The organism is Paenarthrobacter aromaticivorans (assembly GCF_019038615.1).
Lineage (GTDB): Bacteria > Actinomycetota > Actinomycetes > Actinomycetales > Micrococcaceae > Arthrobacter > Arthrobacter aromaticivorans.
In genome coordinates this window covers 54987-109899 of the sequence record NZ_JAHOPC010000004.1, presented here as the reverse complement: position 1 = coordinate 109899, position 54913 = coordinate 54987, and the positions used below count along the sequence as shown (strand labels likewise).

At 61.9% G+C, this 54913-nt stretch carries 56 protein-coding genes and 1 tRNA gene (2 of these 57 only partly in view); 26 read left to right on the top strand and 31 right to left on the bottom strand.

All coding sequences use genetic code 11. The features are described from left to right. Positions 1 to 679 carry the 5' portion of a glycosyltransferase family 2 protein gene (locus KSW38_RS09000; RefSeq protein ID WP_216924373.1) on the bottom strand. The gene continues 197 nt to the left of window position 1, outside the view, so only the first 679 of its 876 coding nucleotides appear in the window; its start codon is at positions 677 to 679; its stop codon lies beyond the left edge, outside the window. A 143-nt stretch (positions 680 to 822) separates the two neighbouring features. Then, on the bottom strand, positions 823 to 1788 hold the full coding sequence (locus tag KSW38_RS08995) for a hypothetical protein (RefSeq protein WP_216924372.1): 966 nt from the start codon (positions 1786 to 1788) through the stop codon (positions 823 to 825). A gap of 153 nt (positions 1789 to 1941) precedes the next feature. Here KSW38_RS08995 and KSW38_RS08990 point away from each other — a divergent pair, with 153 nt between their 5' ends. Continuing rightward, complete coding sequence (locus tag KSW38_RS08990; protein ID WP_216924370.1) at positions 1942 to 2484, top strand: peptidylprolyl isomerase; 543 nt, start codon at positions 1942 to 1944, stop codon at positions 2482 to 2484. Between the two features lie 9 nt (positions 2485 to 2493). Further along, on the top strand, positions 2494 to 3348 hold the full coding sequence (locus tag KSW38_RS08985) for a rhomboid family intramembrane serine protease (protein WP_216924368.1): 855 nt from the start codon (positions 2494 to 2496) through the stop codon (positions 3346 to 3348). Here KSW38_RS08985 and KSW38_RS08980 read toward each other — a convergent pair. The 7 genes from KSW38_RS08980 to KSW38_RS08950 all read right to left on the bottom strand — a co-directional run bounded on the left by KSW38_RS08980 (position 3335) and on the right by KSW38_RS08950 (position 8190). Beyond that, positions 3335 to 3973, bottom strand: coding sequence for a GyrI-like domain-containing protein (locus tag KSW38_RS08980; protein WP_216924365.1), 639 nt, complete (start codon positions 3971 to 3973; stop codon positions 3335 to 3337). The genes KSW38_RS08985 and KSW38_RS08980 overlap by 14 nt on opposite strands. A 754-nt stretch (positions 3974 to 4727) precedes the next feature. Further along, positions 4728 to 5345, bottom strand: a complete 618-nt coding sequence (locus tag KSW38_RS08975) for a DNA-3-methyladenine glycosylase I (RefSeq protein WP_216924362.1) — start codon at positions 5343 to 5345, stop codon at positions 4728 to 4730. Between the two features lie 121 nt (positions 5346 to 5466). Continuing rightward, the gene (locus tag KSW38_RS08970) at positions 5467 to 6180 is read right to left on the bottom strand and encodes an alpha-ketoglutarate-dependent dioxygenase AlkB family protein (protein ID WP_216924361.1); all 714 of its coding nucleotides are present in this window, start codon (positions 6178 to 6180) and stop codon (positions 5467 to 5469) included. Further along, on the bottom strand, positions 6177 to 6806 hold the full coding sequence (locus KSW38_RS08965; protein WP_216924360.1) for a methylated-DNA--[protein]-cysteine S-methyltransferase: 630 nt from the start codon (positions 6804 to 6806) through the stop codon (positions 6177 to 6179). Before KSW38_RS08965 ends, KSW38_RS08970 begins: the two co-directional genes overlap by 4 nt. Beyond that, positions 6803 to 7381, bottom strand: coding sequence for an RNA polymerase sigma factor (locus KSW38_RS08960; protein ID WP_216924359.1), 579 nt, complete (start codon positions 7379 to 7381; stop codon positions 6803 to 6805). Before KSW38_RS08960 ends, KSW38_RS08965 begins: the two co-directional genes overlap by 4 nt. Further along, positions 7381 to 7890: a methylated-DNA--[protein]-cysteine S-methyltransferase gene (locus tag KSW38_RS08955; protein ID WP_216924356.1), complete on the bottom strand. Its 510-nt coding sequence runs from the start codon at positions 7888 to 7890 to the stop codon at positions 7381 to 7383. The genes KSW38_RS08960 and KSW38_RS08955 overlap by 1 nt, the downstream gene beginning before the upstream one ends. A gap of 45 nt (positions 7891 to 7935) precedes the next feature. Next, positions 7936 to 8190, bottom strand: coding sequence for a cell division protein CrgA (locus KSW38_RS08950; protein WP_216924354.1), 255 nt, complete (start codon positions 8188 to 8190; stop codon positions 7936 to 7938). 158 nt (positions 8191 to 8348) lie between these two features. Here KSW38_RS08950 and KSW38_RS08945 point away from each other — a divergent pair, with 158 nt between their 5' ends. Beyond that, positions 8349 to 9173, top strand: coding sequence for a class E sortase (locus tag KSW38_RS08945; protein WP_216924648.1), 825 nt, complete (start codon positions 8349 to 8351; stop codon positions 9171 to 9173). Positions 9174 to 9343: 170 nt separating this feature from the next. Beyond that, positions 9344 to 9985 carry an aminodeoxychorismate/anthranilate synthase component II gene (locus tag KSW38_RS08940; RefSeq protein ID WP_216924352.1) on the top strand — a complete coding sequence of 214 codons (642 nt, stop codon included), beginning with the start codon at positions 9344 to 9346 and terminating at the stop codon, positions 9983 to 9985. Positions 9986 to 10016: 31 nt separating this feature from the next. Here KSW38_RS08940 and pknB read toward each other — a convergent pair whose 3' ends face one another. From pknB to KSW38_RS08905, 7 genes are read right to left on the bottom strand one after another with little or no spacing between them, the layout of a single operon-like run. After that, a complete protein-coding gene (gene pknB / locus KSW38_RS08935; RefSeq protein ID WP_216924350.1) occupies positions 10017 to 11918 on the bottom strand; it encodes a Stk1 family PASTA domain-containing Ser/Thr kinase in 1902 nt (633 codons plus the stop codon). 9 nt (positions 11919 to 11927) lie between these two features. Then, complete coding sequence (locus KSW38_RS08930) at positions 11928 to 13778, bottom strand: protein kinase domain-containing protein (protein ID WP_216924349.1); 1851 nt, start codon at positions 13776 to 13778, stop codon at positions 11928 to 11930. Continuing rightward, positions 13775 to 15232 carry a penicillin-binding transpeptidase domain-containing protein gene (locus KSW38_RS08925; RefSeq protein ID WP_216924348.1) on the bottom strand — a complete coding sequence of 486 codons (1458 nt, stop codon included), beginning with the start codon at positions 15230 to 15232 and terminating at the stop codon, positions 13775 to 13777. Before KSW38_RS08925 ends, KSW38_RS08930 begins: the two co-directional genes overlap by 4 nt. Further along, complete coding sequence (locus KSW38_RS08920) at positions 15229 to 16659, bottom strand: FtsW/RodA/SpoVE family cell cycle protein (RefSeq protein ID WP_216924346.1); 1431 nt, start codon at positions 16657 to 16659, stop codon at positions 15229 to 15231. The genes KSW38_RS08925 and KSW38_RS08920 overlap by 4 nt, the downstream gene beginning before the upstream one ends. After that, positions 16656 to 18347: a protein phosphatase 2C domain-containing protein gene (locus KSW38_RS08915; RefSeq protein ID WP_216924344.1), complete on the bottom strand. Its 1692-nt coding sequence runs from the start codon at positions 18345 to 18347 to the stop codon at positions 16656 to 16658. Before KSW38_RS08915 ends, KSW38_RS08920 begins: the two co-directional genes overlap by 4 nt. 3 nt (positions 18348 to 18350) lie before the next feature. Next, positions 18351 to 18830: an FHA domain-containing protein FhaB/FipA gene (locus tag KSW38_RS08910; protein ID WP_216924646.1), complete on the bottom strand. Its 480-nt coding sequence runs from the start codon at positions 18828 to 18830 to the stop codon at positions 18351 to 18353. Between the two features lie 5 nt (positions 18831 to 18835). Further along, a complete protein-coding gene (locus KSW38_RS08905) occupies positions 18836 to 19585 on the bottom strand; it encodes an FHA domain-containing protein (protein ID WP_216924342.1) in 750 nt (249 codons plus the stop codon). Positions 19586 to 19971: 386 nt separating this feature from the next. On the opposite strand from KSW38_RS08905, the gene KSW38_RS08900 reads away from it, so the two are divergent. Further along, positions 19972 to 20054: transfer RNA gene (locus tag KSW38_RS08900), tRNA-Leu, on the top strand. A 130-nt stretch (positions 20055 to 20184) separates the two neighbouring features. Here KSW38_RS08900 and KSW38_RS08895 read toward each other — a convergent pair. From KSW38_RS08895 to KSW38_RS08885, 3 genes are all read right to left on the bottom strand, one after another. Beyond that, positions 20185 to 20883 (bottom strand): FadR/GntR family transcriptional regulator, encoded by a 699-nt coding sequence (locus KSW38_RS08895; protein WP_216924340.1) that lies wholly within the window; start codon positions 20881 to 20883, stop codon positions 20185 to 20187. Positions 20884 to 20893: 10 nt separating this feature from the next. After that, positions 20894 to 22021: an L-talarate/galactarate dehydratase gene (locus KSW38_RS08890; RefSeq protein WP_216924339.1), complete on the bottom strand. Its 1128-nt coding sequence runs from the start codon at positions 22019 to 22021 to the stop codon at positions 20894 to 20896. 94 nt (positions 22022 to 22115) lie between these two features. After that, complete coding sequence (locus tag KSW38_RS08885) at positions 22116 to 22862, bottom strand: TetR/AcrR family transcriptional regulator (RefSeq protein WP_216924337.1); 747 nt, start codon at positions 22860 to 22862, stop codon at positions 22116 to 22118. A gap of 56 nt (positions 22863 to 22918) precedes the next feature. On the opposite strand from KSW38_RS08885, the gene KSW38_RS08880 reads away from it, so the two are divergent. Then, positions 22919 to 24346 carry a flavin monoamine oxidase family protein gene (locus KSW38_RS08880; protein WP_216924336.1) on the top strand — a complete coding sequence of 476 codons (1428 nt, stop codon included), beginning with the start codon at positions 22919 to 22921 and terminating at the stop codon, positions 24344 to 24346. Positions 24347 to 24414: 68 nt separating this feature from the next. On the opposite strand, the gene KSW38_RS08875 is transcribed toward KSW38_RS08880, so the two are convergent. Then, positions 24415 to 24978: a hypothetical protein gene (locus KSW38_RS08875; RefSeq protein ID WP_216924333.1), complete on the bottom strand. Its 564-nt coding sequence runs from the start codon at positions 24976 to 24978 to the stop codon at positions 24415 to 24417. Positions 24979 to 25091: 113 nt separating this feature from the next. Between KSW38_RS08875 and KSW38_RS08870 the strand changes: the two genes are divergently transcribed. Beyond that, entirely contained in the window at positions 25092 to 25484 is a 393-nt protein-coding gene (locus KSW38_RS08870; RefSeq protein WP_216924331.1) for a VOC family protein, read from the top strand. Between the two features lie 50 nt (positions 25485 to 25534). Here the strand turns inward: KSW38_RS08870 and KSW38_RS08865 are convergent, their stop codons facing one another. Beyond that, positions 25535 to 25984 carry a DUF5997 family protein gene (locus tag KSW38_RS08865; RefSeq protein WP_216924330.1) on the bottom strand — a complete coding sequence of 150 codons (450 nt, stop codon included), beginning with the start codon at positions 25982 to 25984 and terminating at the stop codon, positions 25535 to 25537. A 33-nt stretch (positions 25985 to 26017) separates the two neighbouring features. Here KSW38_RS08865 and KSW38_RS08860 point away from each other — a divergent pair, with 33 nt between their 5' ends. Continuing rightward, on the top strand, positions 26018 to 26743 hold the full coding sequence (locus KSW38_RS08860) for a LysR family transcriptional regulator substrate-binding protein (protein ID WP_216924329.1): 726 nt from the start codon (positions 26018 to 26020) through the stop codon (positions 26741 to 26743). Positions 26744 to 26848: 105 nt separating this feature from the next. Here KSW38_RS08860 and KSW38_RS08855 read toward each other — a convergent pair whose 3' ends face one another. After that, complete coding sequence (locus KSW38_RS08855; RefSeq protein WP_216924327.1) at positions 26849 to 27547, bottom strand: GntR family transcriptional regulator; 699 nt, start codon at positions 27545 to 27547, stop codon at positions 26849 to 26851. Between the two features lie 110 nt (positions 27548 to 27657). Here KSW38_RS08855 and KSW38_RS08850 point away from each other — a divergent pair, with 110 nt between their 5' ends. From KSW38_RS08850 to KSW38_RS08835, 4 genes are read left to right on the top strand one after another with little or no spacing between them, the layout of a single operon-like run. Next, on the top strand, positions 27658 to 28416 hold the full coding sequence (locus KSW38_RS08850; protein ID WP_216924325.1) for a LamB/YcsF family protein: 759 nt from the start codon (positions 27658 to 27660) through the stop codon (positions 28414 to 28416). Positions 28417 to 28468: 52 nt separating this feature from the next. Continuing rightward, entirely contained in the window at positions 28469 to 29803 is a 1335-nt protein-coding gene (locus tag KSW38_RS08845) for an MFS transporter (protein ID WP_216924323.1), read from the top strand. A gap of 18 nt (positions 29804 to 29821) precedes the next feature. Then, positions 29822 to 31525: a 5-oxoprolinase subunit B/C family protein gene (locus KSW38_RS08840; protein WP_428982377.1), complete on the top strand. Its 1704-nt coding sequence runs from the start codon at positions 29822 to 29824 to the stop codon at positions 31523 to 31525. 7 nt (positions 31526 to 31532) lie between these two features. Then, positions 31533 to 33308, top strand: a complete 1776-nt coding sequence (locus tag KSW38_RS08835) for an acetyl/propionyl/methylcrotonyl-CoA carboxylase subunit alpha (RefSeq protein ID WP_216924320.1) — start codon at positions 31533 to 31535, stop codon at positions 33306 to 33308. Between the two features lie 61 nt (positions 33309 to 33369). Here the strand turns inward: KSW38_RS08835 and KSW38_RS08830 are convergent, their stop codons facing one another. From KSW38_RS08830 to KSW38_RS08815, 4 genes are all read right to left on the bottom strand, one after another. Beyond that, on the bottom strand, positions 33370 to 34626 hold the full coding sequence (locus KSW38_RS08830) for a D-arabinono-1,4-lactone oxidase (protein WP_216924319.1): 1257 nt from the start codon (positions 34624 to 34626) through the stop codon (positions 33370 to 33372). A 112-nt stretch (positions 34627 to 34738) separates the two neighbouring features. Further along, positions 34739 to 35734, bottom strand: a complete 996-nt coding sequence (locus tag KSW38_RS08825) for a bile acid:sodium symporter family protein (protein ID WP_216924318.1) — start codon at positions 35732 to 35734, stop codon at positions 34739 to 34741. 93 nt (positions 35735 to 35827) lie between these two features. Further along, complete coding sequence (locus KSW38_RS08820) at positions 35828 to 37324, bottom strand: SulP family inorganic anion transporter (protein ID WP_216924312.1); 1497 nt, start codon at positions 37322 to 37324, stop codon at positions 35828 to 35830. Positions 37325 to 37331: 7 nt separating this feature from the next. Next, positions 37332 to 38438, bottom strand: coding sequence for a GTP pyrophosphokinase (locus tag KSW38_RS08815; RefSeq protein WP_216924310.1), 1107 nt, complete (start codon positions 38436 to 38438; stop codon positions 37332 to 37334). Between the two features lie 109 nt (positions 38439 to 38547). On the opposite strand from KSW38_RS08815, the gene KSW38_RS08810 reads away from it, so the two are divergent. From KSW38_RS08810 to KSW38_RS08795, 4 genes are read left to right on the top strand one after another with little or no spacing between them, the layout of a single operon-like run. After that, positions 38548 to 39369, top strand: a complete 822-nt coding sequence (locus tag KSW38_RS08810; protein WP_216924308.1) for an alpha/beta fold hydrolase — start codon at positions 38548 to 38550, stop codon at positions 39367 to 39369. A 41-nt stretch (positions 39370 to 39410) separates the two neighbouring features. Then, positions 39411 to 40352: a carbohydrate kinase family protein gene (locus tag KSW38_RS08805; RefSeq protein ID WP_216924307.1), complete on the top strand. Its 942-nt coding sequence runs from the start codon at positions 39411 to 39413 to the stop codon at positions 40350 to 40352. Positions 40353 to 40391: 39 nt separating this feature from the next. Beyond that, the gene (locus KSW38_RS08800; RefSeq protein ID WP_216924306.1) at positions 40392 to 40919 is read left to right on the top strand and encodes a YbhB/YbcL family Raf kinase inhibitor-like protein; all 528 of its coding nucleotides are present in this window, start codon (positions 40392 to 40394) and stop codon (positions 40917 to 40919) included. A 40-nt stretch (positions 40920 to 40959) separates the two neighbouring features. Then, positions 40960 to 41769: an HAD family hydrolase gene (locus tag KSW38_RS08795; RefSeq protein WP_216924305.1), complete on the top strand. Its 810-nt coding sequence runs from the start codon at positions 40960 to 40962 to the stop codon at positions 41767 to 41769. Between the two features lie 11 nt (positions 41770 to 41780). Here KSW38_RS08795 and KSW38_RS08790 read toward each other — a convergent pair whose 3' ends face one another. Then, positions 41781 to 42641: an NAD-dependent epimerase/dehydratase family protein gene (locus KSW38_RS08790; RefSeq protein WP_216924303.1), complete on the bottom strand. Its 861-nt coding sequence runs from the start codon at positions 42639 to 42641 to the stop codon at positions 41781 to 41783. A 131-nt stretch (positions 42642 to 42772) separates the two neighbouring features. On the opposite strand from KSW38_RS08790, the gene KSW38_RS08785 reads away from it, so the two are divergent. Both KSW38_RS08785 and KSW38_RS08780 read left to right on the top strand, forming a co-directional pair. Continuing rightward, the gene (locus tag KSW38_RS08785) at positions 42773 to 43042 is read left to right on the top strand and encodes a hypothetical protein (RefSeq protein ID WP_216924301.1); all 270 of its coding nucleotides are present in this window, start codon (positions 42773 to 42775) and stop codon (positions 43040 to 43042) included. A 13-nt stretch (positions 43043 to 43055) separates the two neighbouring features. Beyond that, positions 43056 to 43853, top strand: coding sequence for a glycerophosphodiester phosphodiesterase family protein (locus KSW38_RS08780; RefSeq protein ID WP_216924300.1), 798 nt, complete (start codon positions 43056 to 43058; stop codon positions 43851 to 43853). Here the strand turns inward: KSW38_RS08780 and KSW38_RS08775 are convergent. Continuing rightward, complete coding sequence (locus KSW38_RS08775; protein WP_216924645.1) at positions 43850 to 45676, bottom strand: glycoside hydrolase family 2 protein; 1827 nt, start codon at positions 45674 to 45676, stop codon at positions 43850 to 43852. The two genes, KSW38_RS08780 and KSW38_RS08775, sit on opposite strands and share 4 nt — an antisense overlap. Before the next feature lie 143 nt (positions 45677 to 45819). Here KSW38_RS08775 and KSW38_RS08770 point away from each other — a divergent pair, with 143 nt between their 5' ends. Together KSW38_RS08770 and KSW38_RS08765 are read left to right on the top strand one after the other, a co-directional pair. Next, the gene (locus KSW38_RS08770; RefSeq protein ID WP_216924298.1) at positions 45820 to 46782 is read left to right on the top strand and encodes a D-2-hydroxyacid dehydrogenase family protein; all 963 of its coding nucleotides are present in this window, start codon (positions 45820 to 45822) and stop codon (positions 46780 to 46782) included. 54 nt (positions 46783 to 46836) lie between these two features. After that, entirely contained in the window at positions 46837 to 47979 is a 1143-nt protein-coding gene (locus KSW38_RS08765; protein ID WP_216924296.1) for a glycerate kinase, read from the top strand. A 21-nt stretch (positions 47980 to 48000) separates the two neighbouring features. Here the strand turns inward: KSW38_RS08765 and KSW38_RS08760 are convergent, their stop codons facing one another. Continuing rightward, positions 48001 to 48258, bottom strand: a complete 258-nt coding sequence (locus KSW38_RS08760; RefSeq protein ID WP_216924295.1) for a DUF2630 family protein — start codon at positions 48256 to 48258, stop codon at positions 48001 to 48003. Between the two features lie 94 nt (positions 48259 to 48352). On the opposite strand from KSW38_RS08760, the gene KSW38_RS08755 reads away from it, so the two are divergent. The 4 genes from KSW38_RS08755 to KSW38_RS08740 all read left to right on the top strand — a co-directional run bounded on the left by KSW38_RS08755 (position 48353) and on the right by KSW38_RS08740 (position 52798). Next, positions 48353 to 48796 (top strand): YdeI/OmpD-associated family protein, encoded by a 444-nt coding sequence (locus tag KSW38_RS08755; RefSeq protein ID WP_216924293.1) that lies wholly within the window; start codon positions 48353 to 48355, stop codon positions 48794 to 48796. Between the two features lie 22 nt (positions 48797 to 48818). After that, a complete protein-coding gene (gene pdxR / locus KSW38_RS08750; RefSeq protein ID WP_216924292.1) occupies positions 48819 to 50315 on the top strand; it encodes a MocR-like pyridoxine biosynthesis transcription factor PdxR in 1497 nt (498 codons plus the stop codon). Positions 50316 to 50426: 111 nt separating this feature from the next. Continuing rightward, on the top strand, positions 50427 to 51512 hold the full coding sequence (locus KSW38_RS08745) for a sugar phosphate isomerase/epimerase family protein (RefSeq protein ID WP_216924291.1): 1086 nt from the start codon (positions 50427 to 50429) through the stop codon (positions 51510 to 51512). After that, on the top strand, positions 51509 to 52798 hold the full coding sequence (locus KSW38_RS08740) for an MFS transporter (RefSeq protein WP_216924290.1): 1290 nt from the start codon (positions 51509 to 51511) through the stop codon (positions 52796 to 52798). The genes KSW38_RS08745 and KSW38_RS08740 overlap by 4 nt, the downstream gene beginning before the upstream one ends. A gap of 76 nt (positions 52799 to 52874) precedes the next feature. On the opposite strand, the gene KSW38_RS08735 is transcribed toward KSW38_RS08740, so the two are convergent. Together KSW38_RS08735 and KSW38_RS08730 are read right to left on the bottom strand one after the other, a co-directional pair. Then, complete coding sequence (locus tag KSW38_RS08735) at positions 52875 to 53426, bottom strand: dihydrofolate reductase family protein (protein ID WP_216924289.1); 552 nt, start codon at positions 53424 to 53426, stop codon at positions 52875 to 52877. 76 nt (positions 53427 to 53502) lie between these two features. Further along, entirely contained in the window at positions 53503 to 54069 is a 567-nt protein-coding gene (locus KSW38_RS08730; RefSeq protein ID WP_216924287.1) for a type 1 glutamine amidotransferase domain-containing protein, read from the bottom strand. A 211-nt stretch (positions 54070 to 54280) separates the two neighbouring features. Between KSW38_RS08730 and KSW38_RS08725 the strand changes: the two genes are divergently transcribed. After that, a complete protein-coding gene (locus KSW38_RS08725; protein WP_216924285.1) occupies positions 54281 to 54772 on the top strand; it encodes a DUF2975 domain-containing protein in 492 nt (163 codons plus the stop codon). Beyond that, positions 54772 to 54913, top strand: partial view of a helix-turn-helix domain-containing protein gene (locus KSW38_RS08720; RefSeq protein ID WP_216924284.1) — the 5' portion only. It continues 86 nt past the right edge of the window; only the first 142 of its 228 coding nucleotides appear in the window; the start codon lies at positions 54772 to 54774; its stop codon lies beyond the right edge, outside the window. Before KSW38_RS08725 ends, KSW38_RS08720 begins: the two co-directional genes overlap by 1 nt.

Genomic DNA, 54913 nt, shown 5'->3' with positions numbered 1-54913 from the left:
GGGCGGACATGCCGGACACCATTTGCGGGCAATACCGGACGTGGAGATCGTGCTCGGCGAGGTGCAGTGAGAGGTCGATGTCCTCGTGCATCTCATCCTTCTCATCGAGGCATGTTTCGTCCCGGATGGTCTCCCAGGCAGTGCGCCGGAGGGCCATGTTTGAACCGAACAGGAAGTGGTATTGGTGCTTGGCCAGACGCAGCATCAGCTGGCGCATTTTGTCGTCCGCCTTCAGTCCAAAGCGGCGCATTGGCATGTCGTAGTAGACCACAGGTCCGGTAGCAGCCTGGACGGACCGGTCCATGAAGGCCTTCTGGACTTGCTCAACCCAGTCAGGTTCCAAGACAGAATCGGCGTCGATGCGCCCCACGATCTCTCCTTTGGCGCTGTTGAGGCCAAAGTTGCGCGTGGGAATGAGCCCCTGCGTGGCGTCCTGCCGTAAAAGGATAATGGGGCTTTCCGGGTATTCCTGCTGCATCTGGCGCACGATCCTGGCGGTGCGGTCAGTGGAGAGATTGTCCACCACGATGATTTCCTCAGCAGGAACAGACTGGTAGATGGCCGCGATAAGGCACTGGCGAATGACGCTTTCCTCGTTATACGCCGGGATGACGATTGAAACCCCCGGAGGCTCCGGGACTTCCTTGAGGGCACCCGCAATGGGTCTATCGGCTGACATCAGTTCAAATCTAACACCCGGCATGGCGTCCCCAGCGGACCATTGGGTTACAAGGTGGCAAACACTGAAGGGATCCCGGCCAGCCGGGATCCCTTCAGATGATGTTTCAGTGACGGCCTCTATGAACCAGGCCAATCAGAACCCTAGAGCTGAGGGTCCTTGGACGTGGAAGGGGTGTCGTGGTCCTTTTGGCCGCTTGCGGCAATGTTCCTGACCGCGGTCTTGGCATCCGTAGCGACGTTGGCCTTGGAATCCTTGCCCTTCTCGAACGCGTCCTTGGTTGCCTGCTCCACTTCTGCAGCCGCTTCCTCGGGCGTAATGTCAGAAGTCTTGGATTCGGCCGGCAAGGTTGACGTCGCCGTAGCTGATGCTTCAGTGTCTGCGGGAGCCGGAGAAGGCGTTGGGGCAGTGGTTGGATTGACCGGGGCCGGCGTCTTCCAAGGATCCTCCACGGGTTTGGAGGCCTTCCACGCAGCGACACCGGCAGCAACCGCGGCTGCAATAACTGTGACAACCAGCCATCCGCGCTTCTTCGGCTTCTGCTGGACAGCCAATTGCTGGGAAACAGCCTTGCTGGTCTGGTCCGCCACTGCCTTGATTTGCTTGCTGGTGGCCTGAGCTTGCTCCTGCACGCTGTGAACCACACCCGAGTCCACCAGTTTCTGCGCAACGGCATCCACCTGGGCTGGCGCGTTCTCAAGGACATGATGGACAACTACGGAAGCCTGGCCCAACTGCTCGGACAGCTTGGGCAGGTACTCCTCAACTACCTTGTCCCGGGCGATTCCGAGGGCCGGAGTTGCCTTATTAAGGGTCTCCTGGATCTTCGGCGTGGCGTCCTCCACAGCGTCATGGATCTTCGGCGCGAGGTGCGCCAGTCCATCCTGAAGCCGCGGCGTAACTGTTGCCACGCCGTCGGCGAGGTTGTGCGCCGCCGACTTCAGTCCCTCCTGGATCTTCGGGGAAGCGGTATCAATGCCGTGCTGAATACGGGGAACAGCCCAATTGACGGCTGCTTCCACGCGGGGCGCCGCCCAGTCGCGGGCGTTATCCACACCAGCCGCAACGGAGTGTTCAAGGTCGCGGGCAATACGGTCTGATTTCTTCACAACTACCTCCCGATACACATGCTCGTTTGAAGCTAGCCTACGTGCCCTGAGGAACAGCGGCTATTCATCTGCAGGATTCTTCCCGGATTTCACCCAGCGCGGAACCGGCATTACAGCCATGCCGGCGTTGACCCTGCATGAAAGAATGGGGCCATGACCATCGCAACCGCAAAAGCAACGATCCACACGAGCCTCGGCGACATCAAGGTTGACCTCTTCGGCAACCACGCCCCCAAGACGGTCGCCAACTTCATTGGCCTCGCCACGGGCGAAAAGTCCTGGACGCACCCGGAAACCGGCGAAGACAAGACCGGCACGCCCCTTTACGACGGCACCATCTTCCACCGCATCATCAAGGACTTCATGATCCAGGGTGGCGATCCCCTGGGCCGCGGCGTTGGTGGACCGGGCTACAAGTTCGACGACGAAATCCACCCCGAGCTGACCTTCAACGCTCCCTACAAACTGGCCATGGCCAACGCCGGCATCCAGATGGGCAAGGGCACCAACGGGTCACAGTTCTTCATCACCACGGTCAACACGGACTGGCTGTTCGGCAAGCACAGCATCTTTGGTGAAGTAGCTGACGAAGAATCCCGCAAGGTTGTTGACGCCATTGAGGGCGTCCGCACCGGCATGGGCGACCGCCCCGTTGAGGACGTCGTCATCAACAGCATCGACATCGAACAGCTCTAGCCTGCATTCATGAGCTACGGAATCCCGTCGGCAGAGCCGTCCGCCACCATCCCGGTGTGCCCAAGGCACCCGGACAGGCCCTCCTACGTGCGGTGCCAGCGCTGCGGGCGCCCAGCGTGCCCCGAGTGCCAGCGGGCGGCCGCCGTCGGGTTCCAATGTGTTGATTGCGTCAACGAACAAAAACGTACGATGCCGAGCTACCGCTCTCCCTACGGCGGTGCCTTGGCAACCGGCCGGCCGTTGGTGACGTTTACGATCATCGGGTTGTGCGTGCTGGTTTACATCCTTCAATGGATTGTTCCTGGCGACGCTGTATTCCAGAATTTTGCCTTCGCAAATTATGCAGCTGCCAGCGAGCCCTGGCGGATGCTTACGGCGGCCTTCCTTCATTCGCAAGGGTTCCTGCTGCACATCGTCCTGAACATGTACACGCTGTGGATTTTCGGACAAGCCCTTGAGCCTTTGCTCGGGCGGGTCCGATTCCTCGCCGTGTACCTGCTCTCCGCCATTGGCGGATCCGTGGGCTATCTGCTGTTGACTCCCACTTTTCCCGTTGTGGGCGTTGTGGGAGCGTCCGGCGCCATCTTCGGTCTGTTCGGTGCCATGCTCGTAGTGCAGCGTCACCGCGGCGGTGAAACCAAACAACTGTGGATCCTCATTGCGATCAATGGCGCCATTGGCTTCTTTGTTCCCAGCATCGCCTGGCAGGCACACCTGGGTGGCCTGATCATCGGCGCCCTCGCTGCCGCCGCCATCGCCTATGCCCCGCGGGGCAAGAACCAAGCCCTGCTGCAAGCAGGCGGCCTCATCCTCGTGGCAGGCCTTTTGGCCGTGGTCGCGTGGTTCCGCATCACTGCGGGCTAGGTGCAACTCTTTCTGCATCCGTGACCGGTTGCCGCAGTATCGTCTTCAGTTTCTCCGGTGGAGTACGGCGAGGATCGCTCAGGTAGATCTCGTGATGCTTCCCCGTCATCATCAGTGACTCCCCGGGGATGAAGCTGTTATGCATTGCCTCCAGCACGGGACCTTCGTCATCGTAGGGGCCGATGTGGAGTGTCTGGACGCTTAGTCCTTCATCCAGTGTTTCCAAGCGAAGGCCGTCGATTGCCGGCGCGGAGCCTTTGTTCGCGACGATCTTACGTGCCTCCTCGTAGTGGTCCTGGGTCATCCAGCCAGGAACCATATTCATCAGGGTCCAGTCCCAGCGCGACTTGTCCCTGGCGCTTGTAAACGTATCCATGTCCTCTGCCCACCAGAGCGCTTCCAGGGGCATCACGGTGTAGTCGCGGCCCAGCTCCTGTTTGCTGAAGAACTTCATCTTGTAAGCGACAGGGTAAAGGGTGGCCAGTGCGTCCTTGTACTCCTGCGAGGTATTTGGATCGCCATGGCCGTCGATCATGAGGAACTGGAGGGCTGGAACCGTCACCACGGAAAACCTGCCACACGAAGCCTTGTATGTTTCGATCTGTCTTTTGAGGTCGACTTTCACGACTGGCAATCCCCTCCCCTTCTGCGCTGACTGACTAGGTTATCCACAGTGGTTGTCCACAATGTGTGTAACTTACATGCGTGTAGTTAGCTCGCCAACCCCTCGTACGGGTCGTCAGGGCGGCAGATATCCCCCGAAAGGCATGCGTTCATCCACACCTGTGGATAACTTTGTCCCAGGTTCTAAGTCCATTGTGGACAACTAAGCCAATTCCTGGCCATGTGTGGATAAAACTGTTAATTACGCCTCAGCACGGCACCTATCAACAGCCTTATCAACAATGTTAATAACTTACACAGGTGTAGTTCATGTGCTTGGTGGCCCCTCAGGGCTGTAACTGCGCGGATCTCCGCTGAGAAACCCACAAGTTTTCCCCACCTGTGGATAACTTGTGGGTAGGGGGCTGTTGTTAAGTGGGTAACTGTCCAGGCCGTGAGAGGCGTGAAAGTGACCAGTGAGGGCGGAAAGCCCGCTGAGGGATGATTTTTGGCTCCGGCTCCGCCGGTGAAAACGCCGGTGGGTAAATCCAGCAATGCCCGAGCCATGAACGTTCGGTGAAGATGCGGCCACTATCCACAACGCGATGCACAGTGGGTATAACTTCGCGCCGCTCACTGCGGGGTCCGGAATCAGCACCGGCGCAAGGGTTTTTGCGAAAAGTGCATGGATGTCCACAGAACTTATCCACTCCTGTGGATAAAGTTACGCACTTCTGTGGAAAAGGATTATGGGCGTCTGTGGGCAGGCCGAGGCCCTACTTCTGACCTTGCTCGAGCCAAACGCCGGAAGTACCGCGTCTGTGGCTGTCCACCAAGTGGGTATCGATGATCCCTACGGCTTCCATGAGTGCGTGCATCGTGGTGGGGCCAACGAATGCGAAGCCCTTCTTCCGGAGAGCCTTGGACAAAGCAATGGATTCGGGCGAAGTTGTGGGGATTTCTGCGTAGGATCGGGGCGCAGGGGTGGTTTCCGGCTTGAAGGACCACACGAAGTCCACCAGCCCGCCTTCTGCCCTAATAGCGATGGTGGCCTTGGCGTTGGTGATGGCTGCCTGGATCTTTAGGCGGTTCCTGACGATACCTGCGTCCAGCATCAGCCGCTCGACATCCGCGTCTGTGAAAGCAGCGACGCTTTCAGGGTGGAAATCCAGGAAAGCCTTCCGGAAGGCATCCCGTTTCCGAAGGATGGTTGCCCATGACAGGCCGGCTTGGAACGCTTCGAGACTGATGCGCTCATACATCCCTTGCTCGTCGCGGACCGGCATTCCCCACTCGTGATCGTAGTAAGCCTGCATCAGCGGGTCCGAGGCAGCCCAGAGCGGCCGAGCCAAGCCGTCCTCGCCGATGATGATGCCGGTTTCTTCCGGGGTCATGAATGCTCCTCTGCGGCCGGCACGCGGCGCCCACCCTTGCTATTTGCCTTTAGAAACATTCTGCCCGTTGGCTGTGACATTTTGCCCTTGCCCATGACATTTTGGCGCCGCGAGTCGGTCCCTAGGACAATCCGGTGACACGCATGGTGATATTGATTCGTCCATGGGCGAGTCCACACCCCTCGGGGCACGTTCCGGGAAAGACCTTGGGGATGCCGTGATAGGCAAACCTTGACGGACCGCCGAAAACGAAGAGATCTCCAGAGCGAAGTTCGACGTCCGCATACGGCTTGCTACGCGTTTGGGTGTTGCCGAAGCGGAAGTTGCACGTCTCCCCGATGCTGAGGGAGACCACTGGAGCATCGGAGCGTTCATCCTTGTCCTGATGCATTCCCATGGCCGCGCCGTGGTCGTAGTAGTTCACGAGCGCGGCATCCGGTGTGTAGTCACTGGCGAGTTGGGCCAGTGCATCATTTTCGACCCCCACCGAGTAAGCATCGGATACGGCCTTCCTGCCCAAGCGAACCATCCACTCCGGGAATTCGAGTACGGGCCTCCCGTTCACATCTGTAGCTTCGCGCGTGTAGCGGTAGGGCTGCCAATGCCATCCAAGGCAAACGGTCCGGACGGACATCTGGTGTCCTCCGGGAAGTGTCGCAGCACGGAGGGGTACCGGGCCGCGGGTCCATTCGCCGAAGCGTTTCACGATCCACCTCTGCTGCTCCAGGCTGAGCCAGCCCGGCACGTGCACAGCGCCTGGAGCTATAACCCGAGGGCCGGCGTCGTGGGTGTCAGGTTGGATAAGCGTCAACGGAAACAGGGCGTCCTCGCTCATGCGGCAGCCTCAAGCGCGAGGAGTCTTCGCTTCGCTTCGGTTCCACCGAGGTAACCGCCGAAAGTGCCGTCGGACTTCACCACGCGATGGCAGGGAACAATGACCGGAAGCGGATTGGTAGCGCAGGCTGTTCCAACGGCACGGACGGCTTTGGGACTCCCGGCAGCCTGGGCCACCTGTGCGTAACTTTCGGTCCTGCCGTAGGCGATCTGCGGCAAGTGATGGAGGACGTTCAGGCGGAACCCGCGTGCTAGCTGGAAGTCCAGGGGAAGGTTGAAATCCTTACGCGTGCCGCTGAAGTACTCGTCCAGCTGGCGGGCAGCGGACTCAAGTTGCGAAGGTGCATACAGGATGCGGGGACTCACGGTGTTGGCCAACAACTGCAATACGGCCTCGTGGTTTTCACGCTCGAACGCTACCCGTATCACGCCATGTTCCGTAGCTGCCAAAAGCAACTTGCCCACAGGAGAGTCCACCACTGTGTAGGCGATGTCCAGGGAATGGCTTTCTTGTGCAGAGCGGACAAGCCGCGCATGGAGGCTGGCCAGAGCAGGCTCGATTCCGGCGTCGAGGGGTTGAAGGAGCACGGCCACCGCGGCGTGGTCCGAAGGAGATTCAAGAGTCATCGGATTTCTCCTTTCGCCGATGCTGGGACGGATGATGCAGTCACGGATGTGGAATGAACCAGGAACGCCCGGCCGGATTCGGGCTCTTCGCGGAGCATGGCACGGAGGGCTTTCACACCGTCGGATCCCGCACGTCGTGCAGCATCTGGTGTCCCGCCCAAAAGTGACGCAATGTCCCGGTATGGGAGACCCGCCAAATAGTGGTAGGCCACTGCCTGGCGTTGTTTAGGTGGCAACTGCCCGATGGCGTTGAGTAACTCTGCTTGGTTGTCACCCGGAATGCCAATTTTCGAAGGCCGCTCGGGCGGCTGGTCCACAGGCACAGCGCGGCGATTACCGGAACGGATGAGGTCGATGCATTTCCGGTGCGCAATAGTGACGAGCCAGGCCTCAACGTTGGCATCCGCAGGGAGGGCGCCATAAGCCTGTAAAGCCGCAAGAAAGGTTTCGGACCATGCGTCATCGGCATCGTGAAGGCCCACCACTGCACGGCACACCCGGAGCACAGTGCCGCCATGTTCCTGTACGACTGCTTCGAACGGCCTCTTGGTTTGGACCGGCTGCCGACGCTGCATCAGAAGAGCTTGCTCTCTTTCACGGCGGCAGGCTCTTCGAGCTCGAGGAGGAAGCGCTTGTTGCGCAGGCCACCCGCGTAGCCGGTGAGTTGCCCGTTGCGCCCCACCACGCGGTGGCACGGGATGATGATGCTTATGGGGTTTCGCCCTACTGCGGACCCGACGGCCTGGGCCAGGTGGGGATCGCCCATCTCGAGAGCCAGTTCACCGTAGCTGATGGTTTCCCCAAAAGGAATGTGTTGGAGCCGATGCCAGACCTTCTCTTGGAAGGCATTGCCCCGGGCTTCAAAGGGAACCTCGAAGTCGGTGCGCTTTCCTTCGAGGTACTCGTGGAGTTCGCTACGGGTCTGCTCGAAGAGTGGTTCCTCGATCACTGCCGGGACGCCAAAGTAGTCCGGCGGAGGCATGTGCCAATGGCCTTCGTAAAAGATGCCCGTCAAGAACTCCCCACGGGCGGTCAGCGTCAGCTGCCCCAGCGGGGAATCCATGGTGGTGTGCCTGGTGTTCATATCCTGTAGACGCTCGCGGGCACCGGAATGTGAGGTGTGGGATTCCTAGGCGCGCCAGCGCGTGGTCATCAGGAATCCGACGATTGCGATGCCGAAACCAGCCACGATGTTCCACGAAGCCCATTCCTGAACTGGGAACCGGCCCTCCGTGATATAGAACGTGATGATCCAGATCAGGCCAATGATCATGAGGCCAAACATGACCGGCTTGTACCAAACGGGATTCGGCTTGTACTGCTGCGCGGCGGAAGTCTGCTGGGCCTGACGGGCAGGCCGCTTGCGGGGCTTGGACTCGGGCACGGATCCTCCTTGGCTGTTCGATTGAAACCCGATGCTGCCGGCCTTGGTATCCTGCAGGAAGGAAAAATTCCAGCGGTCAACGGCCACGCGATGCTCCGGGTTGTTACTAGCTGTCAAGTCTAGCCGCAACCAGGGTAGGCCAGTGCCGCCCGCGCCCTATTCGAGGAGACCCTGTGGCGGACCAGCAGACGACGGCGGCTGCAGCCGTGCCGTCCGCCCGCGGGACGCAGCGAAAACCTCCCCGCGGCCGGCTCACAGCCTCGGACATTCTGCGCAAAATCAGCCAAGTACTGGGCGAGTTGCTCATCACCGCAGGCATTGTCCTCCTGCTTTTTGTGGGCTGGGAGCTGTGGTGGACCAACGTGGAGGCCGACGCCAAGCAGACCGAAGCCGTGAAGAGTTTTGCGCAGGAATTTGCGGGACCGGTAACGCCGGCCGTCAGCCAGGCTACTGACTACGGTCCGCCCGTCGTAGGGACGGCTCCTGCCCATGGGAAAACGATCGGGATCATGTACATCCCGCGATTCGGTCCGGACTACACGCGGCCCATTATCGAAGGAACAGACCAGGATGTCCTGGACACACTGGGCCTGGGACACTACGGCAACACCAGCATGCCCGGAGCCCTCGGCAATTTCGCCGTCGCGGGGCACCGGCAAACACACGGCGCTGTCCTGGATAACATCCACACCCTGGTCCCCGGTGACAAAATCTACGTCCAGACGCCGGACGGCTATTACACCTATGTCTTCCGCAACAACCAGATTGTGTTGCCCAGCCAAACCGACGTCCTGATGCCGGTCCCCACCCAACCCGGTGTAACGCCCCGTGAAAGCATCCTGACCATGACCAGCTGCAACCCGCGCTTCGGATCCCAGGAACGCATCATCGCCTACTCCGTCCTTGAGGGTTGGCAACCGTCCTCAGCCGGACCGCCGTCGGAAATCGCTACCCAAGTAGCCCAAGCCCAAGGAAAGGGGTAACGGATGTACGCCTGGATCTTTCGGAATTTGCCCGGCCCCTTGTGGCTGCGGATACTCATATCGGTGGCGCTTGTGGCCGTAGCCCTCGTCCTGATGGTGGAGTTCCTCTTCCCGTGGTTCTCCCAATTCACTTCTTTGACCGACTCAACGATTGGTTTAGTGCAGCAGCCATGAGCTCAACAAAAATCCTCGTCGTGGACAACTACGACAGCTTCGTTTACACGCTGGTGGGCTACCTGCAAGAACTCGGCGCCGAGACAACCGTGGTCCGAAATGACGACGTGACACTCGCAGAAGCCAAAGAGCTTGCCGCAGCCCGTGATGGAGTCCTCATCTCTCCAGGTCCAGGAACGCCGGCGGAAGCTGGTGTCTGTATCGAGCTCATCAAGTGGTGCGGCGAGGCCGCCAAGCCGATGTTCGGAGTGTGCCTCGGCCACCAGGCCCTTGCCGAAGCTTATGGCGGCGTTGTCACCCATGCGCCTGAGCTCATGCACGGCAAAACCTCGCCGGTGCAGCACGAAGGCAAGAGCGTCTTTGTCGGGCTTCCGTCGCCCGTTACGGCCACGCGGTACCACTCACTCGCTGCAGTTCGCGACTCGATCCCGGACGTCCTGGAGATCACAGCCGAGACCACGAACGGCGTGGTCATGGGCCTGCAGCACAAGACCGCTCCCCTCTGCGGTGTGCAGTTCCACCCGGAATCGGTCCTCACCGAAGGCGGCTACCAAATGCTGGGCAACTGGCTGGAGTCCCTCGGCATGACCGGCGCAGCCGAACGAGCCTCGAAGCTGAGTCCGCTGATCCAGCACTGAGGTGTAGCGGCGGCTGAGGGGACGCGACCCGTTAGTCCTTCTTGGTGGGCGTCGGCTTGGGGCTCGAGGTGTCAGTCGGCGTGGGTGTGGGAGTCGGAGCCGGCGCCTTGGCTACCGTTACCGTCACCGTCTTGCCCTGATCCACTTCCGTATTGAAGGTTTCGCTTTGCGCCGTGACCTTGCCGGGCGTGACCTGGGAATTTTCCTGCTCAACCACGGCCATGACAAGGCCGTTCTCCTTCAGCAGCGCTTCGGCTTCCGGCTGGGTAAGACCGATAAGTTGGGGCATCAGGACTTTGCCGGAGGAGACCTGCAGCTCAACGTTGGAACCTGCGGCTATGGGCGCCCCGGGGGCAGGACCCGTGGTGATGACGAGTCCGATGGGAACCGTGGGGCTGTGCGTCCTCACGCTGGAGATGTTGCCCGTGATTCCCAGGCGCCGAAGGGTGTCGCGGGCGTCTGACTCGGTGCGGCCCACAATGTCTGCAGGGATGGTTACCGAACTGGGACCGCTGGAGATGTTGAGGATGACCTCGGCGTTCTGTTCAAGCATGGAGCCCGCAGTGGGTGCCGTGCCGATCGCCATGTCCTTGGCAACCTTGTCACTGGCCACACGTGCCGTTTTGGGAACCAGCTTTGCTGAGTAGAGCTCTTGCAGCGCCTGGGACTCCGACATGTTGGTCACCGAGGGAACCGCCACCTTGGCCGGCGCCGCGGGGGGCGCATTGACCAGGCTGTAGATCCAGAATCCGGCGCCTGCGAGAACAAGGATAGTGAAGATTGCCAGCGTCGCCGCCCAAGTGCGACGGCGGGACTTCTGGTGGGAGGTCCGCTCACGTTCGGGTGGGAGGTCCAAGGGAAGTGCTTCGTCCAGCGGTTCCTCAATGGGGTCTTGGGTCACGCCGTTGTAGTGCTCGACGTCAAGGAATCCAACGGCCGTGGCGCTCAAGAGCTGCGTGTCCGGGTCTTCGGATGAAATGAGGTCGTTGGGGTCGGTGGGTGCCTCGCTGGCGGGAAGAACGGGAACGGGGATGCCATTGCTCGCGGCCCTGAGTGCCCGCCGGAAGGCAGCCGCATCCTGGAATCGGTCCGACCGGTTCTTTTGGAGCGCCTTGGCAAGCACGGAATCCAAAGCCTCGGAAACCTCGGGGTTATGGGCGCTGGGAAGGTCTGGCGTCTCGCGCACGTGCTGGTAGGCCACCGAAACCGGGCTGTCGCCTACGAATGGTGGCCGGCCCGTAAGCAGCTCGTACAGAAGGCAGCCTGCGGAGTAGAGATCGCTGCGGGCATCAACGGTCTCTCCCCGTGCTTGTTCGGGGGAAAGGTATTGGGCCGTTCCCACCACAGCCTGCGTCTGCGTCATGGTGGCAGCGGAGTCAGCCATAGCCCGGGCGATGCCAAAGTCCATGACTTTGACGTCCCCGGTATCAGCACAGACCATGACGTTGGCGGGCTTGATATCGCGGTGCACAATGCCCGCCCGATGGCTGTACTCCAGCGCCGCGAGGACGCCAAGGGTGTAGCCGATGGAGTCTTCGACACCGAGTTCGTGCGCTTTAATCATGTCCCGCAGCGTCCGTCCTGCGACGAACTCCATCACGATGTATGGGACACGCACGTCCTCACCCGGTCCGCCCGGGACAGAGTACTCACCTGTATCGAAGATGGCCACGATGGAAGGGTGGTTCAGTGCTGCGACAGCCTGGGCCTCGCGTTTGAAACGGGCCTGGAACTGCGGATCGCGGGCCAGGTCAGCACGCAGGACCTTGACTGCAATGGTGCGTCCCAGGAGCGTATCTGAACCACGGTAGACGTCTGCCATGCCGCCACGGCCGATCAGGTCACCGAGTTCGTAGCGACCATTGAGGATGCGCTGCGAAGAGACAGGTGTACTCTCCTCTCGGTGCGCTGGACCGGGCCGTGGCGTAGACATGGCGGCTACTTAGTTACTCGGGCTGCCGGAGCCGCTGGGGCTGGCGCTCGGGGATGTCGGATTGCTCGGTACAAGCGACTTGGACAGGTGGTACGTGACTACCGAACCGGCGGCAACCTTTGTTCCAGGGGCTGGCTCGGAACGTACGAACGTGCCTGGCTTCTGGCCGACGGCACCATTGACGGGATCGCCCGGGACCCACCGCAGGTTCGCTGCTTCGATCAGTCCCCGGACCTCGTCCTCGCTGAGCCCCACGCCGATGCTGGGCACGGAGACCATTTCCGGACCCTTGGAGTACTGGACAGTGATAACTTCCCCTGGATCAACAGGTCCCGTGGGGTTAAGGTCAGTTACCGTGCCCACCGCAGCAGTGTTGAACACTTCCTGGCCGTTTACCTGCAGGCCCAACCCAACGAGCTGGCTGCGGACAGTCTCAAATGGTTGTCCGAGATACTCCTCAGGGATCAGGTTGATCTTCTGGGGGGTGGACTGCGTCGGTGTCGGAGACGGGGCCTGGGACGTCTGCGTTGGGGTGGCCGATTGCGACGTTGGACTTGCGCTCCGGCTTGTGCTTGCAGATGGGGACTCGCTCGGACCCGGATTCGGTGAGAAGAAGCCCGACTGTGAAATCAGGAAACCAACCAGCGCGAAGAGCACCAGCAGGATCAGGGCAACGAGCGGCCAGGTCCAGGGGCTGCGCTTCTTACGCTCAGGCTCGACGTCGTCGTAGTTGTCGTCATCGCTGTAGATGACTTCTTCTTCGTCGTTCAGCTGCCGCTCTGCCTCAAGTGCATTCGCGCGCGCCAAATGGTTGTCCGCGGAAGCGCCGGCAGCTCCAACGGCCGCACCGGCTGCGCCTCCAACAGCGGCGCTTGCACCGAGCACTGGAAGCGCGGAAGTCGACGTCGTGGAATGCTCCTTGCCAAACGGCGAGGTAACGACGCCGGTTGGGGCCGTGGCAGTGTTGACCGGTGCCGTGATGGGTCCAGTAGCGGCTTCGAAGAGGAGCATTCCTGGCACCGCGGCGTGGGCAGTGGTGATATCGCCGTTGCGGATAGCCTCGGCGGCCTCCGCAAGCTTGATGGCGTTGGCTGGACGGTTCTTGGGATCCTTGGCGAGCATCGACATCAGGAGGGCACGCACCGGAGTAGGCAGCGTCTCCGGAAGCGGTGGCGGGGCATCGTTAACCTGCGCAAGGGCAATGGCGATCTGCGATTCACCGGAGAACGGACGGTGGCCGGTGAGGCATTCGTAGCCGATGACGCCCAGCGAGTAGATGTCAGACGAGCCAGTGGCAGTTTGTCCTGTTGCCTGCTCGGGAGCAAGGTACTGGGCGGTGCCCATGACTTGGCCGGTCTGGGTCAGCGGCACCTGGTCAGCCAGGCGGGCGATACCGAAGTCGGTGACCTTGACGCGGTTGTCAGGCGTGATCAGGAGGTTGCCCGGCTTGATGTCGCGGTGGACCAGGCCCTGGGCATGTGCCACCGCCAGTGCGCGCGCCGTCTGGGAGATGATCGAAAGGGTCATGTCAGGCGACAGGACCTGCTCGCGCTCAAGGATGCCGCTCAAAGGGTGGCCGGGTACCAGTTCCATGACCAGATACGCCGAGCCGGCTTCTTCGCCGTAATCGAAGACGTTGGCAATACCCACGTGGTTAAGGAGTGCTGTGTGGCGGGCTTCGGCGCGGAAACGCTGGAGGAAGCCGGGGTCCCCGGTGTATTCCTCCTTGAGCACCTTAATGGCAACGATCCTGCCCAGGATCTGGTCCTTGGCCTTCCAGACCTCGCCCATGCCGCCAATCGCAATGCGACTGGTCAGCTGGAACCTGCCGCCGAGTGTGATTCCCGAAGTAGGTCTCACTTATTCAACACCGCCTCAAAAATCTTCTTTGCGTTCGGACTGGTTAGCTTGGCGCCTGTGAGCACATCCACACCTTCCATGACGATGGTGACGGCCACTTGCGGATCGTTCGCCGGGGCGAACCCGGTGAACCAAGAGTTGTTCAAACCTGAATCGCCGAGCTCGGCAGTACCGGTCTTACCGGCTACCTGAACTCCCGGGACGGCAGCGCCGCTGGCGATGCCGTTGGAGACCGCGCTGCTCATCCACTGGGTGATCTGGTTCGCGATGGGTTGGGTGGTGCTTGTACGGAGGGCCTCGGGCTTGAACTCGCTGATTACCCGGAGATCGGGTGCACGGACTGTCTTGACCAGGTTGGGCTTCATTTGCACACCACCGTTGGCAATTGCCGCAGTCATCAGGTTGATCTGCAGCGGAGTTGCCTTGACGTCGCGCTGACCCACCGAGGACTGGGCAAGCTGCGCTTGGTCAAGATCCTTCGGGAAGACGCTGACGGCCTGCTGGAGCTTGAGCTGATCGCCGAAGGTGTCACCGAAACCGAACTTCTCTGCCTGGTCCCGAATGGCGTCCTGGCCAAGGTCCAGCGCGATGCTCGCAAAGGGAGTGTTGCATGACTGTTCCAGGGCGAAGGAGAACGTTGCCGTTTCACGGACGTTGCAGTTGCCTCCGGCGTAGTTGGGCAGGCTCGCACTGGATCCAGGCAATGGCAGGCTGCTGGGGTTCGGCAGTTCGCTGTCCTTGTTGTACTTGCCGGAATTCAGGGCGGCCGCAGTATCGACAAGCTTGAACACCGAGCCCGGGGACAACAGGTTACCCGTGGGCCCGCTGACATTCTGGTTCAAGTTGATGCCGGGAATCTTGTTCAGCTCGGCGTAATTGGCCGCTGCGGCAGCGGTGTCGTGGGTAGCGATCAGGTTGGGGTCGTAAGACGGCTTGGAAACCATGGCCAGGATGGCGCCGGTTTTCGGGTTGGTCACAACGATGGAGCCACGCTGACCCTCCGGGATGAGGTCGTAGGCAAGTTGCTGGATGGCGGGATCGAGCGTGAGTTCCACGGAGGCGCCCTTGGGCTCATTCCCAAGGAACATCTGGCTGACGCGATCCAGGAACAGCTGGTCAGAGTTTCCAGCCAACTGATCACTCAGGGACTGCTCGAGCCCCGTAGAACCAAATCCCCTGGAGAAGTATCCGGTGATGCCCGCATAAAGTTCAGGCTGCGTGTACTTGCGTTGGAACGCGCAGGACTCGTTTCCCGGAACGGACTCTGCAATCGGCTTACCTGCGACGATGATCGCCCCGCGGTCATTGCAGAACGTTGCAAGGATGGCCCGCTGGTTCCATGGATTGGCGTTGAGATCGTCAGCGCCAATGACCTGGACGTAGCTAATGGCGCCGAAAATCAACGCGAACATGGCGACGGCAGCCATCCACGAACTTCTAATTGCCTGGTTCACGGGTGCTTCACCGCTTCCGTGGGCGCGCCCGGTGTGGGTACGGCGGACGACTTGCGGGCGGCCGGGTTGGTGCTGCTTGCAGGAGGTTTGTTGACCATCGGAGTGGTATCTATGGGCCCGCGGGCGGTGTTGGAGATCATGAGCAGGAGGCCGACGATTATCCAGTTGGCCAGAAGGGAGGATCCACCGGCGGCCAGGAACGGCGTGGTGAGGCCCGTCAGCGGGATAAGCCTGGTGACGCCGCCAATGACCACGAAGCACTGGAGCGCGATAGCGAAGGAGAGCCCGCAGGCCAACAACTTGCCGAAAGCATCACGGGTGCCCAATGCGGCACGGAAACCGCGGGTAAAAAGCAACAGGTAGAGCATCACGACAGCGAACAGACCAATGAGGCCGAGTTCTTCGCCGATGAGTGCCACGATCATGTCGCTATTGGCGAAGGGCACCAGGTCCGGCCGGCCCTGACCAAGGCCCGTGCCCACCAGCCCGCCGTCAGCCATGCCGAACAAGCCTTGGACGATCTGCCCACTGCCACCGGGCGACCTGCCAAAGACTTCGGGTGTGAAGGCGTTGATCCAGCTGTCGATCCTGAAGGCAACGTGCGAGAAGATCTTGGAAGCGATGAAGCCGCCGCCAAGGATCAGGGCAAGGCCGATCACCACCCATGAGATGCGGCTTGTGGCGACGTAGATCATCACAATGAAGAGGCCGAAGAAGAGGACTGACGATCCGAGGTCGCGCTGGAATACGAGGACGCCGATGCTCACCAACCAGGCCGTGATCATGGGACCCAGGTCCTTGAACCGCGGGAACTGCATGGGGCCGATTTTCCGTCCGGCCAGCAGGATGAGGTCCCGGTTGGAGGAAAGATACCCCGCGAAGAATATTGCCAGCGTGATCTTGGCAATTTCACCGGGCTGGAACGTCATCGGGCCGATCCGGATCCACACGCTCGCGCCCAGTACCTCACCGGCTGAAATGCCCGGAACGAGCGGCAAAACCAGAAGGAAAGCACTCGCTGCCAGGGAAATGTAGGTAAACCGGCGCAAGATGCGGTGGTCCTTGAGGAACCAAATCACAGCGATGGATACTGCCATGGCAATAAGCGTCCAACGGAGCTGATTATTACCGGTATCGTCCCCAGGCCCGTCCATGCGGTGGATCAAAGCGAGGCCGAGCCCGTTCAAGGCAACAACGATCGGAAGTATTACTGGGTCGGCATACTTAGCGCGCAACCTCAGAACAACGTGGAAGGCAAAGGCAGCGACAGCAAGCAGGCTCGATTGGAACCAGAAGTCGCTGTCCAGTCCACTTTCGGAATTGATGCTCACCAAAGCGCTGGCGCCGATGCCAACGGCAAGCGCAAGCACGATGAGCGCCAGCTCAACGTTGCGGCGCGGCTTGGGCGTGGTCTCAGTCTGGATCATTTTGCCGCCTCACAGGGAGTCGGTACGGGCGAAGGCGTGGGGCTGGCAATGGCCGCTGTACTGGGAATTGGAACACTTGTTGTCGCTGACGGAGTGGGGGAAGGTGCGGTGCTGGGGCAGGTTCCAGAGGTACTGCCGTAGTTCTTCAAGTTCTCCACAATACGTTGGGCATCATCAAGGTCTCCGGCAGGAACAGTCTGCCGAACGCTCTGTTGACCATACTCGGGAAGAGACGCAACACGGAGGTCAGTGACAGTTTCAAGCCGGGACAACTGGATGGGTCCGAGCCGCTGCGAAATGCCGTTGAAGATTGCTACACGGGAGTCGTACTCGCCAACGTAATAGCGGGTCTGCGTCCAAGCGTAACCAAGCCACAGGCCCACCACGACGCCGAGCACAACAACAGCTGCGACGGCAGGCATGAGCCAGCGAATGCGGCGGCGTGCCGGTTCTTCGGTTTCCAGGCGGTCCTGTTCGGCCTTGTGCGTGAGCACAGTAGCCGCGCGTCGAGCAACGGTGCGGCCTGCCACAGTGGGGATGGATCCGGTCTCGGCCGCTGTAGCCGCAGCCCCCACAAGCTCGTGGGGACGGCTGGCGAGTTCCTCGCGGAGGACCTCAGCGGAAAGATGCTCACCCAGATGCGGGTCGGTAGTGGTGGGCGGCTCCTTGGAGGTCCCGGCTTCGTCACCGGACTCAGCCTTCTGCGCAGTTGGGTCGCCGGTGCTGAAGGAGGAACCGGCTTCAGCAACCTTGCCATCATCGGGCGCCGCTGCCTTAAGCTCGCCCGGACTTGCATCTGCGGGCTTGGTAGCGGAGGGACCTTCCGCCGGCTTATCTGTGGCAGAGGAGTCCGGCTCGTCGAGCGCGGCAAGCGCCGCGGGAGGAACGACGTCGACGGCGGCCGTGTTGACGTCGTCGTCGGTCTCCTCAGCAATCTCCAGCACGACCACGGTGACGTTGTCCGGGGCGCCGGCTTCCAACGTGAGATTGACAAGGATTTCCGCGCATTCACGCAGGTCCTTGGTTTCCCGGAATACCCGCTCCACCACGTGCCCTGCCACATAATTGAGGCCATCCGAGCACAGCAGCCATCGTTCGCCCGGTTCGACGTCGAGGGCATCCAAGTCCAGCTCAGGGCTGGCATCGACGTCACCCAGGACGCGCATCAGAACGTTTTTGTGGGGATGTGTTTCGGCTTCTTCGGGGCGGAGCCGGCCTTCGTCAATAAGGCGTTGAACGAACGTATGGTCAATGCTGACTTGTTCGAACTTCTTGTTCCGCAGGCGGTAGGCCCGGGAATCGCCGATGTGGGCGAAATGCAGTTTGCGGCCCTCAAGGAGCAGGGCAGTAACGGTGGTGCCCATTCCGGATAGCTTGGGATTCTGATGCACCAGCTCGGACAGCAGTGAATTGGCGGTCTGGATCTCATCGGCGAGGATCGTGTCGGCGCCGTCGGGGTAGTCATCATGATCGAGGTGGATCATGTCCAGCACCGTGGAGGCCGAGGCGACGTCTCCGCCTGCGTGACCGCCCATGCCATCGGCAACGACTGCGAGATGGCGGCCCACATATGCGGAGTCGTCATTCTTGGAGCGGATCCGTCCGACGTCGGATCGCGCGGCGTAGCGCATGATGAGCGGGCGCTCCGCAGGCGTTTCCTTGCCTTCCGGGGTCTCGGGAGAGGCCATGGACTACGGCCTCAATTCAATAACCGTCTTGCCGATTCTCACGGGAACGCCAAGCTCCACCGGCAGGGCACGGGTGAGCTGTTGATCGGCCAGGTAGGTGCCGTTGGTGGACCCAAGGTCCTCAATGAACCAGCGGCTGCCCTGCGGGAACAAGCGTGCATGCCGGCCGGAAGCGTAGTCGTCTTCCAGGACCAGCGTGGCTTCCTGGGCGCGGCCCAACAGGATAGGGCTTGCCGCCAAAGGAAGGGTGGTGCCTTTGAGAGGTCCCTCAGTCACCACCAGATTGCGCGCATGCTGGATGGCGGGCGTTGGGGAAGCGGCCAATTCGGGGTGCTTGCGGACTTCGCGCGCCGTAGGGGCTCCGGTCACGGCCTTGCGGCCGATCTGGAAGTCGCGGCGCATGGTGGACACGATGCTGAAGATCAAGACCCACAGCAACAGCAGGAAACCGAAGCGAAGTGCCGTGATGGTCAGTTCGCTGATGTCGTTCACGCGTGGCCACCCAGGGTTTGGGGGAGGAGGCGGAAAATGATCTTTGTACGTCCCATCGTGATGGTTGAGCCGTCAGTGAGCTCCACGCTACCGTCCACCTTGTGACCGTTGACGTAACTGCCATTGGTGGAACCGAGGTCAACGGCCCACGTGGTGCCGTTCTGGGTGCGGACCTCAAGGTGCTTCCTGGAGACGCCGGTGTCATCCACCAGGATGTCCGCTTCCGAAGAGCGGCCGAGCACCACCGACTGGGCATTGAGTGAATACCGCTGGCCGGCAATGTCCAGGACAGGCTGGAGTCGGGTTGGCTGCCGGGCTGGTGCAGCTGGAACATTTGGCCGAGGGGCCTGCGGCGCGGCAGCGGCGTCGTCGGAGGATTTCTCGGTCCGGGAAGTTATTTCGAAGTGTCCGGCGCGTTCCTCTTCATTTCGACGGAACGAAATCCGGACCGCACCCTGGAGTGTGTAGCCCTGGCTGCGAACGTGCTGGATGACCACATCGCACAGTTCCTCTGCCAGCGGAGTCCCCCACTCCTGGGCGCGTCCAAAATCTTCGTCGCTGAGGAGGACATCGAACACGTTGGGGGCGAGAGTGCGCCCGGCCGCGATGGTGATGGACTTGTTGTCCAGCTCGCGCCGTAGCTTGCTCGCGATTTCCACCGGCTCAACACGTGCCCGCGACCCCGTGGAGAAGACGTTGCGGACAGCCTTTTCAATGCCGCGCTCGACTTTGTCCAGCAAACCCATGGTCCTTCTCCCTTCCTCGTCGCGGCACCCACTGTGCCTGGTTCAATACTCGGTGCTTCGACCCGTCCATGCACACAGCAAAGTGAGCGCCGAACGGCCCTTCCACTTCCCGATACTACTGGGAGTGTCTGGGAATGGCCTTAATCCACAACGCCTTACGACGCGGAAAAGTTCGATTCCGGCCTGTTCTGGCGGGGCAGGGAGGGTGTGAAATTTCCGTGCCGTTAAGCAGAAGTTGTACGGCGTGGGAACCTTACCTCCGCGTTGTCCACACCCCCACAGGGGCTCGATTGGTGTTTTGTCTGGAATGTCCGTTATGCTTGATCTCGCTGCTTTTGAAGGAAACGAAGCTGGGAGACCGGTGGAAGTCCTGAAAAAGAAGTTGCGCGCGAGTGGCGGAACGGCAGACGCGCTGGCTTCAGGTGCCAGTATCCGAAAGGGTGTGGGGGTTCAAATCCCCCCTCGCGCACGCATAGAAAGAGCCCCGGTCTTAGGATCGGGGCTCTTTTGTTGTTTCCCCCAACTCAGTCGCATTAGTGCGCGTTTAGACGGCTCTAAACGCGCACTAATGCGACTTAGTTGGGCTGCGAAGCGGGAGGTCAGCCGCGCCGCGAACCCTTGAACCGGCGTCGCGAATTGCTCAGGTGCAGGCGCATGGCCGCCGAGGCAGCCGCTGGGTCGGCATCGGCGATGGCCGCGTATATAGAGGAGTGCTCGTGGACCACCTGCTCGAAGCGTTCCCGGGAGTCTTCCTCGTCGCTGGCCAGGAGGCGCGTGCGGGGCATGGTGATCATGGTTTGGCCCAACGCACTGATGCAGTCCGTATAAAAGGGATTGCCTGACGCCGCGGCAACGGCCCGGTGGAATTCGAAGTCAGCCTTCATGGAGTGGGCCGGGTGGCCGGAACTTGCCGTGAATTGCTCCAGGGCACCGTGGACTGCCTTCAATTGATGCTCAGTGTGATTCAAGGCCGCCAACGCTGCGGCTTCAGTCTCCACGCCGATCCTGAAGTCGAGCATCTGCAGCCGGTCTTCCATACTCACAACCGGCCTTGTGCCCGGCGCTTGAAGTGGGCCGTCCGATGGCGGGGTCAGCGCGAAGCTGCCCCGCCCACGTTCGGTTTCGACAAGTCCCTCTGCCTGCAGACGGGTCAGGGCGGAGCGGACCACTGTCCGGCTGACGCCGTATTCGCCGATGAGGGTATTTTCGCTGGGGAGTTTCTCACCTGGCTGGATGACGCCGTCGACGATGCGGTTGCGAAGGTCGGCGGCGAGATCCGCTGTCAGGTTTCGGCTCATGGGTTCAAGATTACGCGCCGAATTCCACGGATTCGGTGGTCCAGGCACGGGCCTGCCCGCTCAGCGTTACGCCGAGTCCGGGGCGGTCCGGAACGATCATGCGGCCGTTCTTGGTCTCAAGGCGTTCCTCGAACAATGGATCCAGCCAATCGAAGTGCTCCACCCATGGCTCGCGCGGGTAGGCGGCAGCCAGGTGGAGGTGGATCTCCATGGCGAAGTGCGGAGCCAGGCCAAGGCCACGTTCGTCGGCGAGGGCTGCGAGGCGCAGGAACTGGGTGATGCCGCCAACGCGTGGTGCGTCGGGCTGGATGATGTCGCAACTGTTGGCGTTGATAAGGCCTTTGTGTTCCGCAACGGAGGCCAGCATCTCGCCTGTGGCGATGGGGGTATCCAAGACCTGGGCAAGGTGTGCGTGCCCTTCGAAGTCATACGCGTCCAGCGGCTCTTCGATCCAGATGAGGTTGAATTCCTCAAGCTGGCGACCCATGCGCAGGGCGGTTGCCCGGTCCCACTGTTGGTTTGCGTCCACCATGAGCGGTACGTCCCAGCCGATGTGTTCGCGGACGCCCGCCACGCGACGGAGGTCCTCCTTGGAATCCGGGAGGCCCACTTTGATCTTGATGCCACCAATGCCTTCTTCGATCGACTGCGTTGCGCGTGCTTTGACCTCTTCCAACGTGGAGTTGAGGAAGCCGCCGGAGGTGTTGTAGGTCTGCACCGAGTCGCGGTAGGAGCCCAGCAGTTTGGCCAAGGGAAGTCCGGCGCGCTTGGCTTTGAGATCGTAGAGCGCGATGTCTATTGCTGCCAGGGCCTGGGTTGCAACGCCCGAGCGGCCCACGGAAGCTCCGGCCCAGAGAAGCTTGGTATAGATCCTGCCGATGTCGTTGGGGTCCTCGCCGATGACGCCCTCCGCGACCTCCTTCGCGTGGGCGTACTGGGCCGGACCACCAGCACGTTTTGAATAGCTGAAGCCGATGCCGCTGTGGCCCTGCTCCGTGGTGATCTCTGCGAAGAGGAAGACGACTTCGGTCATCGGTTTCTGGCGGCCCGTAAAGACCTTGGCATCGCTGATGGGCACTACGAGGGGCAAGCGGGCCGTTGACAACTTGATGTGTCGAATGAGATCTACGGGGCTCATGGTTCTCCTAAGGGGTGGGCATCTTTGCCTGACACCTAGGATACAAGTTATTAACTTGTACTACAAGAACTCCTCAAACTCTCAGTCAGTCGCGTCAGTCGGAAACAGCTTGTCGCAGTGCCCCGAACCCGCCGATCAGAGCCTCCAGCCCCAGGCTAAAAGCAACGTCCGTTGGCCGCGGATGCTGCTCAAGGGCAAGCCGGTCCACAGCGGCGGTGAAGTTGGGTACCTGGTCCGCGAGCGAGCCGGCATCGAAGATGTCTTCAGGCGCGGTGACGTCGTAGGCGGCTCCAAAGACGAAGGCCTCCAGGGCAACAATCGCCGAAATGATCTTCTCCTCAGGGAAGCCGGCGTCGCGGAATCCAGCCGTCACGGCCTCGTACATCGCCAGGGTCTTCGGGGCGTTCGCAACCGGCAGCACCGCAATGACGGGGATCAGGGGCGTGTGCTCCGAGAACACATCCCGGTACGACCACGCCCAGCGGCGCACAGCCACATCCCACGGCTCCACACCAAAGGCAGAGACATCAACCATGGCGGCCAAGTGGTCCTCTACCAGCAAGAGGACGTCGTCCTTGGATGCTACGTGGTTGTAAAGGGCGGATGGCGCCACGCCCAGCGAACGTGCCAGCGCTGCCATGGTGAGTCCGTCGTAACCCTTGCTGCTGATTAACTCCAGGGCCGCCGTCGTGATGCCGTTCTGGTCCAGGATGCGTGCCATGGGCCGTCCGGCGCGCCGCCGCGCCTTGCTGGCAGGAGAAGGGGCAACGCCCGGCTCGGGTTCTGGAGCGGGTGTGGGTGCGGGCATCGGAAGCCTTTCTGCTGCCTGTATCTCCAGCATTATTCCATCGGGTCTTCCCAGTCGCGGACTTGGCCGCTATCATCGAATATAAATGAATGGCATTCATTTATTGGTCAGCCACCACGGACGGCCACGGAGAGGACATCATGCAGAATCTTGATCGCGACGTTGTGATCGTCGGTGCCGGACCGTCAGGGTTGACGGCGGCACGCGAATTGAAGAAGGCCGGACTCAGCGTTGCCGTGCTGGAAGCACGCGACCGCGTGGGCGGCCGCACCTGGACCGACACCATCGACGGCGCCATGCTGGAAATCGGCGGCCAGTGGGTTTCCCCGGACCAGACGGCCCTCATGGACCTGCTGGACGAGCTGGGACTGAAAATGTACCCGCGCTACCGCGACGGCGAGTCCGTTTACATCGGTGCCGACGGCAAACGCGTCCAGTACACGGGTGACACCTTCCCCGTAAACGAGCACACCAAGGCCGAGATGGACAAGCTCGTTGCCATCCTGGACGGGCTCGCCGCGGAGATCGGGCCGACGGAGCCCTGGGCGCACCCCAAGGCCCGCGAACTGGACACCATCTCCTTCCACCACTGGCTCCGCCAGAACTCCAACGACGAAGAAGCCTGCAATAACATCGGGCTCTTCATCGCCGGCGGCATGCTGACCAAGCCTGCCCACGCCTTCTCTGCACTGCAGGCCGTCCTCATGGCCGCTTCCGCAGGCTCCTTCACACACCTGACGGACGAAGACTTCATCCTGGACAAGCGCGTCATTGGGGGCATGCAGCAGGTTTCGCTGCTCCAGGCAGCCGAGCTGGGTTCCGACGTCGTGCTTAACAGCCCGGTTCGCACCATCAACTGGGACGCCGACCGCGTGACGGTTGAATCTGAGCGGGCCACGGTGAACGCGCGGTATGTGATCATGGCAGTGCCGCCCAACCTGTACTCACGCGTTTCCTTCAACCCGCCGCTGCCGCGCCGCCAGCACCAAATGCACCAGCACCAGTCACTGGGCTTGGTCATCAAGGTTCACGCTGTGTACAGCACGCCGTTCTGGCGCGAAGAAGGCCTCTCCGGCACCGGGTTCAGCGCCGGCGCCTTGGTGCAGGAGGTCTACGACAACACCAACCACGGCGACTCCCGCGGCACATTGGTGGGCTTCATTTCCGATGAAAAAGCGGACGCCGTGTTCGAGCTCAGCGCAGAAGACCGCAAGAAGGCCGTCCTCAAGTCCATCGCCGGCTTCCTCGGCGACAAGGCCCTGACTCCCGAGGTCTACTACGAATCGGACTGGGGCTCCGAGGAATGGACCCGCGGCGCGTACGCATCCAGCTACGATCTCGGCGGCCTGCACCGCTACGGCAAGGACCAGCACGCGAACGTGGGACCGATCTACTGGTCCTCGTCCGACCTCGCGGCCGAGGGCTACCAGCACGTGGACGGCGCGGTCCGGATGGGGCAGGCAACCGCTGCCCGCATCGTCGAGGCCAACAAGTTGAGCGCGCTGCCGGTCGGCTAACCATTACGCAGACGTCCGCCGAGGTGGCACTAGATGACAATGTTCCAGCGTGGGATACGCATTAAGTGTCACCTCGGCGCGCGTTGTCCGGCCGTCGGCACCCCTGCCGCCCGCTCCGCTTCGATGAGTGCTTGTGCCAGACGCTCGACGGCGGCCTGGTAGTCGGTCCCGGGTGTCACCCGGCAGCGCTCAGCCTCCCGCATGGCGCGGGCAAGTGCAGCCGTCTCGGCCGTTCTGATGTCCGTCATTGCCGGGAAATCTATTGCTTGCCCGGGATCGAGTTCGTAGCGCTGCCACTGCTGGAGGACGCTCGCATGGCGGGCGGCAGCTTCCGCAAAACCGGGACGACGCCGGGGCTCAGCTGCGTGGAGACGGTCCACCCTGCGGCTGGTCGCCAGTGTTGCTGCTGCAGTGGTCATCGCGACGAAGACCATGATCAGTCCGGCCGGCGCCCATTCCACTGCGGGAACCAGGATGGCCGGAAGAATCACCACCAGGCCCGCGAAGAGGTCCCAGAAGATCGTGTCCGGTTCCGGGCCGCGCCCATGCGTGAGTTTTCTGTGGAGGACGAACGTGGTTGCCGCTGTTGCGAGCACCAGGGCTACGCCCCACAGGAGCATCATGGCGGGCATTTGACCACCTCCAGGCGAGTACGCGATGCTGTGATTTCAGTATGCGCCAGAGTGTTTCCGGGCGACACCTCCGTACGGACAATTCACCGCATTGCGGGCGTAGCCTAGGCACCATGAGACTGAAAATGTGCAGCATCCACGTCAAGGACCCCGCTACGGCCCACTCTTTCTATACGGAAACGCTTGGCTTCGAGACTTTGATGGCCATGCCCGAATACAACCTCTTCATCATCAAGGATCCCGGGGCGGACACCGGCGCAGACAAGAATTCAGTGGGCCTCCTGCTGGAGCCCAGCGACAACCCGATCGGCGCTAATTACATGAACGCGTTGCATGAGGCCGGGTTGGCAGCGATCACCTTTGGTGTGCCTGACGTACAGGCTGAGTACGAGCGTTTGCTGGCTGCCGGCGTGACGTTCCAGAGCGAACCCACTGAGGATTTCTCCGGGATCAGCGCGGTCTTCGACGACGGGTGCGGGAACTTCGTCCAACTACACCAAGACTAGTTAAACAGCTATGGCCGGGACCAACTGGTCCCGGCCATAGCCCGTTCAAACTATGCGTGATCGCGCTTTGACGTCTTCGGGGCATCACGCTTTGCTGCTGCGTTGTCCTTGGCTTCCTTCGTGGCTGCCTTCTTCGCAGCTTCCTCCTTGACCCGCTGGGCCTCGGCGCGGACTGCAGCGTGGGTGGCGCGCTCCACAACCAACCACTGCGGGGGAGCCTGCAGCAGCTCCGTGATTTCCGCCGTCGTGAGTGCTTCTTCGACGCCACCGCGGGCGAGGCCGCTGATGGAGACGTTCAGCTTCTGTGCCACCACCGGGCGCGGGTGCGGGCCGTTGCGGCGGAGCTCGGCGAGCCACTCCGGCGGGTTGGCCTGGAGTTCGGCGAATTCTTCGCGGGAGATGGACGAATCCTGGAACTCCTGGGGTGTCGCGGGCAGGTAGATGCCGAGTTTCTTGGCAACGGTGGCCGGCTTCATGGACTGGGAGTTCGAGGACGTCATGCTTCAAGGGTATCTGGCCGGTACTGTGAGTGTGTGCCAGCCACTGACGAATCCGCCCAAATAACCGAGCCCATCACCGAGCTTCGCTTCGCATATGTTGCGGGAGTGACGCCTGGGAAATGGATCCGGCGGTGGGAAGAGCGGATGCCGGACGTCCCATTGCACGCGTTCATGTCCGACGACGGTGCGCAGCTTTCGGTTTTGCGTGACGGTTCCGCTGACCTCAGCTTTGTTCGGCTGCCCGTGGACCGGGAAGGCCTGAACGTCATTCCCCTCTATGAAGAGCAGCCCGTGGTGGTCGCTCCGAAGGGGCACGAGATCTCTGTGTTTGAAGAGGTAGCGCTGGAGGACCTGTCCGAGGAGAACTTCCTGGACGTGGAGGAAATGGGCGGGCCGGACATGGCCTTGCAGGTGGTGGCCTCCGGAGCCGGGTTGGCCATCCTGCCCATGTCAGTGGCCCGGCACCTGAACAACAAGCAGACCGTGATGCGGCTTTTGACAGGAGCTCCCGGCACGCAGATTGGCCTCGCTTGGCTTGCTGGAACAGATAGCCCGGTGATTGAGGAATTCATCGGGATCGTGCGGGGCCGGACAGCGCAGAGTTCACGCCAGCCGTCCGCCCAGCAGGAGAAGCCGAAGAAGGCTCCCAAACCGGATCGTCGAGGCAGCGGGCCCAAGAAGCCCGCGGTGGCGCAGCGCTATGCTCCGAATCCGGACAAGGGCCGTGGCAAGGGTTCCCGTAAGAAGGGCAAGCGCTGACGCTCCTGCCCAGTTGCTCCGCGATTTTGCGGCCTGGAGCGCTGCAATCGGCGGAAATTCGGGCTACGGACTGAGGCGAGTGGGAAGGAGTGCAGCGAATCCCGGCTATTCGCCGTGGATTGTGGTCTGCTGCTGCTCTGACCTGTTGAGGTAGGCGAGCAGAAGGTCCCCGGCGCGCTCCAAGTCGCCGGATTCGAGTGCCGAGCAAATCTGCTCGTTTTCCTTCAGCCAGTCGCTGTAGAAGTGCGCGTTCATGGTGGCCTTGTGGAAGTAGAGACGCATCTCAGCGAGCACTTGGGCCATGATCGTGTTCAGCCTCCCGCTTTCGGCCAGGGCAACGATGGCCCCATGGAAATGCTGGTTGGCGCTGCCCAGGCCCTCGTTGTCATTGGCTGCTGCTGCGCGCTTGCCTTCCTCGACGGCTGCCCTGACGGCGGCAATGCGCTCAGGAGAACCGCCGGCACGGATGGAACTGACCTCGATGGCGCGGCGGACGGTATAGACATCGTGGATATCCCCTGCTTCCAGGGTGGCGACGTACACCCCGCGGTTGGGGTGGCGGACCAGGAGGCGTTCAGTGGCCAGTTCGGCGAAGGCTTCACGGACGGTGTTGCGCGAAACCCCCAGGTCCTCGGCGATGGTGGCTTCCGTGAGCTTGGCACCTGGCACGAGGAAGCCTTCGGCCAGCTGGTAGCGCAGTTCTTCCGCAACCCTCTCCGCAACCGAAGGTACACGTAGGCGCAGGCGGGCTCCGGCGCCGTCGATGCCAGCTTTTTGCTGCGGTTTCTGATCTGCACTGGCCATGACACCAAAATTACACGATTGCTCAAAAATTAAGATCGCCGGATTGTTGAACAATCCGGTAATTTGGTGCATCCTTGATGTAACGCACATCACGAGGCAGGAATCACACCATGGCAGTCATCGACCTGAACAGCGACGTCGGAGAGTCTTTCGGACGTTGGACGCTGGGCGACGACGCAGCCATGTTCGCATCCGTTTCCAGTGCCAACGTTGCGTGCGGATTCCACGCTGGCGACCCCAGCGTTATTCGCAGCACCTGCAAGAAGGCGGCTGAGGCCGGCGTCGTGATTGGCGCCCACGTCGGCTACCGGGATCTTGCAGGATTCGGCCGTCGCTTCCTGGACGTTGATCCCATGGAACTGGCCGACGATGTCGTTTACCAGATCGGCGCCCTGCAGGCGCTGGCTGCCACGACGGGTGGGAGCGTCCAGTACGTGAAGCCCCATGGCGGACTTTACAACGCGATAGTTAGGCACACTGCGCAGGCACAGGCCGTGGTTGAGGCAGTGAAATCAGTTGATCCCAACCTTCCGATCCTCGGTCTCCCCGGTTCCGAAGTCCTCCGTCTTGCAGACGCAGCCGGACTTCGTGGAGTTTCCGAAGCTTTCGCGGACCGCGCCTACAACCCGGACGGAACCCTCGTCCCACGAACCCAAGCAGGCGCCGTCCTGCACGACCCCGCTGAAGTGGCGGAGCACGTTTTGCGGATGGCCATCGAACAGTCCGTCAGGACTATCGATGGTTCCATCCTGAAGATCCGCGCAGAGAGCATCTGCGTGCATGGTGACTCACCGGGGGCCGTCGCGATGGCCACTGCAGTGAAGTCCGCTCTCGACGACGCCGGCGTCAGCATCGGCTCGTTCCTCTAGACCTGTTTGAACCAGGCCCCGCAGCACACCCCTCATCCCCCCGGAGGAAACCATGACCAGCACCAACGCAGCCAAGGCCGTGACAAGGAAGCCACCGGCCGGCGCCCTCAAGGCATACATAGCCAGCCTCACCGGCACATCGCTTGAATACTATGACTTCGCTATCTACTCCGTGGCTTCGGCCCTCGTCTTTCCCAAGATCTTCTTCCCCGGCAACGATGAGTTCGTTGCACTGTTGCTCTCTTTCTCAGCTTTCGCGGTGGGCTACTTGGCCCGCCCGATCGGCGGCGTCATCTTCGGGCGTTTGGGCGACAAGATTGGTCGCAAGTACGTCCTTGTATTCACGCTGGTGCTTATCGGCGTCGCGACCGTCCTCATAGGTGCGCTGCCTGATTATTCAGTGATCGGCGTGGCGGCGCCCACCATCCTGGTTCTTCTTCGCCTCGCCCAAGGCATCGGTGTTGGCGGCGAATGGGGCGGAGCAGTTCTGCTGTCCAGTGAATTCGGCGACCCCAACAAGCGTGGCTTCTGGTCCTCCGCTGCACAGATTGGCCCGCCCGCGGGCAACCTGATGGCCAATGGGGTCCTCGCCATCCTGGCTGCTTCACTCAGCAACGAGGCCTTCCTTTCCTGGGGCTGGCGCGTCGCCTTCCTGGCATCCGCACTCCTGGTGGTCTTTGGCCTGATCATCCGCCTCAAGCTCGAAGAAACCCCGGTCTTCAAGGCAATTCAAGCCCACGGTGAACGACCCAAAGCACCCATCAAAGAGGTCTTCACCACTGAACCCAAGGCCTTGGTTTCAGCAGCGCTCTCCCGGGTCTGCCCGGACGTCCTCTACGCGCTTTTCACGGTGTTTGTAGCGGTTTACGCCACCAAGCAACTTGGCATGACCACGGGTAATGTCCTGGCAGCCATCCTCATCGGATCCGCATTCCAGCTGTTTCTCATTCCGTTGGCCGGCGCTCTTACAGACCGCTTCAACCGCCGCCTCGTCTACGGCGTTACAGCGGCCGCTACAGCCGTATACATTCCCCTGTTCTTCCTCATGATCCAGGGCAAGTCAGTGGTTATGCTGACCATCGGCACAGTGATCGGTTTGGCGCTCCACGCGTTCATGTATGGCCCACAGGCCGCCTTCATCACTGAGCAGTTCCCTGCCCGCCTGCGCTATGCCGGCAGCTCACTGGCTTACACCCTGGCCGGCGTGATTGGTGGAGCCGTTGCGCCCATCATCTTCACTGCTCTCTACGGCGCGGCATCCGGCGGCTGGTATTTGATCGCCGGATACCTCGTCCTGACAGCCGTTGTCACGATCGTGGGCATGCTCCTGGGCCGGGATCCGAAGCCCGAAGAAGACCTTCGCCTGCTGCAGGAGTCGGCCGCCTAACTGGCGACGAAGCGGATGATGGAGACCGTGATGCAAACGACCACCCCGACGCAATCGAGCACCCCGACGCAATCGAGCACTGCGAAGAGGGTCCGCTCGGTGCGACCCGTCGGCACCCGTGCCGTCCTTGCGGAGCTGGATGGGCTGCAGGACGTACTGGCCCTGCAGGACATGCTCTACAAGTCTCCGCTTCCTGGCCAGGTAGACGTCCTGGCAGCAGCCGAAACCGTGATGGTCGTTGGCGAATCCGCAGCGGCAACCCGGGCCATCGGTGCCCGGTTGCTCGAACTGGAACTCATCGCGACGAAGTCGACCGACTCCGGGCTGGTGGTCATCGATACCGTGTACGACGGCGATGACCTTGCCGATGTCGCGGGGCTCACCGGGCTTAGCGTGGAGGGCGTGATTGCGGCTCACACCGGCCAGATTTGGACTGTTGCATTCGCTGGCTTCGCTCCCGGATTTGGCTACATGGTGGGCGAGAATGACGTCTTAACGGTTCCCCGCCGCTCCTCGCCGCGCACGGCAGTTCCCGCTGGCTCTGTGGCTCTGGGCGGCCAGTACTCCGCCGTCTATCCCCGGCGTTCTCCCGGCGGTTGGCAGCTGATTGGCCGAACGGGAGCCCGGATGTGGGACTTGGACCGCTCGCAACCGGCCCTGGTTCGGCCCGGTGACAGGGTGCAGTACCGCGCTGTACGTGAGGTTGTGACGGCTCGCGAGGTTGTCACAACCAGTGTTGAGCATCAAGTCGAACCCGACGCGGATCACCACACGGACTTCGGCCTGCGGATACTCAACCCCGGCGCGCAAAGCCTCATCGAGGACCTGGGCCGCAGAGGCTACGGTGCCTTGGGTGTCTCGGCGGCCGGTGCGTTGGACAGGGCATCGCTCCGCCGGGCCAACCGTCTTGTCGGCAACAACTCGTCGGCTGCAGCCATCGAAACCGTCAATGGCGGACTTACGGTGGAAGCGTTCGGCGACCAGGTGATTGCTGTGACAGGTGCGCCGACAACTCTAACGGTCCAGTCGCCGTCGTCGGCTGATTCCGAGGAGCCTGACGGAGACGCCCAGGACGCAGTGCGCACCGTCCCGATGGCTGCTCCATTCGCATTGCTCGACGGCGAAGTTCTTGCGCTCGGACCGCCCGAGGCCGGGTTCCGGAACTACGTCGCAATCCGCGGCGGCATAGCGGTCCCCGCAGTCCTGGGGAGTCGTTCGGCCGATACGATGTCCGGGATTGGACCGGCCCCACTGGTGGTTGGGCAGGAGCTTCTGGCGGGCGACGCCACGGCCTCCACTGCCGTTGGAAGCCCGGAGCTGCAACCGGAGTTCCCAGGTACGGGCGTCACTGTGCTCGATGTGGTTCCCGGACCGCGCGCTGACTGGTTCGATCAATCGGCCATCGAGTCCCTAACAAGCCAGGAATGGGTGGTCACGCCACAATCCAACCGCGTTGGCATGCGACTGGACGGGACTCCTCTCCAGCGCGCCCGCGAGGGTGAACTTCCCAGTGAGGGGACTATGGCTGGTGCCCTCCAGATCCCGCCCGCGGGCCTCCCCGTGCTGTTCTTGGCCGACCACCCCATCACCGGTGGTTACCCCGTGATCGGCGTCGTTCGCGACGAACACCTTGACCTTGCCGGGCAGGTCCCCATTGGCGGACGGATCCGGTTCCGGATGGTCCCCGATTCCCCCGACTTCACCAAGACCCCAGAGAAGTGAGTATTTGATGCGAAAGGTCCTGATTGCGAACCGCGGAGAAATCGCTGTTCGAGTCGCCCGAGCCTGCGATGACGCCGGCATCTCGTCCGTGGCCGTCTATGCGGATATCGACGCCGACGCAATGCACGTAAGTGCCGCGGATGAAGCCTACAGCTTGGTCGGAAACAGCCCTGCTGAGACATACCTCAACGTCGCGAAGCTGCTCTCCATTGCCGAGCAGTCGGGGGCTGACGCCGTCCACCCCGGATATGGCTTCCTCTCGGAAAACGCTGACTTTGCGCAAGCAGTCCTCGACGCCGGACTCGAGTGGATCGGTCCGTCGCCGGAGTCGATCCGCCAGTTGGGCAACAAGATTACAGCCCGCGAGATCGCCGTCCGGGCTGGAGCCCCCCTTGTGGCCGGTAGCGATGGGCCGGTTGCCACTGCTGCTGAAGCCCGGGCGTTTGCCGAGGAACACGGACTGCCGGTGGCCATCAAGGCGGCCTTTGGCGGCGGTGGTCGCGGGCTCAAGGTTGTCCGCGAACTGGCCGAAGTGGAGGAGGCCTTCGACTCCGCAGTGCGTGAAGCCATCACAGCGTTCGGGCGGGGGGAATGCTTCGTTGAACAGTACCTTGACAGGCCGCGGCACGTTGAGGCGCAGGTCATCGCGGATAACCATGGCAACGTCGTTGTGGTGGGCACGCGCGATTGCTCCCTCCAACGCCGTCACCAGAAGCTCGTGGAAGAGGCGCCCGCGCCTTTCCTTACCGAGTCCCAGCAGCAGCAGATCTATGACGCCGCCAAGGCAATCGTCCGCGAGGCCGGCTATTACGGCGCCGGGACTGTTGAATTCTTGGTCTCCGCGGATGGGGCGGTGGCCTTCCTTGAGGTAAATACGCGCCTGCAGGTAGAGCACCCCATTACCGAGGAAACGGCCGGGATAGACCTCGTTCAGGAGCAGTTCCGTATTGCAGCCGGCCTGCCCTTGAGCATTTCCGAGGATCCCATCGCCCGCGGCCATTCCTTTGAGTTCCGCATCAACGCCGAGGACGTTGGCCGCGGATTCCTTCCTTCCCCGGGCACAGTCGCATCGTTCCAAGCGCCCACGGGTCCCGGCATTCGCTTGGACACCGGCGTGCGCGCGGGCTCGTTTATTGCACCGCAGTTCGATTCGCTCCTGGCCAAATTGATTGTTACTGGTGCAGACCGCCAGCAAGCGCTGCGCCGCGCACGCCGTGCGCTTGCGGAAATGGAGATCACCGGACTGCCCACCGTGTTGCCATTCCACCGAGCGGTTGTGGAGTCCGATGACTTTACATCCGTAGCCGGGCTGCGCGTTCACACGCGTTGGATCGAGACGGACTTTGCAGATCAGATCCCCGTTGATTCCGAATACAACGTGGTCGCACCCGGTGGCGTGCGGCGCACCATCACCGTGGATGTCGACGGCAAGCGGCTCGCAGTGGGACTCCCGGCTGATCTGCTGGAGGGCTGGGCCCGGTCAGGGCAGGGACTTCCCTCAGGCTCGGTGGTCACGGGACTGCAGGGTGATTCCCTGGGAGCGTCCGATTCAACGGGAGCCTCGCCAGCGGAATCAGCCCTGGTCTCCAGCATGGCCGGCACCGTAGTGAAGTGGCTCGTGGAGCCCGGCACCGAGGTCTCAGCAGGCGACCCGTTACTGGTGGTCGAGGCGATGAAGATGGAAACGCAGGTTGCAGCCCACCGAGCAGGCACGCTCTCCGAAGTGCTCTCGGCACCCGGCGGAGTGGTCTCCGCCGGAGCCGTGCTGGCGCACATCCAGTAGTGGGTCAGGAGCGCCGCTGGAACGTCGCTAACCCGCTATTCCGTGGTGGGGCAGCAACGGATTAGTGGCCAAGCAACGAGGTTTTGGCTCCCAAAATGCTGTCCAATAGGCCGTTGCGGAACTTGCCCGAGGGGTCGTTGGTGATGGCGAGGCTGCAGAAGTCCTCGAAGCGTGGGTAGAGGGCCGCGAAGTCGTACAGGCTTGGCGTGAAGAGCTTGCCCCAGTGCGGCCTGGCGCCGAAGGGACGCAGTGCTTCTTCAAGCTCGGGGAGTACCGCTTCCACCTCGGCTTGCAGTGGCTTCCATGTGAAGTGGAGGGCCACGCTCTGTTGCTCATAGAACGGGCTGAGCCAGAACTCGTCCGCGGCTACTGTGCGGATTTCGGAGATGAACAGCAGCGGCGCCAGCTTGTCCGCGAGCTCTCGGACAGCTTGAAGAGCCGCGGGCGCGTGCTCAAGCGGCAGGAGGAATTCGCTCTGCAGTTCCTCACCGTTGCTGGGCGTGAATTCGTGGCGGAAGTGCGGCAGGCGGTCCAGCCATTTGCCGGGCTCGTCCAGCTGGCCCGTGCAGTTCTCCGCCGACATCCCGGGCAGCGGGTGGAGAGCGGCAGTAGCGGCGGTTGCACCGAAGAGCTCGGGCAGGGCTGGCTCGGAGTCCAGGGCTTTGAACCATACCTGCGGGATGGACCCGCCGGTGTAGTCGGTGAAAAAGCTGACGCTGTACGCGGCCGACGCGATGTTCGCGAAGTCAGCCAAAGCCCTCTCCCACGGCAGTCCCGTGAGCACGCGCTGCCGCATCTGATAGCTCGGCCGGACGGCCAGTTCCAGTCCTGTGACGATTCCCAGGGCGCCGATTCCCACAACACTGGCGAGGAACTCGTCGTCGTCCGAAGTAAGTGTCACCAGCTCGCCATTTGCCCGCACCAGGTCGATACTTACGACGGCGCCAGCCAAGGAGGGATTGCCGACACCACTGCCGTGCGTCCCGGTTTGGATAGCTCCGGCTACCGAGATGTGGGGGAGCGAAGCGAGGTTGTGGATGGCATAACCCTGTTCCTCGACCGCCCGGCAAAGTGCGCCATAGCTGATACCGCCGCTGACTTTGACGGTGCCCTTCCCGGCATCAAGTGAGATTTCCTGCGGCAATGCATCCAGGAGAACGTGCATGCCATCGGTGTCTGCGACCTTGTTGAAGGAGTGGCGGGAACCGAGGGCCTTTATCCGCGGCGCGTTGGCCACAAGCCCGCGCAGCTGGTCCACGGAGGTGGGCCGCTGGACGTCAGCGGACGAATACTCAAGGTTTCCTGCCCAGTTCTTCATTGAATGATCTTCCCGCTTGGTTACTTATCGGCTTCCGTAATTGTTAACGTTCACAACTAATTGCGTCAAGATGTGTCCAACTTGGCTGAAGCAGAGCTGGAGCCGGGGGACGCTAGTCCTTCAGTGGACGGCGAGCCAGCCATGCCGCGACAATCGCGCCGGAGATGTTGTGCCACAGCGAGAAGACGGCGGAGGGCAGCGCAGCCAGCGGACTAAAGTGCGCCGTGGCAAGGGTCGCGGCCAAGCCGGAGTTCTGCATGCCAACCTCGAATGCCAGGGCGCGGCGGGCCTTGTCATCCAGGCGGCCCAGTTTGCCGGCGAGATAACCCAGGCCCAGCCCAAAGCCATTGTGGAGGACAACTGCGAGGAACACGATGGCGCCGGCTGCAACGATCTTGCTGGCGCTGCCGGCCACGACGATCGCCACGATCAGTGAAATCACGACGGCGGACGCCCACGGAAGTGCCGGAAGCACCTTTGCGACGAGCTTGGATAGGAAGAGTCGAGCGAGCAGGCCTGCGATGACCGGAAGCAACACGGTCTTCACGATGTCCAGGACCATGGCGCCGGCATCAATGTGCAGGAATGAACCGGCCAACAAGAGGGTAATTGCCGGCGTGACGATGGGAGCGATCAACGTGGAAACCGAGGCAACAGCGACCGACAAGGCCACGTCACCTTTGGCCAGGAACGCCATTACGTTGGACGCTGTACCGGACGGTGCGCAGCCAACAAGAATAAGGCCGACGGCGAGCTCGGGCGGAAGCTGAAGCAGCACGGCAATCAACCAGCCTGCCCCAGGCATGATCACGTAGTGCGCCACAATGCCGAGTGCCACAGCCCACGGACGGCGCGCCACAGAAGCGAAGTCGGGCGGCGTCAGGGTGAGGCCCATGCAGAACATGATGACGCCCAGTAAGTAAGGAACGGCGACGCCCATGGGCTTGAACATTTCCGGAAGGAGGAACCCGAGCACGCCAGCCAACACAACCAGGAGCGGGAAAACCGTCACGGCTATCCGCGCGATCTTGGCCTCTGCGGCGAGGGCTGCGTTGACGGGAGCCGCGGACCCTGAGGTCTCTGTCTGGGAATTCGTTGCCTCAAGCATTTATCCATGCTCACATGGGTCCGCGGGCATGGCTGAGTTCGTTACTTCCACCGCGGCATATATGTCAGATGACCGCTGTTTCGGATGCGTGTGTCAGCCGTTCAGCTTTCCCGCGAGCCTTTCGCGCATGAGGATACTTGCTTCGTTGAGTCCGATGAACTCCACCTCGCGCCCGTGATTGCGGTACTTCTCAGTGACCGAGTCCAGCACGGCAATAGTGGATGCATCCCAAAGGTGCGAGTTATGGAGATCGATCACCACGCGATCTATGCCCTCCGAGGAATCCTTTGCGTAGTCGAACTGGGTGTACAGATCATTGGATGAGGCAAAGAAGAGTTCTCCGTCCACTGTGTAAGTAGCCACGGTTTCCCCGTTGAGCTCCAGTTCGGTGCGCTCGACAGTGGCGAAATGCGCCACGCGGCGCGCAAACAGCACCATCGCGGTCATGACGCCGACGCCGACACCCACCGCCAGATTGTGCGTCGCCACAACAGCGGCAACAGTGATCAGCATGACGGCGGTCTCTGATTTGGGAAGGCGTTTCAGGGTGGATAGCCGAACAGAATGCCACTCGAAGGTAATCAGGGAAACGAAGATCATCACGGCAACAAGGGCAGCCATGGGAATCATCCCCACAATGTCGCCCAGGACAACCACCAGGACCAGCAGGAAGACGCCGGCCAGGAACGTTGAGAGCCTGCTCCGGGCCCCAGATCCCTTGACGTTGATCATTGTCTGTCCAATCACCGCACAACCGCCCAGGCCACCAAGGAATCCCGTGACGATGTTGGCCAGTCCCTGACCCCAGGAAACCCGTGTTTTGTCGGAGCGGGTATCCGTGACGTCATCCACCAACTTGGCCGTCAGCAGTGATTCGAGGAGGCCCACGAGGGCCATGGACAATGCGAAGGGCGCAATGATCTGGAACGTCTCCAGGTTCAGTGGGACATTGGGCAGGAAGAACCCGGGCAGGCTGTGGGGGAGCTCGCCTTTGTCACTGACCGTCGGAACATCGATATGCCCCAGAACCGTCACCAGAGTGATGACCACGATCGCCACGAGGGGCGCGGGAATGGCCGTGGTCAGGCGGGGTAGGCCAAAGACCATGACGAGTCCCACGGCAACAATTGGATAAACCATCCACGGGACATTGAAGAGTTCCGGCATCTGCGAGATGAACACCAAAATGGCCAGTGCGTTCACGAAGCCGATCATCACCGATCGCGGAATGAAGCGCATGAGCCGGGTGACACCGAGGACAGCGAGGATGATCTGGAAGACACCCGCCAGGATGATCGTTGCGATCAGGTAGTCGAGTCCGTGCTCCTTCATCACGGGAGCGATGACCAAGGCCACAGCCCCTGTCGCTGCGGAGATCATGGCTGGACGGCCACCAACAAGGGCCGTGACCACACCCATGGTGAAGGAAGCGAACAACCCGACCCGGGGATCGACGCCCGCGATGACCGAGAACGCGATGGCCTCTGGAATGAGCGCCAGTGCAACCACGAGTCCAGCCAGGGATTCCGTCAGCAGGCGGCGGGGCGAGCGGAAGGTTGCCCGCAGTGACATGAGTTGCTCGGGAGTCATGGCGTCCTTACAGTGCAGTCTGGCGGTAACGCTCAATCTGCTTTAGACGCCGCTGGAGGCTATCGCGCCGCGGGTGCGGTACGACGTCGGGCGCCTCAGCGGTGAGGTCAATGTGTTCGGTTCCGTACTGCCACAGCAGGAGGTCATCCAGGAGGCGGTCGGGGCCCGGGGAGTAGCGGTGATCCAGGGCTTTGCGGACCTCCGTGATCCGGTTGGCACTAAGGAGCCCCGCGAGTTCCACGGTTTTGGTGAGTCCGTGGGCGGCCAGAAGTTCGGCAGCCCACCCCCAGTCGTCATCAACTTTACGGTCAACGTGAGGCAGTAGCGTACGCCAGACATCCCGAACGCGGTTGGGAGTCAGCGGGGAAGCGCCCTCGCCATGCAGGTCCCAATAGCTTCTAACCTCTTCGTACCGCTCATGGAGGTCCGCGAAGGCGCTTTCCACTGTTTCCAACATGGCCGCAGTGGCTGTGAACTGGCGATCGAAATGCGGGGTCCATGCGCGCGGATCCTCCGCCTTGAACCGGATATCGTGCTCGATCTCGCTCCAGGCGTGCGCAAAAACCGTGCGGATCTGGCACTCGAAGAAGTAGCTGCCGTTGGCAGGCATGTCCGGGTTGAAGACGTGCTGATACTCCTTGACGGCCTCATTCTGGATGGTTCGCAGGATCAGGTGCCGGCTGGAGTAGCCGTACGTGCCCGATTCGATGGATCCGATGTCCTTCTCGCGGTCTCCACGGCAATCGAAGAGCTGGCGTTGGCGCTTGATGATGTTGGCTACGGCTGCGTTCTCGGCAGGCAGTTTGGTGATGACGCGGATGCCCACCATGTCATTCAAGGTGCGGAACGGGTCCGGGAATTTGAGGACCCGCGGGCCGCCCGGCTCCAAAGGATCATCCGTGCGTGAGATCTTTTCGCGGAACGACTCCACGGTTTTGGTTCGCCCGGTGACAAACAGGGGAGTGACTTCGGCGTCGTTGAGCATGTCCCTTAGGGTTAGCAGCACATCCCGTGTAACCCGCTTCAGGGCAGGGCGAACACGCTCATAGAGCGCCACGTTCGCATCCACTGCATCGCGCTGGTCCTGGTCCAGGCTGTCCCAATTGCTTGCCATGCCCCCAGCTTACGGGGCGGGTCCGACACCGCGGAGGGCCACCCGCCGTCGGGGTGCCCTAGCCAAAGTTGCGGGACGTCACGATAGGCTCGGTACAAAGGAGGGCGCAATGTTGCGGCACAAGTACAGCTACGGCGAACACCCCAGTCAATGGGGCGAACTCTTCATACCGGAACCGAACAACGGAAACCATCGCGGCGCGTCAGCCGTCGCGGGTGGTGTTGCGGTGGTGATCCACGGCGGCTACTGGCGCTCACAGTACGGCGCCGAGCTCGGTGAGCCCTTGGCCCGCGACCTCGCGGCGCATGGAATTACCGCCTGGAACCTTGAATACCGGCGGGCCGGCAACGGCGGTGGTTGGCCCCATACATTCGAAGACATCCTGGCCGGCATTGACCATCTCGCCGAGATCGCCGGGAAGCACGAGCTCCAGCTGGGCAAGGTAGTGGCCTTGGGCCACTCCGCTGGCGGTCACCTGGCTGTGTGGGCCGCCGGACGGCAGCGCCTCTCGGCCATCGGAGCGCCCGACGCCGACCGCCAACTGGTGCGCGGACCGGAGGATAACGCCGTCCACCTGACGGGCGTCGTCAGCCAGTCCGGCTTGCTGAACCTGGCCGCGGCCGAAAAACTGAACCTCAGCAATGGTGCAGTCTGCAACCTCATGGGCGGCGATTCTGCCAGATACCCCAAACGGCATAAATACGCAGATCCCATGAGCTCACTGCCCATTGATGTTCCGGTTTTCGCCGTCCATGCCACCGAGGACGAGGACGTTCCAGCCAGTCAGTCCGAGGCCTATGTCGCCGCAGCAACGGCTGCCGGCAGCGCAGCGCAATTGCTGCGTGTCCCTGGGGATCACTTCGATCTGATAGATCCAAAGGCCGTGGCCTACAAGAAGTGCCGCGAATTGGTACAACGCCTGCTCTCCTGAATCACTGGTAGCGCCCGCCCTTCCTCTGGCAGAGTGGTCCCATGCTGACTGTGATTGGCGAGGCCTTGGTTGACGTCGTGCAGCGCCCCAGTGGAATCGAGGCGCACGTTGGCGGCAGCCCGCTCAACGTCGCGGTTGGCTTGGCGCGTTTGGATCACCCAGTGCAGTTCATCGGGCGGTTTGGCAAGGACGCGTACGGCGATTCCGTTGCGGCGCACCTCCGGTCCAGTTCCGTGATGGTCCCCCTTCCGCCTGACGGCAAACCCACCAGCATAGCCACGGCAGTGATCGACGACGACGGCGCCGCCACCTACACCTTCGATCTCACCTGGGATTTGCCGGGACTCGGAGAGCGGTTGCCGCTCATGCTGCAGGGCGCCACGTTGCTGCATACGGGTTCAATAGCCACCGCCTTGGAGCCTGGTGCCGCGGACGTGCTTGCCGCCGTCGAGCATGCCCACCCGAGCAGCACCATCAGCTTCGATCCCAACTGCCGCCCCAGCATCATTACCGATCGTGATTACGCACGGAGGCAGGCCGAACGCTTCGTAGTGCTCTCCGACGTCGTCAAAGCTTCTGACGAAGATCTCGAATGGCTGTATCCGGGCGTTGATCCGCTGGAGTCGGCGCGCCGCTGGTTGTCGCTGGGAGGTACGGAAGGACCCGCCCTTGTGGTGGTGACGCGGGGGGCGCGCGGTCCGTGGGGAATCACGGCCGTCGGTGAGACCCAGGTCCCGGCGCCTTCCGTGACCGTGGTGGATACCGTTGGTGCCGGCGATTCGTTCATGGCCGGGCTGCTGTCGGCCATAGTTGACCACGGTCTGGACGGTGCGCAAAACCGCGGGGCTCTCAGGGCCATGCCGGCTGAGACCCTTGCCGCCATCATGGACCACGCGACCCGTGCTGCCGCCGTCACGGTGTCGCGGGCAGGGGCTAATCCGCCCACGCGGGCTGAGCTCAACCATCGTGCTGTTGCAAGCTAAAACTGTTGCCGGTGATTTCCGGCCAAGAGGAGGTGCGTTATGAAAGACCACGATCCTTCCGCTGTGACGCCCGCGCCGGAATTACAGGTCGCGAGCGAGTCGTTCAACGACGGCGATACCTTGGGTCCGGATCAGCGGAGCGGGATTCTGGGTGCGGGCGGCAAAGATATGTCTCCCCAGCTGAGCTGGAGCGGAGCTCCGGAGGGGACAAGGAGTTTCGCTGTCACAATGTGGGATCCCGATGCTCCCGATCCTGGTGGCTACTGGCATTGGGCGGTGCTTAATATTCCACCTGAGGTATCTAGCGTTCCGGCCGGTTCCGGTGGCCAAGACGGCCACGCCTTGCCTGCTGGTGCCTTCCAGTTAAAGAACGACGGCGGCCGCAGCGGCTATGTCGGGGCGGCGCCACCCAGAGGGCACGGACCGCATCGGTACATAGTGGCCGTGCATGCGCTGGACGTGGAGGACCTGGGCATCGAAAAGGATTCCGATGCACGCATACTTGCTTCAGCCCTTCCTGCGCACACGTTGGCGCGCGGCACCATCACGGGCATGTTCGAGCGTTAGCGGCGGCATTTGGGTTCCAACAGCCACGTAGACTGACATGATGCGCCTCGTAGCAAGTGATATTGACGGCACCATCCTCGGTCATGACGGCAAGATCAGTGATCGGACCGTCAAGGCATTCAAAGCATGCCGGGACGCTGGGGTGGAGCTTGTGTTCGTCACGGGCCGTCCGCCGCGCTGGTTGTACCCGCTCCAGGAACAACTCGGACACAGCGGTATCGTGATCTGCTCCAACGGGGCCGTGGTCTGGGATCTTGAAACTGAGAAGCCCATTTCTTCCTGCACGTTGGATATCACCTCCATTTTTGAAGCGCGACGCATCATCAAGTCCCTGCGGCCGGACGCTTTGTTCGCCGTGGAAACGCTGACTGGTTTTCAACTGGAGCCGGGCTTCCTCGAGAACGAAACAAGCGAACTGCTGGCCGAGTTCACCCCTGCACCGCTGGATCAGACGCTGACGGCGGATGCCGCCGTCGTGAAGTTCCTGGCGATAACCCGCAGAGGCACCCCGGACGAATTCCTTGCCGAAGTTCAGCCTGCCGTTGCCCATCTGGTCAGCACCACGCACTCGGCACCGCGCACCGCAATGCTTGAGATGTCCGTGCCCGGCATCAACAAGGCCGTCACCCTGGCGAAGTACGCCGAGTCGTTGGGCATCGAGGCCGCCGACGTCGTGGCCTTCGGGGATATGCCCAACGACATCGAGATGCTCCGCTGGGCCGGTCACGGCTACGCGATGGCCAGCGGCCACCCGGAAGCCATCCTCGCTGCGGGGCAGCAGGCGCCACACTTCGACGACGACGGCGTGGCCCAGATCCTGGAAGCGATTCTGGCGGAGCAAACGGTCTAAAGCCCCTGCAATCACGGATGCCGGACGCCGCGACCTGCCAGCACTGCGCGGTAGCCCTCCATGTATGTGGGGAAGGCGAACTCGAAGCCAGTCCCGCGCAGCCTCTTATTGGAGCAGCGTTTGTCTCCGGGGCCAGCGTGGGCGTCTTCCGACGCCGTCGGTGGTTCGGGGATTCCCATTTCCAAAGCAAGAAACCGCATGACGTCACCCATCTCGGCCGCATGGTCGTCTACGCCTACGTAGACGGGATCCGGGTCTTGATCCATGGTGGTGAGGTGGACGATCATGGCCGCGGCATCGTCCCTGTGAACGCGGTTGGTGTGCCGGGGTCGCGCTGGAATCACAGCTTGCCCTGACCGGACTTGGTCGATCAGTCTCGTTCGCCCGGGACCATAAATGCCGCCGAGCCTCAGGGAGATGGGTTGAATATTTGTTCCCTGGGTACGGGCGAACAGCATATTTTCAGCCTCCACCAGCACTTTGCCACTGAACCGTGTGGGCTCGGTGGGTGTGGTCTCGTCCACCACCGCTCCGTCGGAATCCTTGTAGACGGCTGTCGAGGAGACGAACAATATACGTTCCGGTTCAACAGAATCACGGTCCAAGGCGTCCAGAACATTTCGGAGGCCGTCTATATACGCCGCACGGTATGCCTCCTCGGTGGAAGAATCAGCGGCGACTGCGACCACAACGATGTTCACATCTGCTGGGATGACCGGGACTCCACGTGCGAGGTCCGCCTGCATGCCCCGGATCTCGGTGGGAAGTTTTTCCGGAGAGCGGCGCAGCCCGATCACGTCATGGCCCAGCCCTGCGAATCGCAGTCCGGCTTCGGTCCCAAGGTCGCCGCACCCGGCAATCAACACAGTCATGCCACTAGTTTCGCAGCCCTAATGCTCCGCCAAGCTGTCACCAACTTCCCAGTCTCCATACAACCCGCGTTCAACTTGGGCCCATAGGCTTTCAGCCACAGACCCGTTTGCTTGTTGGATGTAGGGGAATCATGGCCAAGCGTAGGATCAACGACTTCAACACCGCTCCATTGCGGCGGATCGAGCCGGATCACCACTGGAGGTCACTTCGCCAGGGCGACCGCGTCAGCGTAACCCTGACGCCGGGGTACGAATCGGCTGGCATAGTGGATGCCATTACCGGCGATGCAACAGCAGTTTGGGTGGAGCTCGACGGCGGTCGGGGCCGCACGCTGGTGCACATCAGCGATGACGTGGCGGTGGTGCCCCTGGAGAAGGCGACGGTCACGGAGGAGTCATAGGCGCCTATGCGCAATGGGCTACGCTTCGGATGTGACGCTGCCATATTTCCTCCGCAAGGACGGCACCGTGGGGCCGCTGGCCCTGGCTCACCGCGGATTCTCCATGAATGGGTTGGAGAACTCCATGGCTGCTTTTCGTGCCGCCGTTGAGCTGGGAAACCTGCACCTTGAAACTGACGTGCACACCACCTCCGATGGGGTCCTCCTCGTTTTCCACGATTCTTCCTTGGATCGGGTCACCAATTCTTCTGGCCGGATCGCCGAGCTCACAGCGGCCGAGGTGGCGCAGGCCCGCATCGGGGGAGTGGAACCTGTGCCAACCTTTGACGAGTTGGTGGCAGCTTTCCCCGATGCCCGCCTGAACCTGGACGTGAAGGACTGGAATTCCGTCAAACCGATGGCCGAGGCTATCGAGAAGCACGGCATCCATAGCCGGGTGTTGGTAACGAGCTTCTCCGACCGGCGTCGTCGTGCAGTCTTGAAACTCCTCAGCCAGCCGACGGCTTCTTCGGCTGGCAGCAGCCTGACCGCTCTTTTCGTACTTCTTGGACCCGTACTGCCGGCGCGTTTGGCCCGCAAGGTGCTCACCGGCGTCGATGCTTTCCAAGTGCCGGTCCGCTATGGGCGAGTCCCCGTGGTGACTTCCGGATTTGTTCGTCGCGCCCATCGCTTGGGTATCCAAGTTCACGTCTGGACCATCAACGAGCCCGCTGAAATGGGGCGTCTACTGGATCTGGGTGTGGACGGCATCGTGTCCGACAGGCTGGACCTGCTGAAGGACCTTATGGTGCGCAGGGGGCACTGGGTTTAGGGGGCCATCTCGATGGCTGCCGTACGGACTTGGCTGGCCCGGATCCGCTCGAGATCGAACTTGCTTCTGCGATCGAAAGTGAAGATGCCATTCATTTCCTGGAAAACGTCCGTCAGCTGCGTATAGCAATAGCCGAACATGTCCGGGTTATCCAGGAGTACGCCACACAGTCCGTCGAAACGGGCGTAGAACTCATCCTCGTTGCTGACGCGCTCGCCGTAACCCCACGACGTCGATACGTCCGATCCGAGGCCAGCTTCCGCCGCCGCTTGGCGCGCCTCCGTCTCATTCCACCAAATGCCGCCGAATTCGGACACGAAATACGGCTGGCCGGCGTAAGGCACGGAGTATTCCTCACCCTGTGGATTCCTGTTAACAAACGGCTTCCCGTCTGAAAGGCCCTGCTGCTCGATCCGGAACTGCTCCGGATTCTGCTCGTAGGAATGGGAGTCGTAAATGTCGGTTTCGCGGATGCGGTGGGAGTATCCGGATGCGTCGATGACCGGCCGCGTGGGATCAGCTGATTTCGTGGCAAGGAACATGGCCTGCGTGACGTCATCCAATACCGTCAGTCGATCATGCAGGACCTGGTGCGTTTCGTTGAGCGGGCACCATCCGATGATCGAAGGATGGTTGAAGTCCCGCTGCAGAACCTCAAGCCATTGGGCTACGAAACTCGTTGTCGGCTTCTGGTTGTGGCCAATGGTTCCTCCTCCGGAGACGCCCCAATCGCCGAACTCACCCCAGACCAGGTAGCCGAGTCGGTCTGCGTGATAGAGAAAACGCTCCTCGAACACCTTTTGGTGGAGTCGTGCACCGTTGAATCCTGCCGCCATGGACAACTCGATGTCCTTGACCAACGCAGCCTCGTCCGGCGCGGTCATCAGCGACTCCGGCCAATAGCCCTGGTCCAGCACCAATCTTTGGAACACGGCCTTGCCATTGACACGAACCACTTTGCCGTCAAGGGCCACTGAACGAACGGCTGCGTAGCTGCTGACGCGGTCAACGACGGCTCCGGCAGTGTCCCGGACTGTCACCTCAAGGTCGTAAAGGAACGGGTCCTCGATGCACCAAGGGCGCAGTGACTCGGCGGGAATGCTCAGCCGCAATGTTGGCGTGAGATCCAAGTCGGCCCTGGCCGTGGTTTCCACAGTTACGTCGCCCTTATCGCTGAGGACAGCAGTCACCGTATGCCCCGCGCGGTTCTGGCTGATCGGAACCTCAATCGTGATGCTTGACGCGGCCAGGTTGGGAGTCATTCGGAGGCGTTTAACGTGGACCTCCGGGACGGCTTCCATCCAGACCGTCTGCCAGATTCCAGTGGTGCGGGTGTACTGGCAATGAGTGTTGTTGTACCAGGTTGCCTGCTTGCCCCGTGCCTGCATCTCGTGCCGCGAGTCACGTGCCCGGACAACGATGACCGCTTCCGTGCCGGGCTCGGTCACTCCACCAAGATCGGCAGTGAAGGGGGTGAAACCACCCCTGTGGCGGGCCACTTCAATGCCGTTGACCCAGACAGTCGCGTCGTGATCCACGGCGCCGAAGTGCAGGAGCACGTTGTGGCCAGCCCACTCCTGGGGAATGGTCACGGTGCGTCGGTACCAAACCGCTTCCATGAAATCCACGTGCTCAATTCCGGAAAGGACCGATTCCGGCGCGAACGGCACCAGAATCTCACCGGTGAGCTCCCGCTTGGCGAGGCCGCGCTCCAAACCTGAGTCACCGGCGTCGATCTCAAAACCCCAGATTCCATTGAGGTTGATCCAGTTTTCGCGGACAAGTTGGGGACGGGGATGCTCGGGCTTGGGAAGGGCCGGCATCGAGTTTGGCTGTGTCAACGCATCTCTTTCGAAAGGGGAGGGGTTCGATTTCCAGTCAAGCGCATCACCGGAAAATGTGCACCCACCCGCCAGCGCACGTGAGATGGTGTTTCTACCACTAGCCGCCGCGCGAGGAGATTGACGTGACGAGTTTCCGCTTGGCCATCATTGATGACTATCAGCAGGTCGCCAGCGACTACGCACCTTGGGATTCACTGCTCGACGACGGCGTGAAGGTCAGCGTTTTCAGCGCACCTTTTGTTTCGGAAGAGCAGGCTGTGGCAGCTTTGGCACCGTTCGACATCATTGTGGCGATGCGCGAACGGACGCGTTTCCCTCGCCGTGTGCTTGAGTCATTGACCAACCTGAAACTGCTTGTGACCACGGGCATGGCCAATGCTGCGATCGATCTTGAGGCAGCGTCGGAGCGTGGCATCCTGGTGTGCGGAACTGGCGGTTCGCCAGCAGCGGCACCGGAGATGACGTGGGCGTTGCTGCTCGCATTTGCCCGCAACCTGGCGGTGGAGGAAAACTCGCTGCGGGCAGGCGGCTGGCAGACCGCCGTCGGGTTTGAACTCGAAGGCAAGACGCTGGGAATCGTCGGCCTGGGCAAGATTGGGAAGCGCATTGCGGGCTACGCGAAAGCCTTTGGCATGGATGTTTTGGCATGGAGCCAGAACCTTACGGCGGAGACGGCCGAGGCCGCCGGAGCCCGGAAGGTGAGCAAAGAGGAGCTGTTCCGGGAGTCCGATGTGGTGACGTTGCACCTGCGGCTTTCTGAGCGGACCGAGGGCATCGTAGGAGCGGAAGAGCTGAGGCTCCTGGGTCCCGAAGGGGTGCTCGTCAACACCGCGCGGGGGCCACTGGTGGATGAGGCAGCGTTGATTCGGGCGCTGGAGGAAGGCTGGATTCGTGGAGCTGCCATGGATGTCTTTGACGAAGAGCCGCTGCCCGCTGGACATGCTTTGCTTCATTCGTCGCGAACCGTGCTCTCGCCACACATCGGTTACGTGACGCACGAGAGCTACCGGCAGTTTTACGGTGGTGCATTCGAGGACGTAAAGGGGTGGCTCGAGGGTGCCCCCATTCGCCCACTGAACGAGTGACGCAATCTTCGTAACCGGGAATCGCTTTCCGGGCAAAGCTGGCAAGATGGACCCATGCGTATCCTCATCGCCCCGGACAAGTTCAAGGGGTCCCTGACCGCCGCGGAAGCCGCATCAGCCATGGCCGAGGGCGCACTGCGCGTCTATCCGGACGCTGTAACCACCCAATTTCCCGTAGCTGACGGCGGCGAAGGAACACTCGACGCCGCCATTGCCGCTGGCTACGAAGAGCGGAACCACGCCGTTGTGGGTCCAATTCTCAAGCCGGTGGGAGCTTCGTGGGCCATCCGCAAAGATTCTTTCGGCGGAGCCACCGCCGTCATCGAAACCGCCCAGGCTTCCGGCTTGGCCTTCATGGAGCCCACCCCCGAGAATTCGCTGCGCGCCCACAGTTACGGCTGCGGACAGCTCATCGCTGCGGCGCTCGACGCCGGGGCCACCGAGATCGTATTAGGACTTGGCGGTTCAGCCATGTCCGACGCCGGTAGTGGCGCCTTGCGTGCGCTGGGGCTCAAGCCCGTGGACGCTGCCGGAAATGTGGTGCCCCTCGGCGGAGGTTTCCTTGCGGACGTGGTTGCCCTGGACGTTTCCGGGCTGGATCCGCGGCTTTCGCAAGCCAAGTTCCGGATCGCCGTCGACGTCCAGAACCCGCTGTTCGGCGCGGACGGTGCCGCTCATGTTTTCGGCCCCCAGAAGGGAGCGGACGAAGATGCTATTGAACGGCTCGACGCCGGCCTCCGTAACTGGGCGTCGCTCCTTCGGGAAGCCACGGGCCGGGACGTAAACGTTCCGGGAGCTGGAGCGGCAGGCGGTTTCCCGGCGTCGTTCCTTGCCTTTACCGACTCCGCGCTCGAAGGCGGCTTCGCACTGGTCGCAGGGCTGACCGGCCTGGCGTCCCACCTTGGCGAGGCGGACCTCGTGATTACGGGGGAGGGTTCGATGGATGAGCAGTCACTCACCGGTAAGGCGCCCATCGCCTTGGCAGACGCCGCAAGCGTGCACGGAATCCCCGTTGTGGCTGTGGCAGGCCGAATCACAGTGACGCCTGAGGATCTCGCCAAGCACGGGATAGTAGCTGCCGCCCAGTTGTTGGATGTCGCTCAGCGCAAGGACGGTGTTCCGGATGTCGCCGACGCCGTTGCCAACGCGGCCAAGTATGTTGCCTGGGCTACCAGTCAGGTACTTGAGGGGGCATAGCTTCTTCGTCGCTGGGCGAGACTACTGCCTGTAGCCTTCGACTTCGCTGATGGGCCGCGGTTCGGCGTCGTCGGGATCCTCACCAGCGTGCTTCTTGGCCCGGCGCTGGCGGAGCAAGTCCCAGCACTGGTCGAGTTGAGCCTCGAGCTGGGCCAAGCGGGCGCGGCTGCCGTCGCTGTCCACAGCGTCCTCCGTTCCGCCGCCCGCCGCTGCATCCCGCAGCCGGTGCTCCTCTTCCACGAGTGACTGAATCCGTTCCAGAAGATCCTGTTCGTCCATGGCTTGCTCTCCTTGGTTCACTGGATAGTTGCTTATACGAACGTAGTCTGGCTGACGGGATGCGTCTACGGGTGGCCGACGGCATACTTGGGACATGAAATTCACCACGACCATCATCGGCGATGGCAACAAGGCCGGCATTGAGGTTCCGGAGGAAATCGTTAGTGCGCTCGATGCCGGCAAACGGCCCCCAGTAGTTGTCACCATCAACGGCCTGAGCTACAGAAGCAGCATCGCCGTAATGGGTGGGAAATACATGGTGGGTGTCAGCTCCGCGAACAGGGACCTGACCGGGGCGTCCGCTGGCGACACCGTGGACGTGGATCTGGAAGTGGACACCCAACCGCGGGTGATCGAGGTTCCGGACGATCTGGCAGCGGCCCTTGAGGCTGAGCCCGAGGCCAAGGCCTTCTACGGAACGTTGAACTACAGTGCCCAACGCCGATACGTGGAGCCGATTGGGGACGCCAAAACGGAGGAGACCCGTGCCCGGCGGATCGCAAAGGTCGTATCGGATTTGAAGGCGGGGAAGAAGTGAAATCAGCTTTGCGGTCCGCGGGATGAAGAGCGCCGGCGGCCGTCTCCTTGCCGGGCTCGAGCTCCACCGCGACGCGGCCCAGCCCCTGCACCGGCAACTCTACGGGCAATTGCGCACGCAGATCCTGACGGGCTCACTGCCAAGCGGAACCCGCCTGCCCTCCACCCGCACATTGGTCGCTGAGCTCGGTGTTTCCAGGATCACCGTGGTATCGGCGTTCGAGCAACTCACCGCCGAGGGCTTCCTACGCTCGCGCGCGGGCGACGGCACGTACGTGGACACCTTATGGAGTGACAACGCTCCGCGGCAGCCGTTGTCCCGGCCACCGCTGTCCGAACGCGGAGCGGCCACCTCTTCACGTGGCGCCGATCTGTCCGGGGAGGCGCCGCAGGCTTGGGCGCCGGCCGAGTCGGAATCATTCGTCGCCAGCCAGGTCGCGGCGTCGGCCTTCCCCGCGGCTACGTGGAAACGCCTCTTGGGCCGCCATGCCGGCAGCACCGAGCAGTTCATGAACGGGTATGGCGATCCGCATGGCCACCGTCCATTGCGGGAGGCGATCGCGGACTACGTCAACGACGTCAGGGGTCTGGGCTGCACGCCGGACCAGGTCATCGTTACCTCCGGCGCCCAGCAGGCGTTCAATGTGCTCGCGGTGCTCCTGCTGGACGCCGGCGACACGGTCGTCGTCGAGGACCCGGGCCACATCTCCGGACGGCTCGCTTTCCAGTCCCAAGGCTGCCCGGTCCGGGGCGTCCCCGTTGACGCGGAGGGGGCGGTCCTTCCGGACGAGAACGACGTCGAGTCCCCGGCTCGTCTTGCCTGCCTGACTCCAGCGCGGCAGCATCCGCTCGGCATAGCAATGAGTCCGGCACGGCGGGCGGAGTGGATCGCCTGGGCGGAACGAAACGGAAGCTGGATCGTCGAGGATGACTGCGACAGCGAGCTACGCTACCGCGGTAAGGCTCTTCCCACCCTGTTCGGACTCGATCTGAGCAGGCATGTCATCACGGTGGGTTCGTTCAGCAAGGTGCTCGCGCCATCCATCCGGCTCGGCTACTGCGTGCTGCCGGAGGATTTGGTGGAGCCGTTCGCGTCCGCATCATCCATCATCGGCCGCCCGCCCGCGACGGTCCTCCAGGCGGCCCTTACTGATTTCCTTTCAGAAGGGCATTTGCATGCGCATCTTCGCCGGACCCGGCGTCTGTATGCGGCCCGTCAGGACGCCCTGCTCGAAGCGATCGATCAGCGCCTAAGCCGCAGGATCCAAGCAGAACAGGTGGACGCGGGCCTGCACGTCATGGGCTGGCTCCGGGAACCTTTAGACGACATCGAGGTGGCGCGAGGGCTTGCTGCGGGTGGCGTGTACACCTACCCCCTCGGCGAATACCGGGTAACCCGCCGCCTTCCGCCCGCCCTGTTGATCGGGTTCGCGGGGACCGCTGAAGATCATATGCCTGAGGCGGTGGGCAGGATGGCCGCAGCTTGGGATCGATGGGAGCAGCTCGGCGCAAGGTCCTGAATGGACTTAACAGCAATGCCCATAATGGATCTTTTTCGACGTCCATTACCCGCGTACAAATGGTGTGTGACAATCCTCACCGCCCTTCGCACGCCTCCCAAGGAGCCAGCCATGCCCCCTTCCGACACCCGATTTCAGGAGCTCCTGAAACCTCGCCTCAATGAAGAGGAAATCGACTCGCTGCCGCGACTGACCGACGAGCTTGCCCGAACCCTGATCGACCGAATCGATGGCGCCCGACTGTTCGGCCATGCTTACGCCCTCCTGGGCAACCTGACGTACGGAGATTATTCGCCGCACGATGTCCTCGACTTCGCGCATCGCCATGGCCTGGCGGGTGTGTGCATCCACGTCCTCGACGGCGAGGAGCGGAGCCTGGGGCGGATGAGCGATGACGGCTTGCGCCAGTTCGCGGACCGCGCCCGCAGCCTGGGTCTCAGCATCCACCTGGAGATCAGCACCACCGCACGCCCGGACGTGGAGGAAGCAGTCCGCATTGCCGGGCTCCTCGGCGTCCAAAACATCCGCGTCTACTCGCGTTTCGAAGGCGTACTCTCCGATGTCTTAGCTCGGATAGAGGAAGACCTGCGCTGGCTCGCTGAGCTGGCCGACGAGCACCGCCTGCATTTTTCCTTCGAGCAGCACGAGGAGCTGCGATCAACCGAGATTGCCGGGCTGTTGCGCCGCATCTCCCACCCGCGACTTCACGCTATGTTCGATTTCGGGAACATGATCAATGCCTGTGAGAGACCGATGGACGCCCTATCGACGCTCGCACCGCACATTCTTCAGGCACACTTGAAAGGTGTTCACGTTCTCCCCGAGGGGGACGGGTATGGCCACCGCGGCGTGCTCCAGGGAAGTCCGGACGACGACCTCCCCGGCGCGCGGATGCTCTTCGAACTCTTGATGCTCGGCAAGGACGAGCCCCAGGTAATCGCCTTGGCTCTTGAGCAGGAGAACCTGTACTACGCGCCTGCATTCCGGCACGCCGATGAGGGAGACGACCCCTTTATCCCATACCGGGATTTCAGTACAACGGGAATCCCTGCAGGGTGGACCAGGGAGGATCTGCTCGCTGCCGAACCCGGGTGGGCCGACGACCAAGTGAAGTATGTGAAAGGCCTGCTCGCCTCATTACGCGATATCGCTGTGTCGCACCTGGAAGCAAACAAGACCTTGGAAGGTGCACGATGAGCGCGATAGCCCCCGAGAAGACGACGAAAAGCATCGACTGGAGCAAGTGGATCCGCTTCGCTCTGCTCGTCATGGCGGGCGGTACGATCTATAAGCTCTCCAACCTCAAGGACGCGTTCTACGTTCCCATGCAGGAGGCCATGGGCCTCAGCCATACCGAGATCGGGACGCTGCTGAGCGTAAACTCGATCGTCGCAACGGCCCTTTTCGTTGTGGGCGGTTACCTCGCGGACCGCTTCTCCACGCGGGTCCTCATCCCGCTCGGACTCGTAGGCTGCGGAGCGCTGGGTCTGTTCCTTAGCACCTTCCCCGGATTCAATACGCTCCTGGTGGTCTTCGCGCTGCTCGCTGTGTGCTCAGACTGCCTGGTCTGGCCGGCGCTGCTGAAGAGCATCCGCCAGCTCGGTGGTTCCAAGGAGCAGGGGCGGCTCTTCGGCCTGCTCGAGGGCGGGCGCGGCGTCGTTGACACTGCGGTGGCCTTCTCCGCCCTGGGAATCTTCGTTTGGCTCGGTTCGGGGGTTGGTGGCTTCCGAGCGGCCATCGCCTTCTATGCGGTCCTTGACATTGCCGTCGGTGTGCTTCTGTTCCTGCTGCTTCGCAACCAGACCAGTGAGAATCCAACGCCTAGGAAACATAAGGCTGGTCTCGCTGAAATCTGGCGCGCGGCCAAGCTGCCTCAGCTCTGGTGGGTCAGTTTCATGGTGTACGTGGTCTACTGTGGCCTCACCTATTTCATCCCCTATCTGACCTACGTCTACGGACTTCCCGTCGCGCTCGTCGGTGCTTACGGCATCATCAACCAGTACGGCCTGAAGATCCTCGGCGGCCCCATCGGCGGCGTCCTGGTGGATAAGGTATTCAAGGGTGCCAGCAGGTACATCCGGTTGGGGTTCCTGTGCTTGATTCCGGTGGTAGCGGTCCTGCTGCTCCTCCCAGCTGATCCGGGCAGCCAGATTCCGGCCATGATCGTCACCCTGCTGTTCTCACTCATCATCTTCACCATGCGCGGCGTGTTCTGGGCCCCGATGGACGAGGTTGGAATCCCGGAGGAGACCAGCGGCACCGCCTTCGGGATCGCATGCCTCGTGGGTTATGCGCCGGGGATGTTCGCTTTCATCGTCTACGGCTCCATCCTGGATGCCAACCCGGGAGCTGCCGGCTACCACATCGTTTTCATCGTGCTCGCGGCACTTGCCCTCGTGGGGGCGCTCGTCTCCAGCGGTCTCGTGCGGGTCGCGCAGGCCCGGCGCGCCGCCGTCGAGGTCCCTTCAAACTCCTGGACGTAAGCAATTTCCTAAACGCACACGACGACGGAACCCCCGCCTACCGCGGGGGTTCCGTCGTCGTTACGGCAACAGCCGGTCAATCCCTTCGCAGGCTGTACGTGCTCACAACGTTGCCCTTGCTCGTGGCGTACTGGTCTTCCAGGACGAGTCTGTTCAGGGGGTCGCCGTCTTCGAAAAGCCGCCGACCGCTGCCGGCCACCACAGGGTGGGTCATGAGCGTCAGCTCGTCCAGGATCCCCGCGAACAGCAGCTGGCGAACCACGGAGATGCTGCCGCAGACTGCGATCTCCCCACCGTCACGCCCTTTCAGGTCAGTGATGAACTGCTCCAGCGGTCCGTCGATGAGGTGCGAGTTTTCCCACCCGAGGGGCTCGGAGAGCGTGCGGGACGCGACGAACTTCTCCACGGGATTGATGAATGCGGCAAAATCTTCGTCCTGCGACGCGTTCGGCCAATATCCGGCCCACTCCTGGTAGCTGACGCGGCCCAGAACCACCGTGTCCACGGTGTTGATCATCTTGGTCAGGCCCTTGCCCAGCTCTTCGTCGAAGCTATCGAACTGGAACTTGAACGGGTCCTGAACTACGCCATCCACGGAGTGGAACAGCCCAGCGGTAACTTTACGCATACGTACCTCCATCGGGTTCTCAGGCATCACGCTATGTTGTGACGGCGTGCTTGGGAAGGACCTTGGGAGCGTGGCGCTAAGCAGTCTGGCCAGCGTGCTGGCCCTCGGAGATTTCCTCTACAACCTTGCTGTTGAACGCTGGGAGGTCGTCCGGGTTCCGGCTGGTGACAAGGCCCTGGTCCACGACGACTTCCTCATCGGTCCAGTTGGCGCCCGCGTTCTTCAGGTCCGTCTGGAGCGTGTGGTACGAAGTGACGTTGCGGCCCCTGATGACGCCCGCGTCGATGAGGATCCACGGCCCGTGGCAGATCGAGGCTACGGGCTTGTGCTGCTCGAAGAAGGCGCGCGTGAAGTTCTGCGCATCCTTGTCCACGCGGAGATGATCTGCATTTACCACGCCGCCTGGGAGTACCAGGGCGTCAAAATCCGATGGGTTGGCGTCAGCTACTGCGAGATCGACGTCGAAGGTGTCGCCCTTCTCCACGCCGTTGAATCCCTGCAGCTTTCCCTTTGAAAGTGCCACGAGCGTTGGCTGGCCGCCAGCGTCCGTCACGGCTTGCCACGGGCTGGTGAGCTCAACCTGCTCCACGCCGTCGGTCAGCAGAAATGCGACCTTCTTGCCTGTGATGCTGTGTTCTGACATCGTTCCTCCTCCATTGCGCGGCGGCTTTGCGTTCGCTTGCAATTGCGCGCGGGCGTTAGCCGCCGCTGTGAGAGTTGTTTGTCTGACCTGTTCAAGCCTAGGGGAGGACGTTTTAGTAAGCAACCTGACTATTGACCGGCGCTGGGATGCTGATTGCTTAACGATCGAATATCGATAGAATCACATTGTTGTTCGATAAAAAGGAGCTCACATGGGAAAGCTAACAATCCTCGCGTTGCGGGTAGTTATTGCGATGGTTTTGGCTGGCTCACTGTTCGTTCAGGTGTGGATGGTGCCGCTGTTCTCTGCCGACCTTGTTGAGGCTGGCGCCCCCGACGGTCCACGTATCGCACTGCTGGTGATCGTGGTTTTGGGGATTCTCTGTGTTCAAGTTGTTGCAGTCTGCGTGTGGCGTTTGCTCACGATGGTGCGCCGGGGAACGGTCTTCTCCCACGCGGCCTTCCGGTTCGTAGACGTGATCTTCGGAGCTGTTTCCATTGCCGCAGTGTTGATGTTCGGCATCGCGGTGATCTTGGCTCCGGGCGATATTGCGCCCGGGATTGTGCTGTTGATTTGCGGGGCTTCGCTGATGATCGGCGGTGTGGCGCTTCTTGTTTTGGTGATGCGGGCGCTGCTTGCCCAAGCTGTGGAACGCGACGTGGAAGCGGCACGCTTGCGCTCCGAGCTCGACGAGGTGATCTGATGCCCATCATCGTGGACATCGACGTCATGCTGGCCAAGCGGAAGATGCCCGTGGGCGTGCTCGCTGAACGAGTTGGAATCACACCTGCCAACTTGGCTGTGCTGAAGAATGGGCGGGCAAAGGCAGTGCGGTTTACTACGC

What these genes read in the sequence shown, in the direction of transcription:
- KSW38_RS08990 (WP_216924370.1), top strand. Translation starts at nt 1,942, where the DNA reads ATGACCATCGCAACCGCAAAAGCAACGATCCACACGAGCCTCGGCGAC.
- KSW38_RS08985 (WP_216924368.1), top strand. Translation starts at nt 2,494, where the DNA reads ATGAGCTACGGAATCCCGTCGGCAGAGCCGTCCGCCACCATCCCGGTG.
- KSW38_RS08975 (WP_216924362.1), bottom strand. Translation starts at nt 5,345, where the DNA reads ATGACCCCGGAAGAAACCGGCATCATCATCGGCGAGGACGGCTTGGCT.
- KSW38_RS08970 (WP_216924361.1), bottom strand. Translation starts at nt 6,180, where the DNA reads ATGAGCGAGGACGCCCTGTTTCCGTTGACGCTTATCCAACCTGACACC.
- KSW38_RS08965 (WP_216924360.1), bottom strand. Translation starts at nt 6,806, where the DNA reads ATGACTCTTGAATCTCCTTCGGACCACGCCGCGGTGGCCGTGCTCCTT.
- KSW38_RS08960 (WP_216924359.1), bottom strand. Translation starts at nt 7,381, where the DNA reads ATGCAGCGTCGGCAGCCGGTCCAAACCAAGAGGCCGTTCGAAGCAGTC.
- KSW38_RS08955 (WP_216924356.1), bottom strand. Translation starts at nt 7,890, where the DNA reads ATGAACACCAGGCACACCACCATGGATTCCCCGCTGGGGCAGCTGACG.
- KSW38_RS08940 (WP_216924352.1), top strand. Translation starts at nt 9,344, where the DNA reads ATGAGCTCAACAAAAATCCTCGTCGTGGACAACTACGACAGCTTCGTT.
- pknB (WP_216924350.1), bottom strand. Translation starts at nt 11,918, where the DNA reads ATGTCTACGCCACGGCCCGGTCCAGCGCACCGAGAGGAGAGTACACCT.
- KSW38_RS08920 (WP_216924346.1), bottom strand. Translation starts at nt 16,659, where the DNA reads ATGATCCAGACTGAGACCACGCCCAAGCCGCGCCGCAACGTTGAGCTG.
- KSW38_RS08915 (WP_216924344.1), bottom strand. Translation starts at nt 18,347, where the DNA reads ATGGCCTCTCCCGAGACCCCGGAAGGCAAGGAAACGCCTGCGGAGCGC.
- KSW38_RS08905 (WP_216924342.1), bottom strand. Translation starts at nt 19,585, where the DNA reads ATGGGTTTGCTGGACAAAGTCGAGCGCGGCATTGAAAAGGCTGTCCGC.
- KSW38_RS08895 (WP_216924340.1), bottom strand. Translation starts at nt 20,883, where the DNA reads ATGAGCCGAAACCTGACAGCGGATCTCGCCGCCGACCTTCGCAACCGC.
- KSW38_RS08890 (WP_216924339.1), bottom strand. Translation starts at nt 22,021, where the DNA reads ATGAGCCCCGTAGATCTCATTCGACACATCAAGTTGTCAACGGCCCGC.
- KSW38_RS08885 (WP_216924337.1), bottom strand. Translation starts at nt 22,862, where the DNA reads ATGCTGGAGATACAGGCAGCAGAAAGGCTTCCGATGCCCGCACCCACA.
- KSW38_RS08880 (WP_216924336.1), top strand. Translation starts at nt 22,919, where the DNA reads ATGGCATTCATTTATTGGTCAGCCACCACGGACGGCCACGGAGAGGAC.
- KSW38_RS08875 (WP_216924333.1), bottom strand. Translation starts at nt 24,978, where the DNA reads ATGCCCGCCATGATGCTCCTGTGGGGCGTAGCCCTGGTGCTCGCAACA.
- KSW38_RS08870 (WP_216924331.1), top strand. Translation starts at nt 25,092, where the DNA reads ATGAGACTGAAAATGTGCAGCATCCACGTCAAGGACCCCGCTACGGCC.
- KSW38_RS08865 (WP_216924330.1), bottom strand. Translation starts at nt 25,984, where the DNA reads ATGACGTCCTCGAACTCCCAGTCCATGAAGCCGGCCACCGTTGCCAAG.
- KSW38_RS08855 (WP_216924327.1), bottom strand. Translation starts at nt 27,547, where the DNA reads ATGGCCAGTGCAGATCAGAAACCGCAGCAAAAAGCTGGCATCGACGGC.
- KSW38_RS08850 (WP_216924325.1), top strand. Translation starts at nt 27,658, where the DNA reads ATGGCAGTCATCGACCTGAACAGCGACGTCGGAGAGTCTTTCGGACGT.
- KSW38_RS08845 (WP_216924323.1), top strand. Translation starts at nt 28,469, where the DNA reads ATGACCAGCACCAACGCAGCCAAGGCCGTGACAAGGAAGCCACCGGCC.
- KSW38_RS08840 (WP_428982377.1), top strand. Translation starts at nt 29,822, where the DNA reads ATGGAGACCGTGATGCAAACGACCACCCCGACGCAATCGAGCACCCCG.
- KSW38_RS08835 (WP_216924320.1), top strand. Translation starts at nt 31,533, where the DNA reads ATGCGAAAGGTCCTGATTGCGAACCGCGGAGAAATCGCTGTTCGAGTC.
- KSW38_RS08830 (WP_216924319.1), bottom strand. Translation starts at nt 34,626, where the DNA reads ATGAAGAACTGGGCAGGAAACCTTGAGTATTCGTCCGCTGACGTCCAG.
- KSW38_RS08825 (WP_216924318.1), bottom strand. Translation starts at nt 35,734, where the DNA reads ATGCTTGAGGCAACGAATTCCCAGACAGAGACCTCAGGGTCCGCGGCT.
- KSW38_RS08820 (WP_216924312.1), bottom strand. Translation starts at nt 37,324, where the DNA reads ATGACTCCCGAGCAACTCATGTCACTGCGGGCAACCTTCCGCTCGCCC.
- KSW38_RS08815 (WP_216924310.1), bottom strand. Translation starts at nt 38,438, where the DNA reads ATGGCAAGCAATTGGGACAGCCTGGACCAGGACCAGCGCGATGCAGTG.
- KSW38_RS08810 (WP_216924308.1), top strand. Translation starts at nt 38,548, where the DNA reads ATGTTGCGGCACAAGTACAGCTACGGCGAACACCCCAGTCAATGGGGC.
- KSW38_RS08805 (WP_216924307.1), top strand. Translation starts at nt 39,411, where the DNA reads ATGCTGACTGTGATTGGCGAGGCCTTGGTTGACGTCGTGCAGCGCCCC.
- KSW38_RS08800 (WP_216924306.1), top strand. Translation starts at nt 40,392, where the DNA reads ATGAAAGACCACGATCCTTCCGCTGTGACGCCCGCGCCGGAATTACAG.
- KSW38_RS08795 (WP_216924305.1), top strand. Translation starts at nt 40,960, where the DNA reads ATGCGCCTCGTAGCAAGTGATATTGACGGCACCATCCTCGGTCATGAC.
- KSW38_RS08790 (WP_216924303.1), bottom strand. Translation starts at nt 42,641, where the DNA reads ATGACTGTGTTGATTGCCGGGTGCGGCGACCTTGGGACCGAAGCCGGA.
- KSW38_RS08785 (WP_216924301.1), top strand. Translation starts at nt 42,773, where the DNA reads ATGGCCAAGCGTAGGATCAACGACTTCAACACCGCTCCATTGCGGCGG.
- KSW38_RS08780 (WP_216924300.1), top strand. Translation starts at nt 43,056, where the DNA reads ATGGGCTACGCTTCGGATGTGACGCTGCCATATTTCCTCCGCAAGGAC.
- KSW38_RS08775 (WP_216924645.1), bottom strand. Translation starts at nt 45,676, where the DNA reads ATGCCGGCCCTTCCCAAGCCCGAGCATCCCCGTCCCCAACTTGTCCGC.
- KSW38_RS08765 (WP_216924296.1), top strand. Translation starts at nt 46,837, where the DNA reads ATGCGTATCCTCATCGCCCCGGACAAGTTCAAGGGGTCCCTGACCGCC.
- KSW38_RS08760 (WP_216924295.1), bottom strand. Translation starts at nt 48,258, where the DNA reads ATGGACGAACAGGATCTTCTGGAACGGATTCAGTCACTCGTGGAAGAG.
- KSW38_RS08755 (WP_216924293.1), top strand. Translation starts at nt 48,353, where the DNA reads ATGAAATTCACCACGACCATCATCGGCGATGGCAACAAGGCCGGCATT.
- pdxR (WP_216924292.1), top strand. Translation starts at nt 48,819, where the DNA reads ATGAAGAGCGCCGGCGGCCGTCTCCTTGCCGGGCTCGAGCTCCACCGC.
- KSW38_RS08745 (WP_216924291.1), top strand. Translation starts at nt 50,427, where the DNA reads ATGCCCCCTTCCGACACCCGATTTCAGGAGCTCCTGAAACCTCGCCTC.
- KSW38_RS08740 (WP_216924290.1), top strand. Translation starts at nt 51,509, where the DNA reads ATGAGCGCGATAGCCCCCGAGAAGACGACGAAAAGCATCGACTGGAGC.
- KSW38_RS08735 (WP_216924289.1), bottom strand. Translation starts at nt 53,426, where the DNA reads ATGCGTAAAGTTACCGCTGGGCTGTTCCACTCCGTGGATGGCGTAGTT.
- KSW38_RS08730 (WP_216924287.1), bottom strand. Translation starts at nt 54,069, where the DNA reads ATGTCAGAACACAGCATCACAGGCAAGAAGGTCGCATTTCTGCTGACC.
- KSW38_RS08725 (WP_216924285.1), top strand. Translation starts at nt 54,281, where the DNA reads ATGGGAAAGCTAACAATCCTCGCGTTGCGGGTAGTTATTGCGATGGTT.